55 protein-coding genes, 3 tRNA genes and 1 pseudogene (1 of these 59 only partly in view) are annotated in these 55,122 nt (G+C 53.3%); 43 read left to right on the top strand and 16 right to left on the bottom strand.

Annotated features, from left to right (window positions below):
• Positions 1-120, top strand: the 3' portion of a protein-coding gene (gene wrbA / locus ACT3XD_RS10340) for an NAD(P)H:quinone oxidoreductase (protein ID WP_192538771.1). Its footprint begins 480 nt before the window's first position; 120 of the gene's 600 nt are visible here — the last part of the coding sequence; its start codon lies beyond the left edge, outside the window; its stop codon occupies positions 118-120.
• A gap of 68 nt (positions 121-188) precedes the next feature.
• Here wrbA and ACT3XD_RS10335 read toward each other — a convergent pair whose 3' ends face one another.
• Together ACT3XD_RS10335 and ACT3XD_RS10330 are read right to left on the bottom strand one after the other, a co-directional pair.
• Positions 189-1,217 (bottom strand): SMP-30/gluconolactonase/LRE family protein, encoded by a 1,029-nt coding sequence (locus tag ACT3XD_RS10335; RefSeq protein ID WP_192538770.1) that lies wholly within the window; start codon positions 1,215-1,217, stop codon positions 189-191.
• 185 nt (positions 1,218-1,402) lie between these two features.
• Positions 1,403-2,476, bottom strand: coding sequence for a tartrate dehydrogenase (locus ACT3XD_RS10330; protein ID WP_192538769.1), 1,074 nt, complete (start codon positions 2,474-2,476; stop codon positions 1,403-1,405).
• Positions 2,477-2,637: 161 nt separating this feature from the next.
• Here ACT3XD_RS10330 and ACT3XD_RS10325 point away from each other — a divergent pair, with 161 nt between their 5' ends.
• Positions 2,638-3,573 carry a LysR family transcriptional regulator gene (locus tag ACT3XD_RS10325; protein WP_192538768.1) on the top strand — a complete coding sequence of 312 codons (936 nt, stop codon included), beginning with the start codon at positions 2,638-2,640 and terminating at the stop codon, positions 3,571-3,573.
• Here the strand turns inward: ACT3XD_RS10325 and ACT3XD_RS10320 are convergent.
• Positions 3,570-3,737, bottom strand: a pseudogene (locus tag ACT3XD_RS10320) (lipocalin family protein); the annotation flags it as partial. The gene ACT3XD_RS10325 and the pseudogene ACT3XD_RS10320 sit on opposite strands and share 4 nt — an antisense overlap.
• A 160-nt stretch (positions 3,738-3,897) precedes the next feature.
• Here ACT3XD_RS10320 and ACT3XD_RS10315 point away from each other — a divergent pair.
• Both ACT3XD_RS10315 and ACT3XD_RS10310 read left to right on the top strand, forming a co-directional pair.
• On the top strand, positions 3,898-4,326 hold the full coding sequence (locus tag ACT3XD_RS10315) for a secondary thiamine-phosphate synthase enzyme YjbQ (protein ID WP_192538767.1): 429 nt from the start codon (positions 3,898-3,900) through the stop codon (positions 4,324-4,326).
• A gap of 52 nt (positions 4,327-4,378) precedes the next feature.
• The gene (locus tag ACT3XD_RS10310; RefSeq protein ID WP_192538766.1) at positions 4,379-6,637 is read left to right on the top strand and encodes a glycosyltransferase; all 2,259 of its coding nucleotides are present in this window, start codon (positions 4,379-4,381) and stop codon (positions 6,635-6,637) included.
• 2 nt (positions 6,638-6,639) lie between these two features.
• Here ACT3XD_RS10310 and ACT3XD_RS10305 read toward each other — a convergent pair whose 3' ends face one another.
• Positions 6,640-7,323, bottom strand: a complete 684-nt coding sequence (locus ACT3XD_RS10305; RefSeq protein ID WP_192538765.1) for a TVP38/TMEM64 family protein — start codon at positions 7,321-7,323, stop codon at positions 6,640-6,642.
• Between the two features lie 265 nt (positions 7,324-7,588).
• Here ACT3XD_RS10305 and ACT3XD_RS10300 point away from each other — a divergent pair, with 265 nt between their 5' ends.
• From ACT3XD_RS10300 to ACT3XD_RS10290, 3 genes are all read left to right on the top strand, one after another.
• A complete protein-coding gene (locus tag ACT3XD_RS10300; protein WP_192538764.1) occupies positions 7,589-9,040 on the top strand; it encodes an alanine/glycine:cation symporter family protein in 1,452 nt (483 codons plus the stop codon).
• 164 nt (positions 9,041-9,204) lie between these two features.
• On the top strand, positions 9,205-9,813 hold the full coding sequence (locus ACT3XD_RS10295) for an FMN-dependent NADH-azoreductase (protein WP_192538763.1): 609 nt from the start codon (positions 9,205-9,207) through the stop codon (positions 9,811-9,813).
• A gap of 42 nt (positions 9,814-9,855) precedes the next feature.
• Positions 9,856-10,155, top strand: coding sequence for an MGMT family protein (locus ACT3XD_RS10290; RefSeq protein ID WP_192538762.1), 300 nt, complete (start codon positions 9,856-9,858; stop codon positions 10,153-10,155).
• 131 nt (positions 10,156-10,286) lie between these two features.
• On the opposite strand, the gene ACT3XD_RS10285 is transcribed toward ACT3XD_RS10290, so the two are convergent.
• Together ACT3XD_RS10285 and ACT3XD_RS10280 are read right to left on the bottom strand one after the other, a co-directional pair.
• Positions 10,287-11,855, bottom strand: coding sequence for a bifunctional GNAT family N-acetyltransferase/carbon-nitrogen hydrolase family protein (locus tag ACT3XD_RS10285; protein WP_192538761.1), 1,569 nt, complete (start codon positions 11,853-11,855; stop codon positions 10,287-10,289).
• 41 nt (positions 11,856-11,896) lie between these two features.
• Complete coding sequence (locus tag ACT3XD_RS10280) at positions 11,897-12,814, bottom strand: DMT family transporter (RefSeq protein ID WP_192538760.1); 918 nt, start codon at positions 12,812-12,814, stop codon at positions 11,897-11,899.
• A 123-nt stretch (positions 12,815-12,937) separates the two neighbouring features.
• On the opposite strand from ACT3XD_RS10280, the gene ACT3XD_RS10275 reads away from it, so the two are divergent.
• The 5 genes from ACT3XD_RS10275 (at position 12,938) to ACT3XD_RS10255 (ending at position 21,368) form a co-directional block, all read left to right on the top strand.
• A complete protein-coding gene (locus ACT3XD_RS10275) occupies positions 12,938-14,959 on the top strand; it encodes an NADPH-dependent 2,4-dienoyl-CoA reductase (RefSeq protein ID WP_192538759.1) in 2,022 nt (673 codons plus the stop codon).
• Between the two features lie 161 nt (positions 14,960-15,120).
• A complete protein-coding gene (locus ACT3XD_RS10270; protein WP_192538758.1) occupies positions 15,121-16,176 on the top strand; it encodes a threonine aldolase family protein in 1,056 nt (351 codons plus the stop codon).
• A gap of 363 nt (positions 16,177-16,539) precedes the next feature.
• Entirely contained in the window at positions 16,540-18,462 is a 1,923-nt protein-coding gene (locus tag ACT3XD_RS10265; protein WP_192538757.1) for a PrkA family serine protein kinase, read from the top strand.
• Positions 18,463-18,494: 32 nt separating this feature from the next.
• Positions 18,495-19,784, top strand: coding sequence for a YeaH/YhbH family protein (locus tag ACT3XD_RS10260; protein WP_018918621.1), 1,290 nt, complete (start codon positions 18,495-18,497; stop codon positions 19,782-19,784).
• A gap of 21 nt (positions 19,785-19,805) precedes the next feature.
• On the top strand, positions 19,806-21,368 hold the full coding sequence (locus ACT3XD_RS10255; RefSeq protein WP_192538756.1) for a SpoVR family protein: 1,563 nt from the start codon (positions 19,806-19,808) through the stop codon (positions 21,366-21,368).
• Positions 21,369-21,438: 70 nt separating this feature from the next.
• Here ACT3XD_RS10255 and ACT3XD_RS10250 read toward each other — a convergent pair whose 3' ends face one another.
• Positions 21,439-21,753 (bottom strand): high-potential iron-sulfur protein, encoded by a 315-nt coding sequence (locus tag ACT3XD_RS10250; RefSeq protein ID WP_192538755.1) that lies wholly within the window; start codon positions 21,751-21,753, stop codon positions 21,439-21,441.
• Positions 21,754-21,994: 241 nt separating this feature from the next.
• Between ACT3XD_RS10250 and ACT3XD_RS10245 the strand changes: the two genes are divergently transcribed.
• A complete protein-coding gene (locus tag ACT3XD_RS10245) occupies positions 21,995-22,270 on the top strand; it encodes an Lrp/AsnC family transcriptional regulator (protein WP_018918618.1) in 276 nt (91 codons plus the stop codon).
• Between the two features lie 203 nt (positions 22,271-22,473).
• Positions 22,474-23,337, top strand: coding sequence for a DNA/RNA non-specific endonuclease (locus ACT3XD_RS10240; RefSeq protein ID WP_192538754.1), 864 nt, complete (start codon positions 22,474-22,476; stop codon positions 23,335-23,337).
• 316 nt (positions 23,338-23,653) lie between these two features.
• On the opposite strand, the gene ACT3XD_RS10235 is transcribed toward ACT3XD_RS10240, so the two are convergent.
• The 3 genes from ACT3XD_RS10235 to ACT3XD_RS10225 form a co-directional block, all read right to left on the bottom strand.
• Positions 23,654-23,740 (bottom strand) — tRNA-Leu (locus ACT3XD_RS10235).
• Positions 23,741-23,780: 40 nt separating this feature from the next.
• Positions 23,781-23,867, bottom strand: a tRNA-Leu gene (locus ACT3XD_RS10230).
• 69 nt (positions 23,868-23,936) lie between these two features.
• Positions 23,937-24,023, bottom strand: a tRNA-Leu gene (locus tag ACT3XD_RS10225).
• A gap of 245 nt (positions 24,024-24,268) precedes the next feature.
• On the opposite strand from ACT3XD_RS10225, the gene rnr reads away from it, so the two are divergent.
• From rnr to ACT3XD_RS10180, 9 genes are all read left to right on the top strand, one after another.
• A complete protein-coding gene (rnr, locus tag ACT3XD_RS10220; RefSeq protein WP_192539163.1) occupies positions 24,269-26,671 on the top strand; it encodes a ribonuclease R in 2,403 nt (800 codons plus the stop codon).
• Positions 26,672-26,673: 2 nt separating this feature from the next.
• Entirely contained in the window at positions 26,674-27,495 is an 822-nt protein-coding gene (gene rlmB, locus ACT3XD_RS10215; protein ID WP_192539164.1) for a 23S rRNA (guanosine(2251)-2'-O)-methyltransferase RlmB, read from the top strand.
• A gap of 199 nt (positions 27,496-27,694) precedes the next feature.
• The gene (gene rpsF, locus ACT3XD_RS10210; protein WP_018918613.1) at positions 27,695-28,087 is read left to right on the top strand and encodes a 30S ribosomal protein S6; all 393 of its coding nucleotides are present in this window, start codon (positions 27,695-27,697) and stop codon (positions 28,085-28,087) included.
• Between the two features lie 33 nt (positions 28,088-28,120).
• A complete protein-coding gene (rpsR, locus tag ACT3XD_RS10205; RefSeq protein WP_009097135.1) occupies positions 28,121-28,348 on the top strand; it encodes a 30S ribosomal protein S18 in 228 nt (75 codons plus the stop codon).
• A 12-nt stretch (positions 28,349-28,360) separates the two neighbouring features.
• Positions 28,361-29,212 carry a hypothetical protein gene (locus tag ACT3XD_RS10200; RefSeq protein ID WP_192539184.1) on the top strand — a complete coding sequence of 284 codons (852 nt, stop codon included), beginning with the start codon at positions 28,361-28,363 and terminating at the stop codon, positions 29,210-29,212.
• 15 nt (positions 29,213-29,227) lie between these two features.
• Positions 29,228-29,674 (top strand): 50S ribosomal protein L9, encoded by a 447-nt coding sequence (rplI, locus tag ACT3XD_RS10195; protein WP_018918611.1) that lies wholly within the window; start codon positions 29,228-29,230, stop codon positions 29,672-29,674.
• A gap of 260 nt (positions 29,675-29,934) precedes the next feature.
• On the top strand, positions 29,935-31,320 hold the full coding sequence (dnaB, locus tag ACT3XD_RS10190) for a replicative DNA helicase (RefSeq protein WP_192539165.1): 1,386 nt from the start codon (positions 29,935-29,937) through the stop codon (positions 31,318-31,320).
• A gap of 69 nt (positions 31,321-31,389) precedes the next feature.
• Positions 31,390-31,683, top strand: coding sequence for a hypothetical protein (locus ACT3XD_RS10185; protein ID WP_018918609.1), 294 nt, complete (start codon positions 31,390-31,392; stop codon positions 31,681-31,683).
• A 146-nt stretch (positions 31,684-31,829) separates the two neighbouring features.
• Positions 31,830-32,132, top strand: coding sequence for a DUF6482 family protein (locus ACT3XD_RS10180; RefSeq protein ID WP_192539166.1), 303 nt, complete (start codon positions 31,830-31,832; stop codon positions 32,130-32,132).
• Positions 32,133-32,199: 67 nt separating this feature from the next.
• Here ACT3XD_RS10180 and ACT3XD_RS10175 read toward each other — a convergent pair whose 3' ends face one another.
• The gene (locus ACT3XD_RS10175) at positions 32,200-32,616 is read right to left on the bottom strand and encodes a thiol-disulfide oxidoreductase DCC family protein (protein WP_192539167.1); all 417 of its coding nucleotides are present in this window, start codon (positions 32,614-32,616) and stop codon (positions 32,200-32,202) included.
• A gap of 213 nt (positions 32,617-32,829) precedes the next feature.
• On the opposite strand from ACT3XD_RS10175, the gene hemH reads away from it, so the two are divergent.
• The 11 genes from hemH (at position 32,830) to rloA3 (ending at position 43,822) form a co-directional block, all read left to right on the top strand.
• Positions 32,830-33,912 carry a ferrochelatase gene (hemH, locus tag ACT3XD_RS10170; RefSeq protein WP_192539168.1) on the top strand — a complete coding sequence of 361 codons (1,083 nt, stop codon included), beginning with the start codon at positions 32,830-32,832 and terminating at the stop codon, positions 33,910-33,912.
• 306 nt (positions 33,913-34,218) lie between these two features.
• A complete protein-coding gene (locus tag ACT3XD_RS10165; protein WP_192539169.1) occupies positions 34,219-36,570 on the top strand; it encodes a putative monovalent cation/H+ antiporter subunit A in 2,352 nt (783 codons plus the stop codon).
• Positions 36,563-36,994, top strand: coding sequence for a Na+/H+ antiporter subunit B (locus ACT3XD_RS10160; RefSeq protein ID WP_018918604.1), 432 nt, complete (start codon positions 36,563-36,565; stop codon positions 36,992-36,994). The genes ACT3XD_RS10165 and ACT3XD_RS10160 overlap by 8 nt, the downstream gene beginning before the upstream one ends.
• Positions 36,995-37,012: 18 nt before the next feature.
• The gene (locus tag ACT3XD_RS10155; protein WP_018918603.1) at positions 37,013-37,360 is read left to right on the top strand and encodes a Na+/H+ antiporter subunit C; all 348 of its coding nucleotides are present in this window, start codon (positions 37,013-37,015) and stop codon (positions 37,358-37,360) included.
• Positions 37,357-38,958 carry a Na+/H+ antiporter subunit D gene (locus ACT3XD_RS10150; RefSeq protein WP_192539170.1) on the top strand — a complete coding sequence of 534 codons (1,602 nt, stop codon included), beginning with the start codon at positions 37,357-37,359 and terminating at the stop codon, positions 38,956-38,958. Before ACT3XD_RS10155 ends, ACT3XD_RS10150 begins: the two co-directional genes overlap by 4 nt.
• Positions 38,955-39,428, top strand: a complete 474-nt coding sequence (locus ACT3XD_RS10145; RefSeq protein WP_192539171.1) for a Na+/H+ antiporter subunit E — start codon at positions 38,955-38,957, stop codon at positions 39,426-39,428. The genes ACT3XD_RS10150 and ACT3XD_RS10145 overlap by 4 nt, the downstream gene beginning before the upstream one ends.
• Positions 39,428-39,697 (top strand): monovalent cation/H+ antiporter complex subunit F, encoded by a 270-nt coding sequence (locus tag ACT3XD_RS10140; RefSeq protein ID WP_018918600.1) that lies wholly within the window; start codon positions 39,428-39,430, stop codon positions 39,695-39,697. Before ACT3XD_RS10145 ends, ACT3XD_RS10140 begins: the two co-directional genes overlap by 1 nt.
• Entirely contained in the window at positions 39,690-40,094 is a 405-nt protein-coding gene (gene mnhG / locus ACT3XD_RS10135) for a monovalent cation/H(+) antiporter subunit G (RefSeq protein WP_018918599.1), read from the top strand. The genes ACT3XD_RS10140 and mnhG overlap by 8 nt, the downstream gene beginning before the upstream one ends.
• 350 nt (positions 40,095-40,444) lie before the next feature.
• Positions 40,445-41,863, top strand: coding sequence for a DASH family cryptochrome (locus tag ACT3XD_RS10130; RefSeq protein WP_192539172.1), 1,419 nt, complete (start codon positions 40,445-40,447; stop codon positions 41,861-41,863).
• A gap of 103 nt (positions 41,864-41,966) precedes the next feature.
• Positions 41,967-43,235: a lytic murein transglycosylase gene (locus ACT3XD_RS10125; protein ID WP_192539173.1), complete on the top strand. Its 1,269-nt coding sequence runs from the start codon at positions 41,967-41,969 to the stop codon at positions 43,233-43,235.
• A gap of 38 nt (positions 43,236-43,273) precedes the next feature.
• Positions 43,274-43,822, top strand: a complete 549-nt coding sequence (gene rloA3, locus ACT3XD_RS10120) for a retropepsin-like aspartic peptidase RloA3 (RefSeq protein ID WP_192539174.1) — start codon at positions 43,274-43,276, stop codon at positions 43,820-43,822.
• A gap of 18 nt (positions 43,823-43,840) precedes the next feature.
• On the opposite strand, the gene ACT3XD_RS10115 is transcribed toward rloA3, so the two are convergent.
• Positions 43,841-44,554: a 16S rRNA (uracil(1498)-N(3))-methyltransferase gene (locus ACT3XD_RS10115; RefSeq protein ID WP_192539175.1), complete on the bottom strand. Its 714-nt coding sequence runs from the start codon at positions 44,552-44,554 to the stop codon at positions 43,841-43,843.
• A gap of 132 nt (positions 44,555-44,686) precedes the next feature.
• Between ACT3XD_RS10115 and phaR the strand changes: the two genes are divergently transcribed.
• The 7 genes from phaR to ACT3XD_RS10080 all read left to right on the top strand — a co-directional run bounded on the left by phaR (position 44,687) and on the right by ACT3XD_RS10080 (position 49,345).
• On the top strand, positions 44,687-45,151 hold the full coding sequence (gene phaR, locus ACT3XD_RS10110; protein WP_018918594.1) for a polyhydroxyalkanoate synthesis repressor PhaR: 465 nt from the start codon (positions 44,687-44,689) through the stop codon (positions 45,149-45,151).
• Positions 45,152-45,218: 67 nt separating this feature from the next.
• The gene (gene purD, locus ACT3XD_RS10105) at positions 45,219-46,508 is read left to right on the top strand and encodes a phosphoribosylamine--glycine ligase (protein ID WP_192539176.1); all 1,290 of its coding nucleotides are present in this window, start codon (positions 45,219-45,221) and stop codon (positions 46,506-46,508) included.
• A gap of 55 nt (positions 46,509-46,563) precedes the next feature.
• A complete protein-coding gene (locus ACT3XD_RS10100) occupies positions 46,564-47,004 on the top strand; it encodes an acyl-CoA thioesterase (RefSeq protein WP_192539177.1) in 441 nt (146 codons plus the stop codon).
• On the top strand, positions 47,004-47,876 hold the full coding sequence (locus tag ACT3XD_RS10095) for a phosphoribulokinase (RefSeq protein WP_018918591.1): 873 nt from the start codon (positions 47,004-47,006) through the stop codon (positions 47,874-47,876). The genes ACT3XD_RS10100 and ACT3XD_RS10095 overlap by 1 nt, the downstream gene beginning before the upstream one ends.
• 52 nt (positions 47,877-47,928) lie before the next feature.
• Positions 47,929-48,270, top strand: coding sequence for a histidine triad nucleotide-binding protein (locus ACT3XD_RS10090; RefSeq protein WP_192539178.1), 342 nt, complete (start codon positions 47,929-47,931; stop codon positions 48,268-48,270).
• Positions 48,271-48,320: 50 nt separating this feature from the next.
• Positions 48,321-48,962 carry a 2-polyprenyl-3-methyl-6-methoxy-1,4-benzoquinone monooxygenase gene (coq7, locus tag ACT3XD_RS10085; RefSeq protein WP_192539179.1) on the top strand — a complete coding sequence of 214 codons (642 nt, stop codon included), beginning with the start codon at positions 48,321-48,323 and terminating at the stop codon, positions 48,960-48,962.
• Between the two features lie 224 nt (positions 48,963-49,186).
• Complete coding sequence (locus ACT3XD_RS10080) at positions 49,187-49,345, top strand: DUF1328 domain-containing protein (protein WP_018918588.1); 159 nt, start codon at positions 49,187-49,189, stop codon at positions 49,343-49,345.
• Positions 49,346-49,424: 79 nt separating this feature from the next.
• On the opposite strand, the gene ettA is transcribed toward ACT3XD_RS10080, so the two are convergent.
• From ettA to ACT3XD_RS10060, 4 genes are all read right to left on the bottom strand, one after another.
• Entirely contained in the window at positions 49,425-51,086 is a 1,662-nt protein-coding gene (ettA, locus tag ACT3XD_RS10075) for an energy-dependent translational throttle protein EttA (RefSeq protein WP_018918587.1), read from the bottom strand.
• Positions 51,087-51,291: 205 nt separating this feature from the next.
• Positions 51,292-51,498 (bottom strand): PA3496 family putative envelope integrity protein, encoded by a 207-nt coding sequence (locus tag ACT3XD_RS10070; protein ID WP_018918586.1) that lies wholly within the window; start codon positions 51,496-51,498, stop codon positions 51,292-51,294.
• Positions 51,499-51,633: 135 nt separating this feature from the next.
• The gene (locus ACT3XD_RS10065) at positions 51,634-52,083 is read right to left on the bottom strand and encodes a PAS domain S-box protein (protein WP_192539180.1); all 450 of its coding nucleotides are present in this window, start codon (positions 52,081-52,083) and stop codon (positions 51,634-51,636) included.
• A 165-nt stretch (positions 52,084-52,248) separates the two neighbouring features.
• Entirely contained in the window at positions 52,249-53,571 is a 1,323-nt protein-coding gene (locus tag ACT3XD_RS10060; protein WP_192539181.1) for an MFS transporter, read from the bottom strand.
• A gap of 81 nt (positions 53,572-53,652) precedes the next feature.
• On the opposite strand from ACT3XD_RS10060, the gene ACT3XD_RS10055 reads away from it, so the two are divergent.
• Both ACT3XD_RS10055 and ACT3XD_RS10050 read left to right on the top strand, forming a co-directional pair.
• Positions 53,653-53,922, top strand: a complete 270-nt coding sequence (locus ACT3XD_RS10055) for a SelT/SelW/SelH family protein (protein WP_192539182.1) — start codon at positions 53,653-53,655, stop codon at positions 53,920-53,922.
• Positions 53,919-54,806: a DMT family transporter gene (locus tag ACT3XD_RS10050; RefSeq protein WP_192539183.1), complete on the top strand. Its 888-nt coding sequence runs from the start codon at positions 53,919-53,921 to the stop codon at positions 54,804-54,806. The genes ACT3XD_RS10055 and ACT3XD_RS10050 overlap by 4 nt, the downstream gene beginning before the upstream one ends.
• Positions 54,807-55,122: the final 316 nt, after the last annotated feature.

Genomic DNA, 55,122 nt, shown 5'->3' with positions numbered 1-55,122 from the left:
TACGGCGCGGCAACGCTTGCCGGTAGCGACGGCTCTCGCCAGCCCAGCGAGCGAGAGCTGAAACTCGCCCGTTTTCAGGGCGAGCACGTTGCAAAAATTGCCGCGAAGCTGGCGGGTTAACCGCTACTTTAGCCTAGCCTGAAAAACGCAAGCCTCACTGATGAAATTCAGTGAGGCTTTATCAATAGCTAGGCTCCGCGAGTCGCTGTGTAAATGGTATAGACGGATTGGCTGGCCGTCATAAACAGGCGGTTACGCCCCTTACCAGCAAAGCACACGTTGGAACACACCTCGGGCAGTAACACACGCCCCAAGAGTTCACCTGTCGGCGAAAATACCACCACCCCATCGATTCCCTCGCCACCGTTGGCACTTGACCAGATATTGCCGTCTATATCGCAGGCCATGCCGTCGAAAATCGTATCTTCACTGGTGACGACTACCTGCCGGTCACTAACGCTTCGTCCGTCCTCGCTAAGTGCCCAGCGAATAATTCTGGCGGGCTCTTCAAAATGGGTCGGGGCGCTATCGCTAGCGTAAAAACTGCGGCCATCCGGCGTCAATACGATCCCGTTGGGTTTGTGGATATCCTCGGTGAGCTTGATGGGCTCATCAAGACTATCGTCGACGTAGTAGATCGCTGTTTCGAGTTCCAAGGCGCGCTTTTTACCCTCGTAGTCAAAATGAGCGCCATATCCCGGGTCGGTGAAGATTACGCCACCCGAGGGCAGTGCCACTAAATCGTTAGGGGCGTTCAGTGGTTTACCCTGATAGCGCTCGGCCAGTACCGTAGTGGAGCCATCCCATTCGTAGCGCAATACGCGTGATGGGTAATGTTCGCAGGAGATTAGGCGCCCTTGATGATCGAACGTATTGCCGTTGGAGTACCCGACATTGTGTCTTAACACGCTGACCTGATCAGTTGCTTCGTCCCAGCGCATTTGTAGGGCGCGTGGAATATCGCTGAATACAACGTAGCGCCCCACAGCATTCCATGCCGGCCCTTCAGTCCATAGCCCGCCGCTCCAGTGGCGTTCCAGAGGGCTATTGAAAATCGTGTAGTCATTGAATCGGGGATCTTCGACTTTCCAGGCATCGATGGGGTAGCGATCAGGAACGCCCCCCAGCGAGGTTTGGAGAGCAAAGAGCGGTGATGAGGTGCCGACAGCGGCTAAGGCAGCCGTTGCCGAGAGGAACTGACGACGTCCAAGTTTCATGGGATTGTCCTAGCTTTTGTTATTAGCGCTATTGGCGAAGCGAATCCGCAACTGTCTCAAGTACGATCTCAAGTACGATCTAAATAAGGCCTCAAACAAAAAGGTAGAACATAAGCCGCTATAAGTCATGCATACGACTGCCCGACATATTTCATTCGGGCAGCTGGCTTTAAGCGTAATAAACGTTACTTGGCAATGGTGTCAGCAATCGCGCGGCCCAGACTTTCAGTAGTGCCCTGGCCGCCAACATCGCGGGTGACCACTTGGCTGTCGCCTTCGCTAAGCACGTTTTCTATAGCCGTGACCATCGCATCAGCGGCTTCTTTATAGCCCAGATGCTCAAGCATCATAGCGCCAGACCAGATCTGGCCAATCGGATTGGCGATACCCTTGCCTGCAATATCCGGGGCGCTGCCGTGTACCGGCTCGAACAGGCTGGGAAATTTGCCTTCCGGATTAATATTGGCCGAAGGGGCAATGCCGATGGTGCCAGTACACGCCGGACCCAGGTCGGACAGAATGTCGCCAAACAGGTTGCTACCCACGACCACGTCGAACCAGTCCGGATGCAGCACGAAGTTGGCGGTTAGAATATCGATATGAAATTTATCTACGCTGATGTCCGGGTACTGCTTGGCCATTTCCAGCACCCGCTCATCCCAGTAGGGCATGGTGATGGAGATGCCGTTGGACTTGGTGGCCGAGGTGAGCTTTTTACGCGGGCGGGTTTGGGCCAGGTCAAACGCGTACTTCAGTACCCGGTCAACGCCAGTGCGGCTCATCACGGTTTCCTGGATGACGATTTCGCGTTCGGTGCCTTCAAACATCTTGCCGCCAATGCTTGAGTACTCGCCTTCGGTATTCTCGCGTACCACGTAGAAGTCTATATCGCCCGGTTTACGACCGGCCAAGGGGCTTTGGATGCCGGGCATCAGTTTACAGGGGCGCAAATTAATGTATTGATCGAACCGGCGGCGGAACTGGAGCAGCGACCCCCATAAGGAAATGTGATCAGGGACTTTTTCAGGCCAGCCCACGGCACCATAAAACAGCGCATCGAAATCTTTGAGCTGTTCAAACCAGTCGTCCGGCATCATTTGGCCGTGCTCAAGGTAGTAGTCGCAGCTGCCAAACTCAAACGTTGTGAACTCAAGATCAATATTAAAGCGTTTGGCAGCGGCCTCTAAGGCACGAATACCTTCGGGCATGACTTCGGTGCCAATGCCGTCGCCAGCGATAACTGCAATGCGGTGGGCCATATGGACTCCTGGTTTGTTGTTAAGACGTGTTGTTAAGACGCGTTATTAAGACTCGTATTAAAAAAGCTCTTATGAACACTAGCTAGAAAAGTGTAGCGGCTTTGGAGAAGATAATAATCAGGCTACTATGCAAGCTATTGTTGTTTAAAAGTAGAGAATCCATGTCGGCACTAGACGATCTTGCGTTTTTCCAGACGTTGGCCCGTGCGGGAAGCTTAACGACTACGGCACGTGAGCTGGGGCTTTCACTGTCGGCGGTAAGCAAACGCTTAAAACAGTTAGAAGCAAGGCTGGGCGTGGAACTTGCTGCACGTACCACTAGGCGGTTAACGCTAACGGCAGAGGGCGAGCGCTACTTATCACGCGGGGCGCTGATCCTGGATGAGCTGGGGGAGCTTGAGAATTCACTTACCGATACGCATCGCCAGGGGCTCAGCGGGCGACTGCGGGTCAACGCGACCTTTGGCTTTGGGAGGCGGCATATCGCGCCGCTGCTATCCAAGTTTTGCGAAGCCCACGCCGAGGTGGAAGGGTGGTTAGAACTCACCAATTTCCCTATGAACCTAAGCGATCACGGCTTTGATGTGGGCATCCGGATTGGCGAGCCGCCCGATTCGCGTTTGATCGCCAAGCCCATTTTGCCCAATCGCCGAGTGCTGTGTGCTGCCCCTGCCTATATTGCCCAAATGCCGGCATTGACGACACCTGCGGAACTTTCACGCCAGACCTGCTTGCTGATTCGTGAAAACGATACGGATTTTCCGCTGTGGCGTTTTGAGCGTTGCGATGACCCGGAGCACGTTCAGTCGGTGAAAGTCAGTGGGCGGCTTGCCAGTAATGATGGTGAGGTAATTACCCGCATGGCGCTGGATGGTCATGGGGTTATGCTGCGTTCCTGGTGGGATGTGAACGAGCACCTTGCCAGTGGAGCGCTGCAGCCGTTATTGACGCAATGGCAAGGCGTGCGGGCGGATTTCTACGCGGTGTTTGAGCAGCGCCGCCATGTGCCTGCCCGGTTACGCGCGTTTATCGACTACGTGCAGCGTGAGATTACCGGGCGGGTGCCACCGCTACCTGCGGTACAAAGGCTTCGTTAATGGCGGGGACACTCTTCACCATGAGCTACCCTAATCAGCTCATCGGTCGGGAAGTCGAGCTCGGCAGCCCGTTGACGAAGGCGTTGCTCAGTGTCGCTATCCAACGTGGGCGTGCGCGAAAGAATCCATAGGTAATCACGATCAGGACCTGCCACCAGTGCCCATTGATAGTTATCCTAGCTAATGTACGAAGTCATCGCCTAACGGCGGAAACCATTGGATAAAATGGGTATCTTATCCGCGTGGCCAAACGATAAGCGCTAATAAATCGGCTACGGTGAGCATGACCTTAAAATAAAGGCGCGCCGAATAAAGGAGTATTTTATGTGGCATCAGCAGGAAATTCACTTGGCTGAGTTGGCACGGGGATTTCACTTGATTACCGATGAGGTGGCTCGTGCACTGCCTTGCTTGTCGGAATGCTGCGTGGGACTTTTGCACCTGCAGCTCATGCATACTTCGGCGTCGCTTACTCTTAATGAAAATACCGACCCGGATGTACGGCATGATTTAAATGCTTTTATGGGTAATCTGATACCCGAAGGGCTGAGCTACTTTCGACACACGCTGGAAGGCCCCGATGATATGCCTGCGCATGTGGCCGCCAGTTTGTTGGGCACCCAGGTAACGCTTGCCGTGCGCGATGGGCGGTTAGCACTGGGCACATGGCAAGGCCTTTGGTTAGGCGAGCATCGCGACCAAGGCGGTCCTCGACGCTTATTAGCGACACTTAACGGCTGCGAAACACGCTAAATGAATATACCGTTATATTATTTGTCTAATTCACATGAGTAAGCCGTTCTAGATGTCCTCTCAACGCTCTTTCCTGCGTGCTTTCCAACGTTCTCATAAGCGCTGGATACGGCTTTTCTTTGTGCTTAATCTGGCGTTGGTAGCTGTTCTGGTTACTCACCAGGTATGGCTTTACGTGGCCGAGCCTACGTTTGAGTCGGTGCATACCCTGGAAGTTGCCGACATTCGCGATGCACTTTCTGAACGCGATGCCTATCGGTTTGCTGTGGTCGGCAATATCAACAACTCGGTGAGCGTGTTTCGTAACGAAATCGTGCCCCAGCTTAATCAGGGCGGTATCGACTTTCTGGTTTCTGCTGGTAACGCTGTCAGCAGCGGCCAGCAGGAGAGCTACCAAGCCATTTACGACAGTATGGAAGCACTCAATATTCCTTATCTGCTCACCTATGGGGATAACGAAGACAGCGATTTTGGCAGCTATCTTTTCTATGAGCATTTTGGCCCGCATTTTTACTCGTTTGGGGCGGGCAATAGCCACTTTATCTTTCTGGACGGCACTGGCAAGTCTTCAACATCATGGCAGTTGGACTGGCTGGAACGTGAGCTTGCGGCGTCAGAGGCTGAACACCGTTTTGTCTTTGTCGGCCTGCCGCTGCATAACGTGATTAATGAGGCGCCCCCGTTTGAGTCAGATAACTATTTAAACGATACCGCTCTGAGTGATGGCATCATGCGGCTCGCCGAAAGCTATGCGGTGGATACAGTGTTTTCAGCGAACTTGTCGCTTTTTTCTGACCAGACCGTTAATGGCGTCAATTACATTACTACCGGTGGGGCAGGGGGCATTTTAATGAATGCCGAAAGCAGCTTTCACCACTATGTGGTGGTGGATGTTAACGGTGAAAATATCACGGTCACCCCCATCCGCTTAAACGTTAACTTGCCCGGCTGGTGGCGGATGCTAAGCAGCATCGGCTCCACGATTTATGCGTTTTTTTATATTAGCTATCCACGGTTTTTGTTGATTGTGGGCCTTTTAACCCTGCTGGCCATGCGCCTGTATCAGCTGATTTTTGAAGAGCGGGACTACTATCCTGATTTTGATATTGATCCAACGCCTTACCTGGGAAAGCCGTTGCGGGTAGCGATGGTATCCAACAACTATTTTCCTTTTGTATCGGGCGTATCAGTGTCGGTCGACCGCCTGCGCCGTGGGCTGAGCGAGCTGGGTCATACGCTTCAGCTTTATGTACCGCGTTATCGCGAAGCATGGCAGGACGATGCGGCAATCAAACGTATTCCTACGTTGATGGCCTTCGGTGAAAAGCGTGAGTTCCGCTTAACCAATCCGTTCAACGCTCGTTTTCGCCGTTACCTGCGAGCCTTTAAGCCCGATATTATCCATGTCCATCATCCGTTCTGGTTAGGGTCGATGGGGTTATTGATGGGGCGGCGCTTAAAAGTGCCGGTGGTGTACACCTATCACACCCGCTTGGAACACTATGCGCATTTTGTGCCCCTGCCCAGCGTCTTGTTTCGTAACTTGATCTCGCACTATTTGATCAAGCGTTTTTCAAACGGCTGTCAGGGGGTCATCGTGCCGACCTATTCAGCCGAAGAGTACTTGCGCATGATAGGGGTAAAAACGCCCACACTCGTGCAGCCGACGGGCATTGATTTTGCCCGATTTCAGCAGGTGGATGAGTCTTCCTTGGCCGCTCTACGCGGACAGTTGGGTATTCAGCCGGCGCAAGCAATACTGGTCAGCGTTTCGCGTATTAGTCAGGAGAAAAATATTGGCTTTATGCTGGATTCGCTAGCGGAACTTAAGCAGCAGGGCCATGACGATTTGCATCTGCTTCTAATAGGGGAAGGGCCGGATCGCCAGACAATACAACAACAGATAGAACACTTAGGACTGGCTGATGACGTGACGCTGGCTGGCGCTGTACCACCTGAAAAGATGGCGCTTTATTACCATCTAGGGGATATGTTTGTATTTGCCTCCACCTCGGAAACCCAGGGGATGGTTATTCTTGAAGCAATGGCGGCCGGCATGCCGGTGGTCGCCGTGCGCTCAAGTGGCATCGATGACGTCGTGCGGGAAGGTTTTAATGGCTATAAAACGCCCCAGAACCGCCAGGCCTGGGGGCGGCGCATTCTTACACTAGCGGGCGATGAAACGTTAAGGCAGACACTCGGAGATCAGGCGCGCGAGTTTGCCGCTGATTTTGATATTGAAAACTTCGCGACGACGATTGGCGGTTTTTACGCAGATGTATTGGCCAAATACCATTCGACGCCTCGCTAAGCCTATTTAGCCTCAGGCGTTCGCCGGGCCGCGTAGCGCTTGAGTCCAAACAGTAAACCAATACCCGCTATCAGTCCGAGCCCTGCGATTACCAGCTCTCGGGGCGAGGCGGCGGTAAAGAGTGCGCCAAGCTGGCTGCCCAGCAGAATGACCGCCGCAAGCCCCGGTACAATACCCAGGGTTGAGCCAATCATGTAATCCCGAAAGTTAAGGTGGAAGGCACCCGCGAGCATGTTGGTTAACGTAAACGGTGCCAGCGGCAGAAGATTAATCACGGTCATGGTGCGAATACCGCGTTCGGATAGGTAGCCTGAAAGCCCACGCAGATGGCGGCCGCCATAGCGCATTAGCGCCTCGCGCCCCAGCCAGTGGCCTACCCAGTAAGAAACAACCGAAGAGCTGAGCGTACCCAGCGTGGCGTACGCTAACCCCCACGCAGGCCCGAACAGTAACCCGGTCACCACCACCAGCAGGCTGAGCGGAAACATAACAAGCAGTGTGCCGGTGTATACCGCCATCACCGCGGCAAACATCCAAGGCGCGGTTTGCCACTGGCTAACCAGGTTGACCACGGCGGTAAGATGCGCCTGGGTAAGCAAGCCTGTCTGCTGCATCCAGCGCCACATGATGGCGAGCGCCAGTAAACCCACCAGCAGGCCAAGTCCTTTCAGTAATGTGCGTGACATCCTGTCTCCCACCGGCAAAAAAAGAAAAAAGGCATGGGCGAATAAAAAAGCCATAGCATACGCGAGCCCATCGGTGGGTTGAAGGGGCGTTGTCCGCGCTCAAGCTACGCCAGATAGGTGGTGAAGTCTCCTTCGTCCGGCAGTGGTTAATAGGTCAAATTTAAGTTTATGGGAGCAATATAGGAATAAATACGTCAATTTTCTTGCCATTTTGGTGCAGGCGTGAAGAATGAAGCGCCTCAAATGATTTTAAAAGGCGTGTGGCATGGATTTTTCGTTTCCTCAACTGTTGACGGCGGTCGTTGATCGCGGCAATGGTCTGCTATGGGGCAGTGTGCTGATTTATCTACTGATCGGTGCAGGCCTTTATTTTACGATCATGACGCGTGGTATTCAGGTGCGTTATTTTGGCCATATGTTTAAGCTGCTGCGCACTTCCCGGGACGCCGGTGACGGCATCTCTTCTTTCCAGGCATTATCTACAAGCTTAGCCGCCAGGGTAGGTACCGGTAATTTGGCGGGTGTGGCCGTGGCGATTTACTTTGGTGGCCCCGGCGCGATTTTTTGGATGTGGATGACCGCCATGGTGGGTATGGCGACCAGCTTTATCGAGTCTACCCTGGCGCAGGCGTACAAAACCGACCATGGCGATAACACGTTCCGCGGCGGGCCGGCCCGCTATATTGAACGTGGTCTGGGCTTGCGCTGGCTGGCCGTGTTGTTCTCTATCTGTTTGATTGTGGCGTTTGGATTGGCGTTTAACAGCGTGCAGGCCAACTCCATCGCCCAGGCCATGGAGCAGGCATTTGCCGTTCCCACCTGGGCCATGGGGTTAGTTTTGGTGGTCGTTGTAACGCCGATTATCTTCGGTGGTTTGAAATCAATAGCCAAGGTCGCTGAGCTGGTCGTGCCGCTGATGGCGCTGCTATACCTGATCCTCGCGCTGGTAGTGGTGGCGCTTAATATCAGTGATTTCCCTGCCGCGATCATGACAATTATCCGCAGCGCCTTCGGCATTGAGCAGGCCGCCGGCGGCGCCGTGGGCTATGCCGTTTCGCAAGCGATCATGAATGGTATTCAGCGTGGCTTGTTCTCCAACGAAGCGGGTATGGGGTCAGCACCTAACGCGGCGGCAACAGCCAGCACGCGCCCCAATCACCCGGCGGCGCAAGGTTTCATCCAAATGCTGGGCGTGTTTCTGGATACGCTGGTGATTTGTACCGCAACAGCGGCGATTATTATCATGGCGGGCCCGGAGCTTCTGGCGGGCGAAGAGAATAACGGCATTCAATTGACCCAGATGGCGCTTTCAAGCCACGTGGGCGATTGGGGGGCCATGTTCGTTGCGGTCGCGATTTTACTGTTTGCCTTCACCTCGGTGATCGCCAACTACTCGTATGGTGAATCCAACATTGAGTATCTGGCCGGTCGGCGTGCACCGGTTGCCGTGTTTATTTATCGTTTGGCGGTACTGGCAATGATCATGGTGGGCTCGATGGCGAGCTTGGGCGCGATCTGGAACTTTGCCGATCTCTCCATGGGAATGATGGCGATTATTAACCTGGTGGCTATCTTGATGCTGTCGCCCGTTGCCTTTGCGCTGTTCCGTGACTACGAGCAGCAGTTAAAAGCGGGCAAAGAGCCTACCTTCGATCCCAGCAAGTTCCCCAAGCTTGCCAACAAGGTCGACCCTAAGGCATGGCCCAAAAAGCCCTAACGGCCAGCCAGTTAAAGACCCCGCTTCGAGCGGGGTTTTTTGTGTTCGGCTTAACGATTCGATTTTATCGAATATAATGCGCAGATCATTGCGCTTTTGATTAATTAGAATCACCGTAAAATAGCTCCAATCCTTTAATTTATTACGTTTTTTTGGAGCATTACATGACCACTCGTGCCCTTCTGATAACCTCCTCTGTACTTGGCGAAAATGGTCAGTCTAACGCCCTGGCAAGCCATTTTGAAACGCGCGCTGCTGCTCGCGATGGGGTTGAGATTACCACTCGCAATGTGGTTACCAATGCGTTGCCCCACCTGGATATCGCCGAACTGGGCGCATGGCAAACCCCGGTAGATGAGCGTAACGAAGAGCAAAAGGCGCTGGTGCTGCGTTCTGATGAGCTGATTGCCGAACTGAGTGCTAGCGACGTGCTGGTGATTGCTGTGCCGATGTATAACCTGGGCATCCCTTCGCAGTTAAAAGCGTGGTTTGACCGCGTGTTGCGCGCTGGCGAAACTTTCCGCTACACGGAAAATGGTCCTCAGGGCTTACTTGAAGGTAAGCGCGCACTCATTCTGGCGGCTCGCGGTGGCATGTATGCCGGTACTGAGCTTGATAGCCAAACGCCGCACTTGAAAAGCATGCTGGGCCTGATAGGCATCAAGGATGTCGACGTGGTCTACGCTGAAGGTTTAAACATGGGTGACGCAACGCGCGGCGCTGCCCTTAAAGAAGCGTTCCAAGCGATTGATCAGCAGGTGGACGCTTTATAAGGTCGAGAGTTAAGGCCTGAGGTTGAAACGGAGATACCCGCGATGGCACGCCCTGAACTGCTTGAACAGATTTACACGATTGTCGATCAGATCCCGGCAGGGCGGGTGACCACCTATGGGCGGATTGCCACCATGACCGAAGGCGCCACACCGCGCATGGTAGGCTCAGCCATGCGCCATTTGCCGGATGGTCATCAGTTGCCTTGGCATCGGGTGATTGCGTCATCCTTAAAACTTGCCGATCACGGTGGGGCAGCTCGTCAGCACCAAAAACTGCGTGACGAAGGCGTGGCCTTTGATGCAAAAGGGCGTGTACCCGCGCATCTGGTTTGGCCTGATTAACGCTAACACTGCACTATATAAACATGACCTGATAAACGTGACCTGCCTACAAGAACGCCGCCCAGTGACGTCATAAAGCTGGGCGGCGTTTTGCGTTACCAAGGCGGGTTACGGTTTACCCTTCAGTAGAATTATCCTTCACTAGAGCCGCCGGACTTGAGTGACCAGTCGCGCCAGCGCAGATCAAACAGATCCTTGCGGCGGTCTTTGAGGTTGGTTACCGAGCCTTCGGCACGCACCACGGTCAGGCGAGTCAGATCCAAATCCGAGAAGAAGATCATCTCGGTATTGGGCGTGGTTTCCGCGAGCACCGCGTCGTGAGGGAAGGCGAAATCGGACGGCGTAAACACCGCCGACTGGGCATACTGGATATCCAGGTTTTCAATTGAGGGCAGGTTGCCAACGCTGCCGCAGAGCACCACGTAGCACTCATTCTCGATAGCCCTGGCCTGAGCGCAGTGGCGTACCCGCAGGTAGCCGTTCTTGGTGTCGGTCCAGAAGGGCACAAATAGAATGTCCATATCCTGGTCGGCCAGCAGGCGCCCAAGCTCCGGAAACTCCACGTCGTAACAGATTAGAATACCTACCCGGCCTGCATCGGTATCGAATACCTGCAAATTGTCGCCGCCTTCGATCACCCAGTCGCGGCGCTCTTGTGGGGTGATATGCAGTTTGGCCTGCTTATCAATGTCGCCGTCGCGGTGGAAGAGATAGGCCACGTTGTAAAGCCGGTCGTCCTCGCCCACCTCAATCATCGAGCCGCCCACGATGTTGATGTTGTAGGACACCGCCATGCGTGAAAGTTCGGCCTTGAAGCGCTCGGTAAAGCTTGCCAGAAAACGGATAGCGCCCATTTGATCCTGCTGGGCGGCGCGGTCCTGCAAGCCCATCAGCGGCGTGGTGAATAGCTCCGGGAAAACGGCAAAGTCGCTCTGGTAATCCGAAAGCGCATCCACGAAGTATTCGATCTGCTGGAGGGCAGCTTCCACCGAGGCGAATTCACGCATCTGCCACTGTACGGCGCCTACCCGCACTTGAGTCGGGCGTGTGTCCAGCACGTTTTCGGCGGGCTCAAAGAGAATATTGTTCCACTCAAGCAGCGTTGCGTAGCCCCGGGACTGTTCGTCTTCTGGCAGGTACTTGCGCAGCAGGCGCTTGACCTGGAAATCGTTGGCCAGCTGGAACGACAGGATTGGGTCGTAAATCTCCTTGCGGGAGACCTTGTCGATGTACTGAGCCGGGGATAGCTCATCGGCGTGCTGGTAGTACTCAGGGATTCGCCCGCCAGCGAGGATGGCACGCAGGTTGTGCGAACGGCACAGCTCCTTGCGCGCTTCATAAAGGCGACGACCCAGGCGGTAGCCGCGGTAGTCCGGGTGGATCAGCACATCCAGCCCGTACATCGCATCGCCTTCCTGATTGTTGAGAATGATCTCGCGGTGGCCAATCAGGTCGTCGTATTTGTGCGGGTTGGAGAATTCGTCGTAATCCACCTGCACTGTCAGCGCTACGCCGACCAGATTGCCATCATCTTCAATGGCGATCTGGCCGTCAGGAAACTCCTGAATCAGCTTATCGATGGTGTGCCGGGGCCAGGCACCACCGATATCGTGGTAGACCGCGTCCATCAATGTCTTGAGCTGATCGTAATCATCGCTCGTCAGGTTGCGGAGATTTAGATGCAGTTCTTCTAGGGACATATCAGGGGGTTCCTGCAGTAAAAAGAAAACAACCTATTGTATCATTGACCGGCACTGCTCGGCTTTTTTGGCGCTACCCCACGTACCAAAGGCCGGGTCAGCGTTTGCGCCATGACCACGCCAGCCAAGATGAGAAGTCCGCCGGTAAAATGGAAGCTGGCTATCTGCTCGCCCAGCATGAACATGGCGATCAGGGCACTAAACAGCGGCATCAGATTGATGAAGATGCTCGCTTGGTTGGCACCAATCTGGCGTACGGCCCGCATCCATAAAAACGTAGTAATCACCGAGGCAGGAATGCCTGCGTATAAGATCAGCCAGATATTTTGACTGTCTACCGGGGTCATGGGCCCTAGCAAATAAGGGGGCAGCAAGAACAGCACCGCAAAACATACCTGGGCATAGAGCATGACCCAGGGCGGTAAATTCATTGCCCAGCGCTTTAGCATCACGCCATACAGGGCATAGCAGATAGCGGCGATGACCATCAGCGCATCGCCTAGAGCCACTTCCAGATGTAAAAGCGATAAGGGATTACCACGCCCCAGCAACACGGTAACGCCGATAAAGGCGAGCACTCCGCCGGCGACGCCCCCGCGCGTTGGCGGCTCGCGTAAAATCAGCGCGCTGAGCAACACCGTTAACAGCGGCACCATGGCAGCTAGAATCCCCATATTGGTAGCCGTCGTGGTTTCAGCGGCGATATATCCCAAGCCCTGCCATAGTCCCATGCCTAAAAGGCCCAGTAACGCTAGCTTGGGCCAGTTGCGGCGTATCTCATCGCGATGGCGAATGGCCGCTGGCAGTACAAACGGGGTCATCACGATGAGCGCCAGCAGCCAGCGTAAAAAAGCGATACTGCTGGGCGCAATAGCCCCCACCGTTAACTGGTTGATGGTCATATTGCCCGACCAGATCAGTACGGTGGCAAGCGGGGGTAAAAAGTAGATCAGCGGCATTGCGGTTTCCCTTATCGTTAGCCGGATAATGTTACGTGCTTTAGCGTTGGGAGCAAGCGCTAAGACTGTACGTGATGGCTAGGATGTCATACGCTTGTTTGAATAATGCCAAGGAGAACCGTGATGACCTATGCGCCCGCTTATCCGCATCTTTTCCAGCCGATTACGATTGGCCATTTAACGCTGCCCAATCGCATTTTGATGGGGTCCATGCATACCAATCTGGAAGAGGCGCCCAATGGCTTTGCCCGCCTAGCGGCGTTTTACGCGGAGCGGGCGCGGGCCGGGGTAAGTTTGATTGTCACCGGGGGGATTGCACCCAATGCCGAAGGGGCGGTTTTTCAAGGCGCCCATGCGCTGACCGATGAATCGCATCTGGCGGAGCACCGTCAGGTGGTAGAGGCGGTACACGCCGAAGGCGGTCATTTGTGCATGCAGATTCTCCATGCGGGCCGCTACGCTTACTCTCCTGAGCTAGTGGCGCCTTCGGCCATTCAGGCGCCGATTAACCCGTTTATGCCGCGCGAGCTAAGCCATGCAGACGTTGAGCAGCAAATTGCTGATTACGTGCGCTGTGCATGTCTGGCTCAGCAGGCGGGCTATGACGGTGTCGAGATCATGGGCTCGGAAGGCTATCTGATTAACCAGTTTATCTGCCAGCGCACCAATCAGCGTGACGATGACTGGGGCGGCCCGTTTGAGAACCGCATTCGCTTTCCGCTGGAGATTGTCAGGCGTATTCGGGCGGCGGTGGGTGAGCGTTTTGTGGTGATCTTTCGCCTGTCGATGATTGATCTGGTGGAGGACGGCAGCACGTGGCAAGAGATCGTCACGCTTGGCCAAGCGGTTGAGGCGGCGGGTGCCGACATCATCAATACCGGGATTGGCTGGCATGAAGCGCGGGTGCCCACCATTGTGACCAGCGTACCCCGGGCGGCGTTTACGGAAGTGACCCGACGGATTAAAGCGGCGCTGTCGATTCCGCTGATCACCACCAACCGTATCAATATGCCGGAGATTGCCGAGCAGGTGCTGGCTGAAGGCCATGCCGACATGGTGTCCATGGCGCGCCCGTTTCTGGCTGATCCTGAGTGGGTGCGCAAAGCCGAAGCGGGGCAGGCGGATGAGATCAATACCTGTATTGCCTGTAACCAGGCCTGCCTGGATCACACCTTTGCGGGCAAGTTAACCTCCTGTTTGGTTAATCCACGCGCCTGTCATGAAACCGAGCTTGTGATTGAGCCTGCCGTAATACCTCAAAAAGTCGCGGTGGTCGGCGGTGGGCCAGCAGGACTTGCCACGGCGGTTACCGCCGCCAGCCGTGGCCATCACGTTATACTGTTTGAGCGGCGTGACGCGCTTGGCGGACAGTTTAACTATGCCCGCAAGATTCCTGGCAAGGAGGAGTTTAACGAAACCCTGCGCTATTACCGAGTGATGCTGGAAAAGTACGCGGTGGAGGTACGTTTAAATACCCGCGCGACGCCAGACGCCTTGGCTGAGTTTGATCACATTGTTATGGCCAGCGGAGTGCGCCCAAGGACGCTCACGCTGCCAGGTGCCGAGCACCAAAGCGTGATGAGCTATGCCGAGGCGATTGAATCTCCTCAGCGGGTAGGCCGCCGGGTGGCGGTGATTGGCGCGGGTGGGATCGGTTTTGATGTTTCTGAGCTTTTAGCTCACCAGGAGCACCCGGCGTTGGATATTGATACCTGGTGCGACGAGTGGGGCGTTGATTTGGCCGTTAGCGAGCGCGGTGGTTTAAAAAATCCTATAGCGCCGCGCGTATCGCGTGAGCTTGTCATGTTACAGCGCAAAACCTCCAAGCCCGGCAAGTATCTGGGCAAAACGACCGGCTGGGTACACAGGGCTTCACTCAAGGCACGGGGCGTGACCACCTTAACCGGCTGCGAGTACGTCAAAATTGATGATGCCGGGCTGCATATTCGCCACAACGGTGAAGACCGCGTGCTGAACGTGGACAGCATTGTGGTATGTGCCGGACAGGAGTCGGTGCGCGACTTAATTGGGCCATTAGAGGTATCAGGTCAGCGGGTGCATGTAATAGGCGGCGCCGATGAAGCGGCTGAACTGGATGCCAAGCGCGCCATTGACCAGGGGATGCGCCTGGCTGCAAAGCTTTAAACGCGTTGATAGTGGCGGGTGACGCTTATCGATAAATGGCGATAGACTGACTGATCCATCACCTTATTAAGCATAACGTGATGTTAAAGGCGCTAGTGGCACCCAGCTGGCGCCGTAACTGTGTCTGCAAAAGACAATGTCAGTGAAAAAGGATCAGCGTCATGACGTCGGAGTGTACCCCCCGTTTTTTAGCCAGCGATAACACCTCCGGTATTTGTCCGGAAGCCATGGAGTATTTGCTGGAAGCAAATCAGGTCGATGATTTAGCGTATGGCAACGACCGTTGGACCGAGCGGGCCGCGAACCGCTTTCGCGAAATGTTCGATTACGACTGTGATGTGTTTTTCGTATTCAACGGTACTGCCGCCAATTCGCTGGCGCTGTCGGCGATGGGGCGTAGCTACCACAGCGTGATTTGCCATGAGCTGGCACACATTGAAACGGACGAGTGTGGTGGCCCCGAATTCTTCTCCAATGGTGCCAAACTGCTGACCTCGCCTGGGGCGAATGGCAAGCTGACGCCTGAAGGTATTGAGGCGTTAGTGACACGGCGTAGCGATATTCACTACCCCAAGCCTAAAGTGGTTTCGCTGACCCAGGCGACGGAAGTCGGGACGGTATATACCCGTGAAGAACTGCTGGCCATCCGCGCGATTGCCGATAAGCATGATTTACGCCTGCACATGGATGGCGCACGCTTTGCCAATGCCTGTGCCGGCCTGAATGCTACGCCTGCCGAGCTAACCTGGCAGGTGGGCGTCGATGCGCTATGTTTTTCGGGTACCAAGAACGGCCTGGCGATGGGCGAGGCCATTCTGTTTTTTTACCGCGAACTGGCGGAAGATTTCTCGTATCGCTGCAAGCAGGCCGGTCAGCTGGCGTCCAAGATGCGCTATATCTCAGCCCCCTGGCTTGGGTTGCTGGAAAGCGGAGCTTGGCTTACCAACGCTCAGCATGCTAACGCCATGGCGCGGTATTTAGCGGAAGGCTTGCAGGCGCTGCCGGGGGTATCGCTCATGTTTCCCACCCAGGCAAACAGCGTATTTGTCGAATTGCCTGCCCATGCGATTGGCGCGTTGAAGGCTAAAGGGTGGACCTTTTATACCTTTATCGGCGCGGGCGGAGCGCGCTTTGTGTGTGCCTGGAACACGACCGTTGAATTGCTCGATTTGCTGATCGCTGACGTCAAAATAGCGCTGGCAGACAGCCCTTCATAAGCGCTGCACTCCTAAGTGCTTATCCTTTAGCGTCTTTACACTTATCGTGATTACGCCGCTACGCGTGTAGCGGCTTTTTTGTAGGCATTTTTCATTCAGGCAATGCCTCAAACGCGATTTAAGCGTTAAACGCTGTCGGCGGCATTCTTGCGCCTTAAACTTCTTTCTCATCAATATCCTATCGTTAGATACCTATGCTGTGGAAGATCTGTTTACACAAACGTTGTGGCGTTGCGTTGAAGTTTTAGTCATCACATTTTGCTAATGCTGGCTACGCTAATAGAGCGACACCTCGTTCGGCACACCACAACAAAAATACTCATCTGGGTGGTGATTGTCTGGGGATGGCCATAGGAGAGTTCCATGAGCATCTTTGATCACGTTCAAGACCGTTTTGCCCGCGTTCAGCAAGAAGACATGAGCCTGGAAGAGTACCTGGCGCTTTGTCGTCGTGACCCAAAGGTTTATGCCAGCGCTTCTGAGCGTATGCTGGAAGCCATTGGCGAACCTAGCGTTATCGATACCGCTAAAGACCCTCGCCTATCACGTATCTTTTCCAATAAAGTGATACGCCGCTATCCGGTATTTGCGGAATTTCACGGTATGGAGGAAGCCATTGAGCAGATCGTGGCCTACTTCCGTCATGCGGCCCAGGGGCTTGAAGAGCGCAAGCAGATTCTCTATTTACTGGGACCTGTGGGGGGCGGTAAGTCGTCACTTGCTGAACGATTGAAACTGCTCATGGAGCGCATCCCTTTTTATGCGATCAAGGGTTCGCCGGTTTATGAGTCACCGCTTGGACTGTTTTCGCCGGAAGAGGATGGCGAGCTGCTGGAAAAAGAGTATGGGATTGCACCGCGCTATCTTAAAAGCGTGATGTCGCCTTGGGCGGCCAAGCGTTTAAAAGAGTACGGCGGGGATATTTCCCAGTTTCGTGTGGTACGCCTTTATCCCTCTCGGCTGCATCAAATTGCCATTTCTAAAACGGAGCCGGGTGACGAGAACAACCAGGATATCTCCTCGTTGGTAGGTAAGGTCGATATCCGTCAGCTTGAGCTTTACTCTCAGGATGATCCAGACGCCTACAGCTTCTCAGGCGGGCTTTGCCGCGCCAACCAGGGGTTGATGGAGTTCGTAGAAATGTTTAAAGCGCCGATCAAGGTGCTTCATCCGCTCTTAACGGCGACTCAGGAAGGCAACTACAACCCGACGGAAGGGATGGGCGCCATCCCTTTTGATGGCGTGATCCTGGCCCACTCCAATGAGTCTGAATGGCAGGCGTTTCGTAACAACCGCAACAACGAGGCATTTTTAGACCGGGTATATATCGTCAAGGTACCTTACTGCCTACGGGTGTCCGAAGAGATCAAGATCTACCAGAAGCTCCTCGAGGACTCTTCACTCAATGCCGCCCCGTGTGCGCCGGATACCTTGCGCATGCTAGCTCAGTTCTCGGTACTTTCGCGCCTGAAAGTGCCGGAGAACTCGAGTATTTACTCTAAAATGCGTGTCTATGACGGTGAAAACCTCAAGGATACCGACCCACGTGCCAAATCGATTCAGGAGTACCGTGACGCCGCCGGTGTAGATGAAGGCATGCAGGGGCTTTCCACCCGGTTTGCCTTCAAGATTCTGTCAAAAGTCTTCAACTTTGACGGTACCGAAGTTTCAGCCAACCCGGTTCACCTGCTCTACGTGCTTGAACAAGCACTTGAACGCGAACAGCTGCCTTCGGAAGTGTTCGAGCGCTACCTGGGCTTTATTAAAGAGTTTCTGGCGCCGCGCTATGTGGAGTTTATCGGCAAAGAAATTCAAACGGCCTACCTTGAATCCTACAGTGAATACGGCCAGAACATTTTTGACCGCTACGTCACCTATGCCGATTTCTGGATTCAGGATCAGGAGTACCGCGACCCTGAAACCGGTGAGCTGCTAAACCGTCAGTCGCTCAATGAAGAGCTTGAAAAAATCGAGAAGCCCGCGGGTATCTCCAACCCTAAAGACTTTCGTCATGAGGTGGTCAACTTTGTACTGCGCGCGCGTGCCCAGAATAACGGCATGAATCCTAGTTGGCAGTCGTATGAGAAGCTCAAAGGTGTGATTGAGCACAAGATGTTTGCCAATACTGAAGAGCTTCTGCCGGTGATCTCGTTTAACGCTAAAGCGTCGAAATCGGATCAGAATAAGCATGAAGACTTTGTAGAGCGCATGGTCGAACGGGGCTATACCGAGAAACAGGTACGCTTGCTTTCCGAATGGTATCTGCGCGTCAGCAAGTCTCAGTAGCGGCAAAGACTCTTGGCGGTTAGGGAGGTCGTATGACCTACTTTATTGATCGAAGGCCAAATGCAAAGCATAAAAGCGCGGTTAACCGGCAGCGCTTTTTGGAGCGCTATCGTAAGCATATCAAGCGCTCGGTCGAGGAAGCTGTTAACCGGCGCTCGATTACCGATATGGAGCGTGGTGAAAAAATCTCCATTCCGACCAAGGATATCTCTGAGCCGGTGTTCCAGCATGGCCCTGGCGGGGCGCGCAATATTGTCGCGCCGGGTAATAAAGAGTTTTTGCCGGGAGATAAAATCCGCCGCCCAGGCGGGCAGGGTGGCGGGGGCGGCGCTGGTGAAGGTAGTGCTTCCAATCAGGGTGAAGGGGACGACGAATTTGCGTTTACGCTTAGCCGGGAGGAGTTTTTAGAGTTTGTCTTTGATGGTCTGGAGCTTCCTCATCTGCAGCGCAAACCGCTTAAGTCGTTGGAAGAAATCAAAATGGTGCGTGCAGGGCTTTCCAGAGATGGCGTGCCTGCGCGTATCAGCATTACCCGCTCCATGCGGGAAGCCTACGCAAGGCGTATTGCCATGCGGGCACCCATCAAACGGGCACTAAAAGAGGCCCAGCAAGCCTTGGAGGACGAAGAACGTAAAGACACCGTGCTGCGTAATCCAGCGCGTATTGTCGAGCTTAAAGCCGAGATCGAACGCCTGGAGAAGCGTATTGAGGCCGTGCCGTTTATTGATACCTACGATTTACGTTATCACCAGCTAAGCGCTCAGCCGCAACCTTCAAGCCAGGCAGTGATGTTCTGCGTCATGGACGTTTCCGGCTCAATGACGCAAAACCACAAAGATATCGCCAAGCGTTTTTTCCTGTTGCTGTATCTGTTTCTGGAAAAGCATTACGAAAAAGTGGAGCTGGTGTTTGTGCGCCACCATACCGCCGCAAGGGAGGTCAGCGAGGAGGAGTTTTTCTATTCACGAGAAACGGGAGGCACGATTGTTTCAAGCGCGCTGACGCTGGTGAATAAAATTATTCAGGCGCGTTACCCAGCCGAGAAGTGGAATCTTTACGTGGCGCAGGCCTCTGATGGAGATAATTGGGATGATGACTCCAATACCTGCCGCGATTTGCTGATTAAACAATTGATGCCGCAGTTGCAGTACTACGCCTATGTGGAGATTACCCCCCATGACCATCAATCGCTTTGGCATGAATATCAGAGCGTAGCGGAACACTTTCCAGAACGCTTTGCGATGCAGCAAATTGTCGGAGCCGGCGATATTTATCCCGTGTTTCGTGAGCTGTTTAAACGCCGCTTAAATCAAGCGCGTTAACCGCGTATTGAGGAGTGCGCCATGAGTGCGTCCCAAAAGCCCATAGCGACGGGTTCTGACTGGAACTTCAATGATCTTGAGCGCTTTAACGATAAGCTCGCCGCGCTTGCCGATGAGTACCGTCTGAACACCTATCCCAATCAAATTGAAGTGATCACCACCGAGCAAATGATGGATGCCTACGCCAGTGTGGGGATGCCGGTGGGCTATCACCACTGGTCGTTTGGTAAACAGTTTCTGGCCGTCGAGCAGGCTTACAAGCGTGGTCAGATGGGCCTGGCCTATGAGCTTGTCATCAATTCCAACCCCTGCATCGCCTACTTGATGGAAGAAAATACCTTAATGATGCAGGTGTTGGTGATGGCCCATGCCTGCTACGGGCATAACTCCTTCTTCAAGGGTAATTACCTGTTTCGCACCTGGACCGATGCCGAATCGATCGTCGACTACTTGGTATTTGCGCGCCAGTACATTGCCCAGTGCGAAGAGCGCCATGGCGTACATGCCGTTGAGCAACTGCTGGATGCGTGCCACGCATTGCAAAACTACGGTGTGGATCGCTATAAACGCCCTTCGCCTATCTCCGCGGAAGAGGAAGCCAAGCGCCAGGATGAGCGTGAAGCCTACTTGCAGACACAGGTAAATATGCTGTGGCGCACGATTCCTGAGCTGCCCGGCAACGCCACGCCGCTACCAGGCAGCCTACACAGTGATGATGATCCGCTAGGGTTACACAGCGGTGGCAACTATCCGCCGGAACCTCAGGAAAATCTGCTGTATTTTATTGAAAAAAACGCGCCACTACTGGCCCCGTGGCAGCGGGAGATGGTGCGCATTGTGCGCAAGCTGGCGCAATATTTTTATCCCCAGCGCCAAACCCAGGTAATGAATGAGGGTTGGGCGTGTTTCTGGCATTACACGCTGATGAATCGTCTCTATGACGAGGGCGATGTCGATGAGGGCTTAATGCTGGAGTTCTTGCAGTCCCATGCGGCGGTGATCAATCAGCCTGATTTTGATAGCCCTTATTACAACGGAATTAACCCTTATGCGTTGGGGTTTGCCATTTTTATGGATATCAAACGGATCTGCGAGGCGCCGACGGAGGAAGATCAGCAGTGGTTTCCGGATATTGCGGGAACACCCTGGCGAAGCACGCTTGAATTTGCCATGTGCAACTTCAAAGATGAATCGTTTATCCAGCAGTATTTATCGCCCAAAGTGATGCGCGATCTTAAGCTGTTTTTAATTGTGGATGATGATCAAGTCGAGACGCTTGTCGTGGGGGCTATTCACAACGAGCAGGGCTATCGCCGAGTGCGTGACGCGCTTTCCACTCAGTATGCGCTTTCAGTTAAAGAGCCAAATATTCAAGTGGTTGAAGCGGCTATTCGGGGTGACCGCTCCCTAACGTTGCACCATATACAGGATAGCCGACGCCCGCTTGGCCGCAGTGTTTACCCGGTAATCCGCCATTTGCATGAGCTTTGGGGGTTTCCCGTGCGATTGGTTTCTATGGATGAAGGGCGCGTAACGCATCGCTATCGTTGGCCGGTAGAAGAGGAGAGCAAAGACAAACCTTAAGGGATATCAAGCCCTGCATTGGGCAGGGCTTTTTTAAGCTAACCATGGTCTTAAGTGGATACTGGTTACATTAACCTTGAGCGACCCAGGATTGACACCAGCCGCCTGGGGCAACGCTATGTTCAGGGAAAAGTTGGCAGCCCTGAGTATCGGCGGTGTAGAACATGCAGTTATCACAGCGCTCACCAGCTTCGTAAGCGGGATGGTCGCTGGCATTACTGGCATCTTCGACATAATTCAGCGCTTGGGCGCTGGGCGCGGAAGGGTCAAGACGTGGCAATGACTGAGCAAATGCCGTTTTCGATAGAATACCGATACCTAAGGGTAAGCCTACCAAACCCAATACACTGCTACGTATAAAATGACGACGGCTCTGGTTAGCCATGATTTCTCCTGTAGATCACACTCACAAATAGGTCACGGGAACGGGTGATAAGCCACCTCTTGTTAGCTTTTTTAGCTGAGCCTCCCTATGACAGCTATTACCGCGAGATTATCCCTGCCATGCTAGCCAATGGTAACGTTATACGCGACTCGTCGAATAGCCCGCCCGAGCTGCGGATTACATTAGGCCTGTTATACTCCACTCTCTTTTTCGTATCACTTACATTTTTAGTGAGGACGCCATGCAAAACGCAGTTATTTTAATTAATACCGAAAAAGGCCAGGTCAAAGCAGTGGCTGAGCGTTTAGCGGACGTGGAAGGTATCAGCGAAGTGTACTCGACCTGCGGGCGTTACGATCTTGTGGCGATTGCCCGTACCCGGGATTTTGAAAGCCTCGCTGAGCTTGTCACCGAGCGCCTTAATGAAGTTGAAGGTATTAGCGATACAGAGACGCTCAATGCCATGCAGGTACACTCACGCCATGACCTGGAAACCATGTTTTCATTGGGTTGGTAACCAGCGACTAAGCGCTTTATAAAATTAAGGTGTGTCGACGCTTTACTCACGTGTGCTGAAGCGTCGACATACTCTGGTCGGCACATGCCCTTGTGCATGGCTTCGATGTAATAAGAATGACGCCTCTTGAGTGCTGACTGAGGCCATCGCTGCGCTAAATGGTGAGGCGGATAGAAAAATTAAAGAGTAGGGAGTAGGGGAGCTTGGGAAGATCACTTCTGCGCTTGCGTCGCCAAGGCCGACGTTTGGGCGTTGCCGTGCTGTTTGTTGCCGCCGGGGCTGGCTTATGGGAGTTTCAGGAACGCCAGTACCAAGATGAGTATACCTGGATGGGGGTTCCTACCTGGGATGGTTTTCAGCTGACGACGTTCCACCGCGTATTACGCAATGATGGCTTTTTAGTCGGCTGGTCGGATGTGCGCGTTAATCCGCTATGGGTAAGCTACCAGCTCAAGGCAGTACCTGACGATACTCGAATTGGCCCGCGGCCGAATTTTCAGGCTGATTGGCGAACGCTTTGGCCGGTGGGGACAGATAACTATTCACACAGTGGTTATGACCGCGGCCATATGGCGCCTAACTACGCGATCGCCGCCGTGCATGGGCGTGATGCGCAGATTGATACCTTCCAAATGAGCAATATGTCCCCACAGCTACCTAATCTCAACCGTCAGCTCTGGCAGCGTCTGGAAGAGTCGGTGATGGATCACTTCGCACCGCGTTTTGATCATTTGCAGGTCATCACGGGCCCCATCTTTCCTGAACACTTTATGGATAACGTGTTTAACCGAGTAGGCTTTGTCGAAGTGCCTGAGGCGTTCTATAAAATTATCGTTGCCCCGCATAACGAAGCCCCGCTGGCGCTTGCGTTTATTATGCCGCAGGACGTGCGTGGCAATGAGCCGCTGGATGATTATCTGGTGACGATTGATGAAATAGAGGCGCGTACAGGGCTTAACTTTTTCCCAGACCTAAAGCCGGAAATAGAAGCGGTGCTGGAAAGCGAGCTGCATACCCAAGGGTGGGCATTAGAGGAGATCGCCCGGCGACCAGGGCGGTTTCAGTAAGCTTGGATAAAGCAGCAATAGCGTATGGTCGGGAGCACGATCTTAAGTTTTAGATCTCTCTCCCGCTACAGCTGTAAAGCGCCATTAATAATCAGACGATAAGCCGAGCATGGTCAGTGCCAATACGTTAAGTATGCACGTAAATAGAAAAACATAAGGGGGGGAACAAAAGGGGATGAACAAAAGGGGATGAACAAAAGGGGATGAACAAAAGGGGATGAACAAAAGGGGATGAACAAAAGGGGATGAACAAAAGGGGATGAACAAATAGGGGAATATCTAGAGATAATGATGCGGACGGCAACCATCTATCTAATGGTGCCCAGGAGAGGACTTGAACCTCCACGTCCATACGGACACTAGCACCTGAAGCTAGCGCGTCTACCAATTCCGCCACCTGGGCGCATCATTTATTACTTATAGCACATCTATTTGTGTTCGTATGGTGCCCAGGAGAGGACTTGAACCTCCACGTCCATACAGACACTAGCACCTGAAGCTAGCGCGTCTACCAATTCCGCCACCTGGGCGAACACAAATGTCTTACTCAACTACTGACTCGGTTAAGTCGACTATAAAAAAGCTGACATAACAAAGTATGGTGCCCAGAAGAGGACTTGAACCTCCACGTCCATACGGACACTAGCACCTGAAGCTAGCGCGTCTACCAATTCCGCCATCTGGGCAAGTGGCGCGTATAATACGCGGGTCGCGATTAAATGCAAGACCAGTAAGCTAATTTTATAGTGTAAATCGCAGAATTGCTGTTCAAGGTGGTTGGGTCATGGATCATGCAGCGCTATACTGCGGGTATGACCAAACATAACGTTAATTTTTTCAGCCTAATAATTGCTGAAACCCATCAAACGCAGCTGATGTCTGCTGCTTTTTTTGTCCGCCTCCCGCAAACGCCATTAAGGATGTCGATCGCATGAAGTATTGGACGTTGAGTGATGATCCGCACGCTGAGCGCGAGGCGCAAAAATATGATAATCCGGCACCTAGCCGTGAATATTTGTTAGCTGCGCTTGAGACCTACGGCAAGCCGATTACTCATGAAAACATGAGCCGTATGCTGGGCATCGAGGATGAAGATCATCTTGAGGCCGTTCGTCGCCGTATGGCAGCCATGGAGCGTGACGGCCAGGTGCTGCGCGATCGTCGCGGTGCTTATGCGCTGATCGATAAGCTTGATCTGATCAAGGGCAATGTCCTGGGGCATCGGGATGGCTTCGGGTTCTTGATCCGGGACGATGGCAAAAAGCCTGACCTGCTGTTGCCGCCACGCCAAATGCGTCGCGTATTCCACGGCGACCATGTTCTGGCGCGTGTTAGCGGCACCGACCGGCGTGGACGCGATGAAGCGACGATTGCCGAGGTGATTGCCCGCAATACGCAAACTATCGTCGGGGTATACCGGAGCAATACGCCTGAATTCGGCATATTGATTCCTGAGAATCCGCGTATTACCCAGGAAATCATCATTCCGCACAGCGCCAGTGCTGGAGCAAAAGATGGCCAGGTAATTTCGGCCAGAATTGTTCAGCAGCCTGCCACACGCGTACAGCCTGTGGGTGAAGTGATTGAGGTGCTGGGCGAGCGTATGGACCCGGGTATGGAAATCGATATTGCAATTCGCAGTTACGATATCCCGGCCGAGTTTCCGCCTGAAGTATTGGATCAAACCAGCGGTATTTCCGCTGAAGTGCTGGAAGACGATAAACAGCACCGTGTTGACCTGCGGGATATTCCGCTGGTGACGATCGATGATGAATCCGCCAAGGATTTCGATGACGCCGTGTGCGCGTGGAAAACGAAATCGGGCAGCTGGAAACTGTTGGTTGCCATCGCTGACGTCTCACACTATGTGCGTCCAGGTACAGCGTTGGACAATGAAGCGCGCATACGAGGCAACTCGGTGTATTTCCCGGGGCAGGTGGTGCCGATGTTGCCGGAGCTTTTATCCAACGGCCTCTGCTCACTGAATCCGCACGTAGATCGCCTGGTCATGGTTTGTGAGATGAATATCTCCAAGACCGGCGCGATCAGCCGCTACTCTTTCTATGAAGCGGTTATGAATTCTCACGCGCGCCTCACCTATAACAAGGTGGCGGCGATGCTTGATAACGAAAGCGAAGACGGTGCAGCTCTGCGTGAAGAGCACAAAGCACTGGTCAAGCCGTTGAATGACCTTCACGAGCTTTACCACTTGCTGCGTGAGGCGCGTAACGAGCGTGGGGCGATTGATTTCGATACCACCGAAACGGCGATTATCTTTAATGAAGAGCGCAAAATCGACAAGATCGTGCCGCGCAGCCGTAACGATGCGCACAAGGTCATTGAAGAGTGCATGCTGGCGGCTAACGTAGCGACCGCACGTTTCTTGGACAAGCACGACCTTCCCGCACTGTATCGGATACACGAGCGGCCAACGCCTGAGCGATTGGACAAGCTGCGCCTGTTCTTGAACGAACTGGGGCTTTCTGTGGGGGGCGGAGACCTACCTACGCCCCAGGATTATCAGGCGCTACGCGAGGCGATCAAGGATCGCCCCGACGCCGATATTATCCAGACGGTCATGCTGCGCTCCATGAACCAGGCCGTTTACTCGCCGCAGAATGAAGGCCACTTCGGGCTGGCGTATCAGGCCTATGCCCACTTTACCTCGCCGATTCGTCGTTATCCTGATCTGCTGGTTCACCGCGCGATACGGTCGGTGATCCGTGGTCCGCGTCAGACCAATACGGTAATACGCGTTGAAGGTGCCCCGGTCGATCCACCGAGCAAATGGTGCCCTTATACGTTTGAGCAGATGCTCGAACTTGGCGAGCACTGCTCAATGACCGAGCGCCGTGCCGATGAGGCCACGCGCGATGTCGAGAGCTGGCTCAAGTGTGAGTTTATGTCTGACAAGCTGGGCGAAACCTTTGAAGGAACAATCGCATCGGTTACCCAGTTTGGTCTGTTTGTGCGTCTGGATGCGTTTTATGTCGAAGGCCTGGTTCACGTGACCTCGCTGCCGTCAGACTACTACCACTACGAGGCCGAGAAGCATCGCCTTAAAGGTGAGCGGACGGGCACTACGTATCGACTGGGCGACGGTTTAACCGTGCAGGTTGCCCGCGTTGATATGGATGATCGCAAGATTGATTTCAGCTTGACCGACGATAAGCCTCGTCCGCGTCGTCAGCCGCGTAAGCGCCGCAGTGGCGATACTAATGAAGCGGCTGCGCCCAAGGGCGATGCGGCACCTAAGAAAGATAAACCAAAAGATAAGCCACCCACGCGTCGCGGCCCACGGCGTACGCGTCAGTCATCACCGAAGAGAGGTTGAGCATGAAGTCAGCGTCGTCTCGACGTGGCCCGCGCACTATGGCTCGTACTACGGCTCGCTCTACAGTGCGCACGCCTGATGGGCTGGACCAGGTGTATGGCGTACATGCTTTGCAAAGCTTGTTAGAGCGGGGCGAGACCCCGCGTGAGCTTTGGGTGCAGCAGGGTGCAGGCAGCCGTTTGGCCGAAGTGGTAGAGCAGGCGCAAGCGCGCGGTGCGCGTATTAAAGAACAGCCCCGCGACTTGCTGGACCAGCTAACTCAAGGGGCCGCTCACCAGGGGGTAGTGGCATTTTGTCCGCCGCTAACGCCTGAGGGTGAAGAGTCGTTGTGGTTGAAACTGCGCGCCTGGAAGGCCGAAACGCCTCCGCTACTGCTTGTGCTTGATGGCGTGACCGACGTTCACAACTTTGGTGCCTGTTTGCGCAGTGCCGATGCGGCGGGTGCGCACGGTGTGATTGTGGCTAAAGATAAAGCGGCGCCGCTCAATGCCACGGTGCGTAAAGTAGCCTGTGGCGCGGCTGAAGTCGTGCCGGTTTATCAAGTAACCAATCTGTCGCGCACGCTCGCCAAACTAAAAGATGCTGGCGTATGGATTACAGGTACAGCCGGGGAAGCCGATGCCAGCATCTATGCTATCGATATGACCGGACCTACTGCGCTCGTGATGGGAGCAGAAGGGAAGGGGATGCGACGCTTAACCCGTGAAGCATGCGATAACCTGGCCAAGCTGCCCATGGCAGGTCAGGTTTCAAGCCTGAATGTCTCGGTGGCTACGGGTATTTGCTTGTTTGAAGCTGTACGCCAACGCCAGCTTGCAAGTTAGCCGCTTGCCCACTAGAATACCTGCGCCCGTTTGTCTACAAGCGGGCACAGGTTTTTAAACAGTAGTTCTGCTTAATGCCTTAGCTGCCGCTTAGCGGTAAGTTGGGTGCATTTCACAGTTAACTCCTTGCTTCCCTGTCGTCGTTCTTCGCTTACTGCGGGTACACACACCGGAAGCTGTCAAACCGCAAGGAGATCCTATGCGTCATTATGAAATCGTATTTATGGTCCACCCGGATCAGAGCGAGCAGGTGCCGGCTATGGTCGAGCGCTATACCAGCATCGTTACTGAAAACGCTGGTACCGTGCATCGCTTGGAAGATTGGGGCCGTCGTCACCTGGCTTACCCGATCAACAAGATTCACAAAGCCCACTACGTGCTGATGAACGTTGAATGTACTGGCGAGACGCTCGAAGAAATCGAGAACATCTTCCGCTTCAACGATGCCATCATCCGCAGCCTGGTTGTACGCTGCAAGGAAGCGGTTACCGAAGCTTCCCCGATGATGAAACCGGCAGAAGAGAAGCGTCCGCGTCGCGAAGACAAACCGCGCGCTGATGCCGACTCTGATTCAGAAATCGAAACTGCCTGATTCTATCCACTGCACGTTTTAAGGAGCTAATCCATGGCACGTTTTTTCCGTCGCCGTAAGTTTTGCCGCTTCACTGCTGAAGGCGTCAAGCAGATCGATTACAAAGATCTCGACACCCTGAAGGCTTACATCACCGAAACTGGCAAGATTGTTCCGAGCCGTATCACCGGCACTAAAGCACGCTACCAGCGTCAGCTGGCGACTGCTATCAAGCGTTCGCGCTACCTGGCGCTGCTGCCCTACTCCGATAGCCACCAGTAAGCGTTTAACGTGATGCTGGCACTGGCAAGATGGCTAATGCGAGGGCTGCCTTACGCCGCAGGCGGGGCAGCGCTGGCAACGCTGGTGCCTTGGTTGTTCTGGTTAGGTGCAGCCATTGCGGCGTTAGTGACCCTGCGTAAAGGCTTCGCGCCTGCACTACCGGTCATCATCGCCGCTGCGTTACCGGCAGGTTTTTGGTGGGCGCAGGGCGACGTTATTCCGCTTACCAGCGTATTGCTGGTAACGCTGATGGCGACGGTCCTGCGTGAAAGGATGCGTTGGAGTGAAGCATTGCTTGCGGGCACATTAGTGGCGGCGGCAATGGTACAGTTCGGCATCTTTAGCCCGCCTGGCGGTATGGAGCTGATGCTTGAGCAACTGCGACAAGGTTCTTCGGACGTTGATCGCATGCTCACGGAGCTGGCTAGCCAAGGGTACGATACTCAAATGCTTGCCTCCATTGTGGTGGGTGGTGTTACGGGTCTTGTGGTTTTGGTCGTAGCTATCGCATGTTTGGCCCTGGCACGAAGCTGGCAGGCGGGGTTGTACAACCCGCACGGTTTTCGTGAAGAGTTTCATGCCTTTAGACTCACACCAAAAGAGCTTGCCGTACTAGCGGTACTCGGTGTGGTTGGCATGATGCTGGGGGCGCATTCGGTGGCGGTGCTTGGCTGGATTCCGCTATTGGTTGCTGGCATCGCGTTAGTGCATGGTTATATTGGATTAAAGGGGATGAACGGGCTGTGGCTAGTGGCATTTTATGTGCTGCTGATCACGACCTGGCCCACGATTCTCATTGTGCTGCTGTTGGGGCTGATTGATACATTCGCGAACATTCGCGCACGCCTTGCCCGCGGCAACTGACAAGAGGTTTACGAGATGGAAGTCATTCTGCTCGACAACATTGGTAAGCTGGGCGGCCTGGGTGACAAGGTCACTGTTAAGCCTGGTTATGGTCGTAACTACTTGGTGCCTTACGGTTTAGCCGTACCGGCCACTAAGGAAAACGTTGAAGCGTTTGAAGTACAGCGTGCTGAGCTTGAAGCTCAAGCCGCTGAGCGCAAGGCAGAAGCCCAGGCGCGCGCTGAACAGCTGAACGACATCGAACTTTCTCTGGTGTCTAAAGCTGGCGACGAAGGTAAGCTGTTTGGTTCTATCGGTCCGCGTGACCTGGCCGACGCTATTTCCTCTGCTGGCATCGATGTTGCCAAGAGCGAAGTACGTATGCCGCAAGGCCCGATTCGCCAAACTGGCGAATACGACATCGCCCTCCACCTGCATGCAGAAGTGGACGCCGTTGTTCGCGTGGTAGTTGTCGCAGAGTAATACCTGCTACCGCTATTAACGCCACAAAGGGCGCGGGATTTCCCGCGCCCTTTGTTATTTATAAGCGGGTTATTTATGAGCGGGTTATTTGTATGCGGTTATTTGTAAGAGGTTATTGCTAAGCAGCCAGGTGATTTCAAGTAACGTTGGCTGCTTGGCAATAACGCTTAATGCAACGACCTGAAGGTGGTTGTAAACGGTTTGTCCGATTAAAATAGTGGCCTTTATTGGCTATGCTGCACTGTTGAAAGGAGCTCGCGATGGACCAGCCTTCTGCTGATCAGGAAACGGCAGCCCTAAAGCTGCCGCCGCATTCGCTGGAGGCGGAGCAGTCGGTGTTGGGCGGGCTTATGCTGGATAACCAGGCCTGGGATAATGTTTCGGAGCGCCTGGTAACCGATGATTTCTATCGCTATGAGCACCGGCTGGTGTTTAACGTGATGATTCATCTGGCTGAATCTGGGCAGCCGCTTGATGTCATTACGCTGTCAGAAGCGTTAGAAGCGCGTGATCACCTGGATACCGTTGGCGGCTTGGCGTTTCTGGCAGAGCTTGCCCGCAATACGCCTTCGGCCAGTAATATTCGCGCCTATGCTGATATCGTACGAGAGCGGGCGACGCTAAGAAAATTGATTCGTGCGGCGAACCAGATCGCCGAAAGTGCTTTTTCGCCACAAGGGCGGCCTGCCGATGAGCTACTTAACGAAGCAGAACGGTTAGTCTTTCAGATTGCCGAGGAGCGCCCTAAAACGGGCGGGCCTATCGGTATGAGTGAGCTTTTGACCAAAGCGGTTGACCGTATCGATGAGCTGTTCAACCTTAAAGGCGAAATGACCGGGCTTTCGACCGGTTTCCGCGACTTGGATGAAATGACCTCGGGGTTGCAGCCGTCAGACTTGGTGATTATTGCCGGGCGTCCGTCAATGGGTAAAACTACGTTCGCGATGAACCTAGTGGAGCACGCCGTGATTGCCAGCGACAAGCCGGTCATGGTGTTTTCCATGGAGATGCCTGCGGAATCGCTAATGCTTAGGATGCTGTCCTCGCTTGGGCGTATTAACCAGACGCGTGTACGCTCCGGCCAGCTGGAGGATGAGGATTGGCCGCGGCTAACATCGGCGGTCAACCTGCTTAAAGACAAACAGCTATTTATTGATGATACAGCCGCGCTCTCGCCCAACGAAATGCGCTCGCGGTTGCGCCGTATTGTGCGCGAGCATGGCAATATGGCGTTGGTCATGATCGATTACCTTCAGTTGATGCAGATCCCCGGGTTTTCTGAAAACCGTACCGGTGAGATTTCGGAAATTTCGCGCTCGCTCAAGGGCTTGGCGAAAGAGTTTAACTGCCCGGTGGTGGCACTTTCCCAGCTTAACCGCTCGTTGGAGCAGCGCCCCAACAAGCGTCCGGTAATGTCGGATCTGCGGGAATCAGGCGCCATCGAGCAGGATGCCGACGTTATTGCCTTCGTCTATCGTGATGAGGTATATAACCCAGATAACCCGGATAACCAGGGTATTGCTGAGCTGATCATCGGTAAACAGCGTAACGGTCCTATCGGCGCGGTACATATGGCATTTATTGGTAAATATACCCGCTTTGAAGATTTGGCCCCCGATAGCTATGGTGAGGCTTTCGGCGATTAGTGGGGGGCAGGGTGGAAGCCAGCTCTTATCGAACACAGAACACAGCAACACACAGAACGGGAGTAACACATGGCAGGTGGTTTTCGGCGTGGTAATCGTCAGCGTCTTCCTAAACTTGAAGGACGTGGCGAGCTTCAGGAGTTGGAGAAAGAGGGCCCCTTTAAAGAGTGGCTGGGGATGCCTGACCTTTATCGCTATTACCTGGTGGTAGAGGGGCAAAAGTATAGTTACCAAACAGAAGATGCCGATTTGCCAGTGGCGGTAGGCGATAAAGTGGTGTTTCGCTACAAAGAAACCAAAGCGGGTAACTGGATTGACCGCAATTCGCTAGGTAAGGCGATTGATCCCTCAGAGTACCAGTAACTCAAGTATCTAATTACGCGAATAGTCTGAAACTCTCCTGAAAAGTTGCCGTCTTAGCCAATAGGTGCCAAGGTAAAGGTAACAGGAATGTAATAGGGCCCAGTCATGCTGTGCCCTATTGTTGTATCCAATAATAGGAGGGAACCATGGAACTGATCGCGCTTAAACAGTTCGTCGAAAGCCACGATAACTTTGAAATTCGCGTCATTACGCATTCAGGTAGTCGTTTTTATCAACTTGAGCTCGAAGATGTAGAAGGTGAACGGCACATGCTCACCCAGCGTGGTAAGCCAATGCTGTTTCGCTCGTTAGACGATGTATATCTGGAGCTAAAGCGCGCCGGCATTCATCGTGCGTATCTGGTTCAGCATGTGCCGCAGGACGAGATGATCGGCAGAGACGCGCATTACAGTGAGCCGTTAACAGCACGTATGCCGCTGGTTTTCTAAAAAAACGCTAAGTCGCAGAGATTGTCTGTCGAATTAGCCCTCATTAACAGTAGTTGTAGTTGTAATATTAGTTGTAACGCTCGTTGTCACGTTTGCTGTAATGTTTTTCCCACCACTGCCCAAGCCTTATTCGGCGACGGGCAAAGAAACGGTAGCCTGCATTCATTACGCCTCGCAGGCCCGGTAAGCAAGAAAGTTTTACCAGCCGCCGGTAGCCTAGCGTTGCATACAGGGCCCGGCTGGCATCCATGCCCACATACCAGTTTCCCTCGTTATCCCGGACATGTAGCTGCCCCATTAGGGTGTCGAACGAATAGCCCGTTTCAGCGGCATCAAAATCCACTTTTCGAATATCTATCAACCGAATATGTTTGCGATTCGGATGCTTGTTTAGCCACTCAACCTCTATTCGACAAAACGGGCATTGACCATCGTAATAGAGCGTGACAGGCGGCGCAGTGTTAAACAGTTGAACATCGCTCATTAAAACCTCTTTAGATAACCTTGCACTAAACGATAGGTAGAAGCGCTTCTGGTGTGTCGTCCATGGAAGAGTATTAGCTGCGGTGTAAAACGATAGACACGAATTAGTCGGGGATTATACAAATAGCGTTGATAGTATAACTTTATGCCGCAACTTTGCCGAAAAATGGTAAGATTTTGACTATTCAACCGTAGTTTTCCGGGAGTAAGCGTAATGACCGAGAGCGTTGTAATCGACCAGCCGGGAGAGGGGCGCCTGGCGCATGCCTCAGGTGATCATCCTGGCGTACCTCGCGCAAAGGTGGGCGTAGTGGTGGCTAACCTGGGAACGCCTGATGCCACTGATTATTGGTCAATACGGCGTTATCTGAGTGAGTTCCTCTCGGATAAGCGGGTGGTGGATTATCCTGATTGGAAATGGCAGCCGCTGCTGCAACTGATCATTTTAACCAAACGCCCCTTTTCTTCGGGTAAAGCGTATAAAAGTATTTGGAACAATGAGCAAAACGAAAGCCCATTGCTCACCATTACCCGGGCTCAAACGGTGAAACTGACCGAACGTTTAAAAACGCTTTATGGCGACAGTGTCGAAGTCGATTTCTGTATGCGCTACGGCAATCCTTCCACTAAAAGTGTGTTGAACCGCATGAAAGAGAAGGGTTGTGAGCGTATCGTTTTCTTCCCGCTCTACCCTCAGTATGGCTCGCCGACGACGGCTACCGCCAACGATCAGGCGTTTCGCACTTTGATGAAGATGAAATGGCAGCCGGCTATTCGCACCGTGCCTGCCTATTTTGATCGCCCTGTCTATATACAGGCCTTGGCCAATTCCGTCACCGATATGTATGCCCAACTCAAAACGCGGCCTACCAAGTTGGTGGCGAGTTACCACGGGGTTCCCAAGCGTTATTTAATGGAAGGGGACCCTTACCACTGCCACTGCCAGAAAACCACGCGGCTACTGCGCGAAGCGCTGGGTTTCAGCAAAGAGGAAGTGGATACCGCGTTTCAGTCGCAGTTTGGGGTGGAAAAGTGGGTGGGTCCGCCGACTGTTGAACATGTCGCTACGCTGGCTAAACAGGGTCATAAACATATCGCTATTTTATCGCCCGCCTTCTCTGCTGATTGTGTTGAAACGCTTGAAGAAATTCAGGAAGAAATCCGCGACAGCTTTATGGCCGCCGGTGGGGAAACGTTTAGCTATATCCCTTGTTTAAATGACCGGGATGATCATATAGACGCTTTGCTTAGCGTGATTAATAACGAGCTTTTGGGATGGCTTCCGTTGCCTGAGTAAGTGATTGAACAGGGCGGAAAAACATAACAATAAGCACGCTATCTATTTGATTTCGCTTAAAGGTTGTCTGGCAACTCGCTGCTGTCTGTTATAGAGTCTACGACTTTATGATCACTTGTATTTGACGTTTAACGCGATCAAAAAAGTACTTATGGCGAGTAAAAAGTCAGGGGCCTTTACGTTTTAAATGCATCAGAAGTGGTTACGAGTAGAAGACAGGGATAACGTCATCTGCTCGCCGTGAGAGGACCCGTACGCCCATAGTACCCGCCTCGTGCGGGGCTGTTACCCAGGAGATATCGCTAGATGCAATTCGCCGTTTTAATGGGGTTTGTATTGGCCGCGCTGGCACCGTTAATGCAGCGCTGGTTTGCAGACCGTACGAGTCTGGTATTAGCCATTTTTCCTGCCCTGATCGCCACGTGGTTATTTGCTCAGGCGCCCACGGTAATCAATGACGGCCCGATGCTAATGGAATGGCAGTGGGTGCCTTCACTGGGTATCAGTCTCACCTTTATGCTGGATGGGTTGTCGTTACTCTTCGGCCTATTAATCTCTGTTATTGGCACATTTGTGCTTATTTATGCAGGGAGCTATTTAAAAGGCCACCCGGATATTGTGCGATTCCACATAGCCTTGCTGGCTTTTATGGTTTCCATGTTGGGGCTGGTATTAGCCGATGGTTTGGTCACCCTATTTATTTTCTGGGAGCTGACCAGTGTTACATCCTATCTGTTGATCGGTTTTAACCACACCGATATCCAGGCACGCAAATCAGCGCGCCAAGGGCTTTTTGTCACGTTTGCGGGCGGGCTTGCCCTAATGGCCGGGCTTGTATTGCTGGGCGTCTCCAGCGGTGAATGGTCATTGACCGATATCCGAGGGATGGAAGCCGATTTACGCGAGCATGCCCTTTATACGCCGATGCTCATTTGCCTGCTGTTGGGTGCCTTTACCAAATCTGCCCAGTTTCCGTTTCATTTCTGGCTGCCTAACGCAATGGCGGCACCGACACCGGTGTCGGCCTATTTGCACTCCGCTACCATGGTAAAAGCGGGTATTTACCTGATGGCAAGGCTTCAGCCTGAGCTGGGCGGCACGGCGCTTTGGATCAGCGTGCTTTCTGTGGTGGGTGCTACTACGCTGCTGGTTGGCGCATTCTTGGCCATTCATCATACTAATATTAAAAAGCTGTTGGCTTACTCAACCATTATGGCGCTCGGCACGTTGACCATGCTGCTGGGCATAGGTACTGAGTACGCCATGACGGCGTTTGTAACCTTTCTGCTCGCTCACTCCTTGTACAAGGGTGCGCTGTTTATGGTGGCGGGTATTCTCGATCACGAAACCGGTACCAAAGATGTTACCGCCATGGGCGGGTTAAGACCTTTGATGCCGGTGACGGCCACCATTGCCCTGGTGGCGGCATTATCGCTTGCCGGCGTGCCGCCTTTACTTGGCTTTATTGGTAAAGAGCTCAAGTTTGAAGCGGTGCTTGGCGCAGGGGATTTTCAGGGCTTATTGGTCGTCTTCGCATTTGTTAGTGCTATTTTAACCATCGCTGTGGCAGCGATTGTTGCGTTACGCCCTTTTTATGGTAAACGTCATGAAACGCCAAAAGTACCGCATGAAGCGCCCTTCGGTATGTTAATGGGGCCTGCGTTGCTAAGCGTAGGCTCGCTGGTCTTTAGCCTGGCGCCCGCGACGTTTGGTGTTGATTCCCTTTTAGCGTCCGCCGCAAGCGCGGTGGCAGGAGAGCCCAGAGACGTTGCGCTGTCACTTTGGTACGGCGTTAATTGGGCGTTAATAATGTCAGTTATCAGCCTGGGACTGGGGTTACTGCTCTTCAAGTATTGGGACAACATAAGAGGCAAGCTTATATTGTTGGCACCTGCCATGCGCTATGGCCCTGAAGCTGGCTATGAAGGCTTATTAAATGGCGTGGTGCAATTCTCTGAATGGCAAACGCGCGTGCTGCAAAACGGCTATATGCGTAACTATATCTTGGTCATGCTGGTGGTTTTGATCATCCTGATTGGTAACTCCATTCTGCTGCGCCATTCTCCTTTATTCGCTTTTGATCTTGATGTGCGGTTCCACGAGGTCATTGTAGTGGGCACCATGGTGATGGGGGCTCTATTTGCCACGGTTACCCGCTCGCGCCTGGGCGCTGTGGTGTCCGTGGGCATTATGGGGTTCTCGATTGCCCTCATCTTTATTCTTTTCAGCGCGCCTGACCTGGGGATTACGCAGCTTCTGGTCGAAACGCTCACGGTTATTTTGCTGGTCTTGGTGCTATTTAGGCTACCGCGCTTCTCGCACCTTTCCACTCCGCTTGAGCGCATCCGTGACGGCTCGGTGGCCGCAATAATGGGTATTCTGATTTTCCTGTTGATCATGACCGCCTGGAGCATTGATCAGTTTGAGTCCATTTCTACCTACATGATCGAAAATAGCGCGCCGCTCGCCTATGGCCGCAATATCGTTAACGTGATTCTGGTCGACTACCGTGCCTTGGATACCTTGGGCGAAATGTTTGTACTGGCCCTGGCTGCTATCGGGGTGATCGCCATGCTTAAGCTGCGCCACGAGCCGGAAAGCCCCAAAACAGCCGTCGAAGGCAGCAAGTCAGATATCAAGGAGCCGTACGATGGTTAAGTCAGGGACGATCATTCTTAATACGGCTGCGCGGTTTTTAATGCCCTTGCAACTGATGTTCTCGGTATTTTTGCTGTTCCGAGGGCACGATGAGCCGGGCGGTGGATTTATCGCCGGGCTAGTGGCAGCGGGGGCGTTCACGCTGTATCTGCTGGCTTTTGGGGTTAGTGCCACCAAGGAAGTGCTGCGCATGGTTGACCCGCGCGATCTGATTGGCGTGGGTCTATTGCTGGGTATCGTTTCCGTGGTTCCGGCCTGGTTCATGGGTCAGCCGTTCTTGACGGCCCAGTGGTGGACTATTCCGGTGATTGATTTCAAGGCTTCGACGCCGCTAATTTTCGATATCGGTGTTTATCTGTCGGTATTGGGGTCGGTAATCGGCATGGTCATGGCGCTGATGGAGGTGGACAAGGATGAGCCATAAGTTAACAGGAGTACGCGCATGGAACCGTTAATGGCTTTAGCGATTGGCGTGATGTATGCCACCGCCATCTTTATGATGCTGCGACGCTCGATCGTAAAGCTGGTCATTGGACTGCTGCTGCTTTCCAATGCCGCCAACCTGCTGATCTTTACCACGGCAGGCATGACGCGGGGCGCGCCTCCGTTGATTCCGGAAGGCATGCTACAGCCTGTTGGCGAGGTGGCCGATCCGCTGCCCCAGGCGGTTGTACTGACCGCCATCGTGATCGCATTTGGGGTGCTGGCGTTTGCAGTCGTATTGATTCGCCGTGCCTATGAAGTGGTCAAGGCCGATGATCTGGACAAGATGAAGGATACCGATACGTGAGGCCTGAAGTTGCTCTTCCCATTCTTTTGCCCCTACTTTCGGGGGCCGTTTCCTTGCTTTTCTGGCGCTCGCGTCCCATGCAGCGGTTTCTTGCCGTTGCCGGTAATCTTGCCCTTTTGGTCGCCTGTGTGTGGTTATTTGCAGCCACGCTTTCCGAAGGCTACATCACCATGCAGATGGGGAGCTGGCCTGCGCCGTTCGGGATCACGCTGATCGCCGATGTGCTGAGCGCCGTCATGATTCTGATGACCGGTATCATAGGTCTGGCTATGGGCATCTACTCGCTGGCAACCACCGGCCACGGACATGAAAAGTTTGGCTATTACCCGCTGATGCACCTGTTGCTCGCCGGGGTGGCGGGCGCCTTTCTGACCGGTGACCTCTTCAACCTTTACGTATGGTTCGAGGTTATGCTGGTGGCGTCTTTTGCGCTGCTGATTTTAGGTGGCGAAAGGGCGCAGATGGAAGGCGCGATCAAGTACGTTACCCTGAATTTGCTGGCCTCGGTTATCTTCCTTTCGGCGGTTGGTCTGCTATATGGCACCGTGGGTACGCTGAACATGGCGGATATCGCTCTGCGAATCGATATGGTCGAGCACGCCGGTATGGTTGAAGTGCTGGCAGTAATGTTCATGGTGGCCTTTGGAATCAAGGCGGCCGCGTTTCCGCTGTTTTTCTGGCTGCCAGCTTCCTACCATACGCCGCCCGTAGCGGTTTCCGCGCTGTTTGCCGGTCTTCTTACCAAGGTGGGGGTCTATGCACTGTTTCGTGTATTTACTCTGATATTTGATCAGTCCATGGGTTACCTGCAGGACATCATGCTCTGGGGGGCAGTGCTGACCATGGTAACCGGCGTGTTGGGGGCTGCGGCGCAGTACGAGTTCCGGCGTATTCTCTCTTTCCATATTGTCAGCCAGATTGGCTATATGATTCTGGGACTCGCGCTTTACACGCCCTTGGCGATTGCCGGTGGCGTGTTTGCCATCATGCATAATATCGTGGTCAAGACGAACCTGTTCTTGATTAGCGGGATTACCCACCGCCTGCAGGGCACCTATCAGTTGAAGAAGATGGGCGGGCTTTACAAAGAGCGCCCTTGGCTTGCGGTCGCCTTCTTTATCTCAGCCTTTTCACTTGCCGGGGTACCGCCGCTTTCGGGCTTTTTTGCCAAGTTCGTGATCGTGCGGGCGGGCATTGAGGCCGAAGCGTATGTGGTGACCGGTATTGCATTGGCGGTGGGTCTGATGACGCTCTATTCCATGGTCAAGATCTGGAATGAGGTATTCTGGAAAGGCCTGCCGGAGGAGAATCTTGTGCCGGTATCCGCCGCGCCAAGCGGCGACGACGGCCGCTTGATCAAGCCAAGCCTGTGGATGATGTATCTGCCGGTGGTTGTGCTGGCGCTGTTTTCACTTTTAATTGGTATTTTTGCCGAGCCGATCATGCTGGTGATGAATACCATCGGTGATCAGCTGTTTGAGCCGGACGGCTACATTGAGGCGGTGCTGGACGTTGCAGCCAATGCCCAAGAGGCACTGCTGAATGCAGATGATCCTCAAGCCGAAATGGACACGAGTGGCGGGGAGGGTACTCCATGACCGGTGCTATCTGGAACCTGCTGCTAGGGTTGGCGTGGGTGTTGCTGAGCGGCGACTTTACCGGCTTGAATCTGCTGGTTGGGATGGTATTTGGCTATATCGCCCTGGTGCTTATTGAGCCGCAGGTAAACGCGCTCAAGGGATATCCGGCGCGCATACCGCTGATTATCCGCTTTCTGGGATTTTTCATGAAAGAGCTTGTGCAGGCTAACCTGCGCGTTGCGTTTGATATTGTAACGCCGCCCTGGCACATGCAGCCGGGGGTGATCGCCATGCCCCTCTCAGCACGCACGGAAATGGAAATCACCATGGTCGCCAACTTGATTTCATTAACCCCTGGAACGCTGAGTTTGGATGTCTCCGATGATCGCAAGGTGCTCTATATACATGCCATGTTCCTGGATGATGAAGAAGAACTGCGGCGCAACTTGAAAGAAATGGAGCATCGAGCCCTGGAGTTATTTCGCTAATGGATACGGTTCTGTTAATTAGTCAGGTCATTATGGGGCTGGCGCTTATACTGACCTTTGTGCGCGTAGTGCGCGGCCCAAGCCTGCCTGATCGCGTGGTAGCGCTTGAGCTGTTTTCCACCACGGTAGTCGGGCTGGTGGGCGTTTATGCAATTCAGTCAGGCGTTGCAAGTTTTCTGGATGCCGCCATTGTGATTGCTCTAATGGGTTTTTTAGCCGCCATCGGTTTTGCACGCTTTTTGGAACGCGGAGGGCCACGCGATGATTGAAGCAATTAAAGGCGCACTTCTGCTGACGGGCTCTTTGTTTATGCTATTGGCAGCGGTTGGCTTATTACGTTTACCGGATCTTTTAACGCGTATGCATGCAACCACCAAGGCGGCGGCATTAGGCGTTATTTTAATTATGCTGGCGGCGGCCATGCATTTTTCAGAGGTTGGCGTAGTGGCCCGCTCGTTCGCGGTGATTGTCTTTATCCTGATGACCGCACCGGTAGCAGCACATGTTATTGGTCGGGCGGGCTATTTTGTTGGCTCACGGCTTTGGAGCGGTACGGTTAAAGATGAGCTGCGCCCTAACTATGACCCGCTGACCCATGAATTGAAAAGCGGCCTGGAAACCTATGAGAATGCTAAGCGCCAACCACGCGCAACTGATCCGGACTAATGGCTTCAAACGCTAATGATTTTTTAAGTATGAACCTTAACAAGCCACCGCCAAGGTGGCTTTTTTTACGCAGTATTTCGGTGGGATGACATTGAATTTAAAAAATATCCTTATGTACAATAATTGTACTGTATAAGTTATGATGTCTACGTTTTTGATTCGTCAAGCACATTTAAAACCCTATTAAGTGCAGGCGTTACCCGTAATATTTAACGCATTAAATAGGCGTTTAAAGTAATACCCACGCTTAGCTTCAATAGAAGATAAGTGTGCTGCTGGAATCTGTGCGCTATTGCAGTAAGCGCTGCGGCTATGAAACCAGCAGCAAAGCATGCCGAGGAGGCAAGAGCATGAACAGCACGATTGATATTGTCTGGCTGCAAGACGATTTGCGTGTCGCAGATAACCCCCTGCTCCAATTCACCTCAAAACCTGATCAGCTTCTGTGTCTTTATGTACTTAATGAAAAGTGGCTGGAGCCTGCGATAGAAGGGGAGACCACGCCCCGAATAGGCCCCGCCCGGTTGCGGTTTTTATGGCAAAGCTTAATGGAATTACGCGGGGAGCTTTTACAGCGAGGAAGTGACCTGCTGGTACGTATTGGTAACCCCGCTGAGGTTGTCGTGCAAATGGCCTCTTCGCTTCAGGCCCGGGAAGTCCGAGTAGCGCAGCACGCAGGGTTTGAAGAAGCTCAGCAGATTCAGAAAGTAGCCCAAATGCTGCCTAAAACGTCGAGCCTTTATAGCGTTGAAAGTGGGCGTCTGTTCGATAGCGCCGCACTTCCGTTTGGGCTTGATGAGCTGCCGGAAAGCTTTTCTGCCTTTCGGCGCTGCGTGGAAAAATATTGCACTACTCCTAAAGCGCTTGCCGCGCCCGTGACGCTGCCAGGCTGGCCAGATGCTTCTCGTGGTTTCCCACCGTTAAAATCAGTCTGTGAGTACTCGGCCAACTGGCAACCCGATGAGCGCCAGGGCTTTGTGTATGTTGGCGGTGAGAATGCTGCCCATGAGCGTTTGCAGCACTATATTTGGCGCCAAAATGGTCCTGGCAAATATAAGAAAACCCGTAACGGTTTATTGGGTGCCGACTTTTCGACGCGGTTTTCTCCCTGGCTGGCTCGCGGCTGTTTATCGGCGCGTCAGGCAAATGATGCGGTTAACGATTGGGAGGCACTGCATGGGCGCGACGAATCGAGTAACTGGATCTCGTTTGAGCTTTTATGGCGTGAGTACTTTCATTTAGTTGCACAGTTGGAAGGTGCCAAGCTCTTTGGGGAGCAGGCCCTCCCGGCACCTTGTTCAGCGTTTAACGCCTGGCGTGAATCGGCAACCGGCATGCCTTTTGTCGATGCGGCCATGTTAGAGCTACGCCAAACGGGCTGGATTTCCAACCGTGCACGTCAAAATGCAGCAAGCTTTCTAGTCAAAGATTTAAACGTTGATTGGCGACTGGGCGCCTGGTGGTTTGAGCACTGCTTGATTGATTATGATGTAGCTAACAATTGGAGCAACTGGCGCTATATTGCGGGCGTTGGACGTGATCCACGCCAGAACCGCTATTTCAACGTGCTTAAGCAAGCCAGTCATTATGATCCGAAAGGCCTATATGTGGCTTACTGGTTGCCAGCTCTGAATTCGCTTCCTTATGGGATTGAGCGCCATCAGCCGTGGTGTAGCGCGCCAGCCCAATTTGCCGAGCCTTGCGTAATGCCCGAGGAGTGGCAGCGCTGGCTCATCGCACGCACTGAACTGGAAGAAGCCGACGAGTAAAGCATGGCAATAAGGGCCTGCGGGAATTAGAGAGAAAGGCTAGTATCTGCCTATTTTCTAGGCCATCATCAGGCATGCTAAGGACTGCTCAAGGATAGATGCCATGTCGTTGAAGATCGATTTACCGCTGCGCCGTGTGGTTAGCCATACGTCGCTAACGCTTTCCGCAGGGCTGCTGTCCATGCTGCTGAGCGGTAGCCTGCAAGCCAATCCCCAGCTAATGACGGAAGTGGATGCACGCGGAGCCCAAGAGCTGCGCTACGCCAATTTTGAGCAATGGCTAAATGAGTTCCGTCGCTTTGCGGCCACTCAAGGGATTAGCGAGGCAACACTGGCAACGGCGCTAAATGGCGTGCGTTATCGTGATCGCGTCATTGAACTAGATCGCTATCAGCCTGAATTTGTGCGCCCCATTTGGGAGTATCTTGATTCAGCCGCCTCCGATACGCGCGTCAATACCGGTCGTGAGCGGTTTGAAGAGAACCGCCAAACGGCCTTGGAGATGCAGCAACGCTTTGGTGTGCCTGCAGAAATTGTTGTCGCCATTTGGGGCATCGAAAGTAATTACGGCAGTAACTTTGGCGACTTTTCAACTATCGAGGCGCTGGCTACCCTGGCCTACGATGGGCGCCGACGAGACTTTGCCCGCGGCGAGCTACTAGCTGCCCTGCGCATTATTGAGCAGGGCGATATTTCTGCCGAGCGCATGAAAGGTTCCTGGGCAGGCGCCATGGGACATACTCAATTTATTCCCAGCAGTTTCGAAGCCTATGCCGTAGATGGCGATGGCGACGGGCACCGCGATATCTGGGGCAGCATTCCAGACGTGATGGCCTCGACCGCTAATTACCTGGCTCGGGCGGGTTGGCAAACCGGTCAGCCGTGGGGTGTTGAGGTTGTACTGCCAGCGTCGTTTGATTATTCCCAAACCGAACGGCTCAGCAGTGCTGAATGGAGCCGACAGGGCGTTCGTGCTTTGGAGGGCGAGCTGCCTGATTTTGAGAGCGCAGCGATTGTTATTCCCGCTGGCGCGCAAGGACCTGCGTTTGTCGTAGGGCCTAACTTCCGGGCGATCTTACGTTACAACAACGCCACCAGCTATGCCTTGGCGGTCGCCACACTGGCCGATAAAATTGCTGGGGGGGCCGGCATCCAGCAGTCATGGCCAAGAGGAGAGGCAGCTTTAACCCGCGATGATGTCAAAGAGCTTCAGCAACGCTTGAATGACGCAGGCTACGGGGTAGGCGGGGCTGATGGAGTCATGGGTCCCAATACCCGTGAAGGGCTGCGCGCCTTCCAGCGTCAGCAAGGGCTAACGCCGGATGCATTTGCTACCCAGTCGCTTCTTGAACGACTGCGGCAGGCGCGCTAAAAAAACGATTAATCTCTTATTTCACCAAGGACGATGCTATGAGGTTTGTGGAAAAAATGCTGGCAGGTGGTTTGCTGGCGAGTGCTTTAACGGCTAGTGCCGTTGCTAGTGATGAGCAAGTGTTTGGCTGGGTTGAAAATGCCACCATAGAGCCGTGGGGCATCATGGTAAAAGCTAAGCTGGATAGCGGTGCTCTCACCTCGTCGCTTGATGCGCGTGATATCGAAATGTTCGAGAAAGACGGCGAGGATTGGGTGCGATTTCGCTTGAAGCTTGAGGATCAGGACAGCGGAGAAGAATTTAGCGACCGTCTTGAGCGGCCGCTCTACCGCGAACAGTCGGTACGCGGCGCAGGTGGGCGCGATGAGCGGCCGGTGGTCCTGATGAACGTGTGTATGGGCGATACGATTTACGAAGAGCAGTTTAGCCTTCGTGATCGCGAGGAAATGCTCTACCCGCTGTTGTTGGGTCGGCGCACCATCAGCCATTTAGGCCTTCTGGATGTGCGTAGCACGTTCCAGCAAGAGCCTGTATGTGGCGAAGACGCGACCGTGGTTAAGCATGACCCAGAAGACGAACAATCCTAGTAGATTAGCTAAAAGCGTTTAAAACAGCCGGGCGAGTAACGCCGTCACGGCTGTTTCTACGCGCAGAATGCGGGGGCCCAAGTGCATACCTTCGCAGCCTACCTCTAGCAGCTTTTCAACTTCCCATGGAATGAATCCACCCTCAGGGCCCACTAATAGCAAGATCTTTTCGCTAATACCTCGCGGGCAGGCCATAGGCATGCCCGGATGAGCCACCAGGCCACGATGCTCACGAAGCAGGTCAGGTAATTGCTCTTCGATAAACGGCCGAAATCCTTTGCTTAAAATCACATTAGGCAGCTGGGTATCGCGTGCCTGCTCTAATCCTAATATCAGATGTTGCTGAATTTTTTCAGGCAGGAGTTCAGGTGACTGCCAGTAGCTTTTCTCTACCCGTTTGGTATGCAGTAGCGTAATCTCTTTTACCCCGAGCGCCGTGACATGCTCAAGCGTTCGCGCCAGCATGCGAGGACGAGGCAGGGCGAGCACCAGATGAACGGGCAGTGCGGGTGGGGCGACATCAGTTAAAGAATCTAATGCAAACACCGCCTGCTCGCGGGTGAGTTCGATAAGCTGTGCCTTGCCCATCGAGCCGTCTTGAACCCCCACTGTTAACCGGCTGCCGGGCGTTGCACGGTGGATATCACGCAAGTGCGCTAGCCTGCGCGGATCGCTGATGCGTGCGTAGCCTTGCTGGTCGAGGTCACTGGGATGAAGCAAAATCAAATTCATAAGCGGCATCTATTGGTCAAAGGATTGGCACGCTGTTCCGCACTAATCTACTCACATGGTTTGCATGGGTGCGTGGTGCAGGCACAATAATACCATTGGGGGCACCCCCTATCGCGTTTAAGGAGATGCGCTGTGCGCGTAATTCGTAAGTATGCCAACCGCCGGTTGTACGATACTCAGCAAAGCCGTTATGTAACGCTTGAGGATCTGCGCTGTTTAATCATTGAAGAAGAGCCGTTTCGGGTTGAAGATGCGAAAAGCGGGGAAGACCTGACGCGTACCATTTTACTCTCGATCATTATTGAGCAGGAGCAGTCGGATAATAACGCCGAGGTGTTTTCTAACGATCTGCTCGCGCAGCTGATTCGGGTTTATGATATGTCGTCTCCGCTGCCGCTGGCGCGCTATCTTGAGCAGGGCACGCAGCTTATGCTTGAGCAGCAAAAGCGCCTGCAGAGTCAATGGAAGCAAGCCATGCGCCATACGCCTATGGAGTTTATGCGTGAGCTGGCCGAAGAAAATATGCGCTTTTGGCAGAATACGATGAACCAATCTCCGCCGCCCAGCGATAGCAATGAAGAGGATAAAACCTCCTGACGCCAAGAGAGGCCTCGTTGTGGCATAATGCGGCGCATAATCGCTCTCCCGTTCGAGAAGGAAGAACATGAAGGTTTTGATGATAGGTGGCGGTGGCCGTGAGCACGCGCTGGCGTGGAAATTGGCGCAATCCCAGAATGTTGAGCAGGTGTTTGTGGCGCCGGGCAATGCCGGCACCGCCACGGAAGATAAACTGACCAATGTTGATATAGCGGCCACTGATTTAGCCGGGTTGGAAGCCTTTGCGCTTAACGAGCGTATTGGTTTGACCGTGGTAGGCCCCGAAGCACCCTTGGTTGAGGGCGTGGTTGACCGCTTTCAGGCTGCAGGCCTGACTATCTTTGGCCCTACTCAGGCGGCAGCGCAGCTTGAAGGCTCCAAGTCGTTTACCAAGGACTTTCTGGCGCGCCATGCTATCCCCACTGCTGATTATCAAACGTTTACGGCGGTAGAGCCTGCACTGGCCTATTTGCAAAAGGTCGGCGCGCCTATCGTCATCAAGGCTGACGGGCTGGCAGCCGGTAAAGGCGTTATTGTTGCCATGAGCGAAGTGGAAGCCGAAGCGGCTATTCGCGACATGCTCGAAGCCAATGCGTTTGGCGATGCAGGCGCCCGTGTGGTGATTGAAGAATTTCTGGAAGGTGAAGAGGCAAGCTTCATTGTCATGGTCGATGGTGAAAACATTGTGCCTATGGCCACCAGCCAGGACCATAAGCGTGCCTATGACGGCGATACTGGTCCCAACACGGGTGGCATGGGCGCTTATTCCCCAGCCCCTGTTGTTACGCCCGAAATTGATGCCCGCATTATGGAGCAGGTGATTGTTCCCACCGTTCAAGGGATGGCGGCTGAAGGCAACGCCTATACGGGCTTTCTATATGCTGGGTTAATGATTGATAAGACGGGCCAGCCTAAAGTGATCGAGTACAACTGCCGCTTTGGTGACCCAGAAACTCAGCCGATCATGATGCGCTTAACATCTGATCTCGCTGAGCTTTGCCTAGCTGGTGCAAAGGGGCAGCTGGCGGATAAAGCGTGTCATTGGGACCCGCGCGCCGCCGTGGGCATTGTGATGGCCGCCGGTGGATATCCAGGCAGCTATCGCAAAGGCGATGTGATCCATGGCTTTAAAAAAGCCGAGCAGCATAGCAAGGTTTTTCATGCGGGCACGACTCAAAACGCTCAGGGCGAGATTACTACCTCAGGCGGTCGCGTGCTGTGTGTAACGGCACTGGGTGATAGTGTTTCCGAGGCGCAGCAACAGGCTTACCAGGGCGTGAAAGAGATTCACTGGGAAGGGGCCGAGTATCGTCGTGATATCGCTTATCGTGCTATTGCGCGCGAAGTGGCGAAGTAACGACTAAGCAGCAAACATAACAACCGATAACGATCATCACCGGAAGGAAGCAGGCATGGAACGTGTAAAGCTGGATTTTCCCGCTGAAGCGATCATTCATCGTCACCCCCTAACGGTGCGGATAACCGACATGAACTACGGGCGGCACCTGGGCCACGATGCCTTGGTGTCACTGTTGCACGAGGCCCGGGTTCAGGCGTTTGCTGCACTTGATTTACCAGAGTGGGATTTGCACGGCTATCCTAGCATAGTGGCTGATTTAGCCGTGCAGTATCAAAGCGAAGCGCGTTGGCCTGAAGCGTTGGTTATTGAAACCGCAGTACCCGAGCCACAGGGCAAGGCATTAACCGTTTATCAGCGTGTTTTAACCAGCGACGAAAAGCGCATTGTGGCGACGGCCCGCGTTAACCAACTGCTTATCGACATGAAGGCTGGTCAGCCTGTCGAGGTGCCTACGCCAGTCAAACAGGCTTTGACCCAGGCAAGGGGCGCTTAATGTCACGCGAATATCCGATTATCGCCGTGACGGGCTCGTCAGGGGCAGGCACCACGACCGTTAGGCGAAGTTTTGAGCGCATGTTTTTACGCGAAGATGTGCACGCCGCCGTGGTGGATGGTGACGCCTTTCACCGCTATACGCGTGACGACCTTCATCGTATGTTTCGTGAAGAGCCTGAGCGTAAGGATGAGCTTTCCCACTTCGCCGTAGAAGCCAATCTGCTGGATCGCCTTGAAGGTCTTTTTATTGAGTATGGCGAGCATGGTTCGGGCACCTTCCGACACTATATTCATGCAGAAGATAAGCAGAAAATTGAGGCGGGTTACCGGGTCGGCACGTTTACCGAATGGCAGTCGCTGCCGTGTGGCACCGACCTATTGTTCTATGAAGGCTTGCACGGCGGCCTGGTAACGGAAGATTACGATATTGCCCGCCATGTGGACCTGCTGGTTGGGGTCGCGCCGACCATGAATCTTGAGTGGATTCAGAAAATCGACCGCGATACCAAGCTGCGTGGTTATTCCCAGGAGGCAGTTATCGATACTATTCTGGGGCGAATGAATGACTATGTGCGCTATATCCAGCCGCAGTTTTCACGTACGCATATCAACTTTCAGCGTGTGCCTACCGTGGACACCTCAAACCCCTTTGAAGTACAGGATATTCCGACCGATGCTGAATCCTTCGTGGTGATTCGGTTTCGTGATCCTTCAACGGTGGATTTTCCCTGGTTGCTGGCAATGATCAAGGACGCCTTCATGACTCGGCCTCATACGCTGGTGGTGCCTGGGGCGCGAATGTCATTGGCTATGGAGCTGATTTTAGCACCGCTGGTACGCCATCTATTGTCACAGCGCCGCTTTCGCTAACCGTTTTGGCAAAATGCCGAGCGATAAGATGTAACGATAACAAGGAGTGGGTATGGATTGTCTGTTCTGTAAAATTATCAATCGTGAGATTCCAGCTGATATCGTATATGAAGACGATCACGTTCTCGCCTTTAACGATATTAGCCCCATGGCACCCACTCACCAGCTGATTATTCCCAAAAAGCACGTTGCCACCCTAAACGATATTCAGGAAGACGACCTGGCGCTAATCGGACGTTTGCAGTTCACCGCCGCCCAGCTTGCCAAGCAGCAGGGCTTTGCCGATGACGGCTACCGTGTGGTGATGAATTGCAACGAAAAGGGCGGGCAGACGGTCTACCATATCCATATGCACCTGCTCGGTGGGCGTCAATTCACCTGGCCTGCAGGCTAAACCGCCATTGTTTATTTGACTTCCCTTTTTGTCGATAAGCGGAGTAAGCCATGAAGCGTCAACTTAGTCGGTCTGATTACGTTATTCATCAGTTCGATACTGCGCTACGCTCGCTGATCCCTAACGCCGCCAAGTCGCAGCGTAATCACCCGGTTGGCAAGGTAGAGGATCTCGCGTTTGACACACATGAGCGCCGCCACACCGCTGGGTTAATGCGCACCAACCACTTGATCAGCGTGTTTAATCAAGGCCTCTACCAAGGACAGAGCGCCACTGCGGCGCTGCCTCACTCGCGTCTGCAAATGGAGCAGTCCGCGGCTGAAGCGTTTGATCATTTGGCGTGGTGTGAAGAGCGTCTGATGCAGCTAAACAGCCGGACAAGCCACTTCACTCCGCTTTTCTATGCATCAGCCTACGCAGCAGGCGCTCTATCCGGCGTGACCAGCGACCGCCTTAGCCTAGGAATGGTGGCGGCGACCCAAGAGGTGGCTGGTAAGCACTTTGAGCTGCAGCAAGCCCGGTTGATCGAGGGCGATCAGCGCTCCCAGGCATTACTTCGCCAGATGGCCACCGATGAGGCACACCATGCGCATCAGGCCATTGAGGCGGGCGGCTTACGTTTTCCCGCGCCGATTAAATGGGGTATGCGTTTTGTGGCTCAAGGGTTGACCAAAGGCGCTTACTATTTTTAAAACAATGTTTTAAAACCATGTTTTAAAAACATAGTTTTAAAAGCGTCATGTTTTGAGGTGGGCGTAAGTACTAAAAACGTACGTAAGCGCAACGATAAACGTATTGTTAATTTCTTGACGAATAGCGGATTATCGCCAAAGCTTAATTTTGTCAAAGCAGGTCGTACGTAAGGTAACGTACGCTTTTAAGTGGAAAAGCGTCACCAAGGAAAAGGAGAGAGACGATGCTAGGCAATGCGATGCTTTTTTTGATTATTGCGATTATCGCAGGTGTGCTCGGTTTTTCGGGTATTGCAGGTGTTGCGTCAACCATCGCGCAAATTTTATTTGTTCTGTTTTTAATTCTGTTCGTAGTGTCGTTATTTACCGGACGCCGTCGCTAACGTATTGATTCAGCCAAAACCAGATGAACAAAAAGCCCCATTATGGGGCTTTTTGCATACTGGCAGGCGCTAAAGCGTATTACGCATCGATACGCTTATACTTCATGCGCTTGGGCGTGTCGTTACCTACCCGCTTTTTATGATCTTCTTCATAATCGGTGTAATTACCGTCGAAGAAGACGACTTCTGAGTCACCTTCAAAAGCCAGAATATGCGTAGCAATACGATCTAAGAACCAGCGATCGTGAGAAATCACCATGGCGCAGCCTGGGAATGCCAGCAGGGCTTCTTCCAGTGCGCGTAGCGTTTCGATATCCAGGTCGTTTGAGGGCTCATCCAGCAGCAGCACGTTGGCGCCCTGTTTGAGGGTTTGGGCAAGCTGCAAACGTCCACGTTCACCGCCTGAAAGTTCATCCAGGCGCTTTTGCTGGTCGTTACCCTTAAAGTTGAAACGACCAACGTAGGCGCGCGAAGAGACTTCGTAACCATTGATGTTGAGGATATCCTGCTCGCCAGATACCGCCTGCCAAACAGTCTGCTTGTCATCCAGCGCATCGCGAAGCTGCTCGACATAAGCAATATCAACGGTTTCCCCGATGACCACTTCACCCGCGTCCGGCTGCTCTTGGCCCGTTACCAGCTTGAAGAGGGTGGATTTACCCGCACCGTTACCCCCAACAATGCCTACGATCGCGCCCTGGGGAATGGTGAACGATAGATCCTGGTAAAGCAGCTTGTCATCGAAGCGCTTGGTAACGTTATGAAATTCGATGACCTTGTCACCCAGGCGCGGGCCAGGCGGAATATAAATCTCGTTGGTTTCGTTACGCTTCTGGAAGTCGCCCGACTGCATTTCTTCAAAGCGATTAAGGCGCGCTTTGCTTTTTGCCTGACGACCTTTCGCGTTACTGCGAACCCACTCGAGCTCTTGCTTGATGGCTTTTTGACGCGAGGCTTCCTGCTTGGCTTCCTGAGTCAGACGGTGCTCTTTCTGCTCCAGCCACTGAGAGTAGTTACCCTCAAACGGAATGCCCTGGCCGCGGTCAAGTTCCAGAATCCAGCCGGCAACGTTATCCAGGAAATAACGGTCGTGGGTGATCGCCACTACGGTACCGTTATAGTCATGGAGGAAGCGCTCCAGCCAGGCAACTGATTCGGCGTCCAGGTGGTTGGTTGGCTCATCGAGCAGCAGCATGTCCGGGCTTGAAAGCAGCAGGCGGCACAGGGCAACGCGGCGGCGCTCACCACCTGATAGGTTGCCGACTTTAGCGTCCCAGGGCGGTAAGCGCAGCGCTTCTGCGGCAACGTCAAGCTTACGCTCAAGGTTGTGCGCGTCGGCTGCTTCGATCATGTTTTCAAGGCGTGCCTGCTCGCTTGCCAGGGCATCGAAGTCGGCATCAGGTTCAGCGTAGGCTGCGTACACGGCATCTAGCTTCTCTTGTGCCTCTTTAATGGCACCGAGCGCTTCCTCAACCGTATCGCGGACGTTCTTCTCATCGTCGAGCTGCGGCTCCTGAGGAAGGTAACCTACATTGATACCCGGCATCGGACGAGCTTCACCTTCAAACTCTTTATCGACACCGGCCATAATGCGCAGCAGCGTGGATTTACCAGAACCGTTCAGGCCCAGCACGCCAATTTTGGCACCCGGGAAAAACGACAGCGATATATCCTTGAGAATTTGTTTCTTGGGCGGCACGACTTTGCCAACCCGATTCATGGTGAATACGTATTGCGCCATGGAAATCCATTAGGTTGATGAAAACGACAGCAAAGTGCTGAGTAGGGCTCAAATGATAGTGCCCTACGCTTGGAAAGGCCAGAAAGCGCCGGGAATGACATAGCGCTGTGCTGTTAAAAACGGTATTGCGAATCTGGTGCTTGGGAAAGCAAGGCGCTGATAGCTTTTAAAATCAGGCTCTCTAAGCATTAAGCGCTGCCTTGGCTTAAGCGTCCCAGTCATCTTCTATGGCACGCTGCAGGCGACGTTCTTCAAGCCAGGCTTCTACCTGACGGCGAGCGCGTAGCGAATCAGCCTTGCTAGGCTTGTGCTTGCCGTAGTGTTCGTCATTCACAGCATCAAGATTATCGAACTCTTCAGCTTCATGACCTTCCGCTGAAAAATTTTCACGATTTAAGGGGTCACGGCTCATGGTATGCCCTCCAACCCAAGCCGGCGAACCGGCATCACAACGGCTTCTTTTAAGAGAAGCGCCAAACGCTAAAATAGCGCCTAGCCGCTATATAACGCCACTTGGGGTGAAGGTCAAGTATTAGTCCGGATTTTATTATGCGTGTGCTTTGCTAGGGGTGGTTTGATTGTCTTGTAATTTCGCTAACGCAAGCTGGGCTTCAACGCGTTCAGTGACATCTTTTTGTACGCCAATAAAATACATGAGGTGATCGGCCTCATCGAATACGGGCGTCATGGAGAGTTCATTCCAGAACATCGAGCCATCTTTGCGGTAGTTACGCAGAACTTCACGACAAGGCTGCAGATTCTTTAACGCATCACGAATAACGTTAAGCGCCTCTTGGTCACGGTCATCGTTTTGTAGAAAACGACAGTCGCGGTACAGAATTTCGTCGGCGCTATAACCCGTCAAGCGCTCAAACCCTTTGTTGACATAAATGAGGATATTTTCATCGCCTTCCTGCTCGGCAACAACAATGCCGTCCTGGGAAGCATCAATAATACGTTCAAGTAATTCGGGGCTGATCAGGGGAGATCGTTTCATCAAGGGATTCCTGTTGCTGCTTCGGTTCTTCCGTAGCCATGGCGCTGTGTATCAGCGCAGGAGCTAAGCGGCATTTCAAATCACTTATCTATTCTAGAATAGCAAACTATCCGCATATCGCTGCCATACGCTTGCCATGATGGCGAGCGTTGCGGTTCATTGCAATCATGATTGTTGTTCGACCTCGGGTAATTTCTGTGCGCTGAGTATCGCGCCAACTGCGGTTAAGGCTAGCAGCAAAAGTAATGCTGCGCTGCCCAGCCACTGCGCCAAGCCGCCGATAACGCCACCTACCAGCAGCATTAATACGCCTGTCAGCGTGTTGGAAAGCGCAACGTAAAGTGCACGATCATCTTGGCTCGCCATATCCACAATATACGTTTTACGTCCCAAACGGACGCCATGGTGAACGATGACCAGCAGTGCATAAACCACGGCATACGGCCAAACGCTTTGGGTCCAAGTGCCGGGTAGCCAAGCAAAGCTTGCACCGAGCAAGCAGCAGGCAACCGTGCCAATAGCGGCGTTGTGCATAACGCGACGGCTGGATTGGTCGGCCAGTTTTCCCCAGATGGGGCTTGCGACCATCCCGGCAAGCCCTGAAACCACTACCAGCAGGCCTAGCCCACTGAGTTCAGAGCCGCTTTGCTGCTGGCCAAGTAGGGCAATGTAGGGCAGGGCTAATGCACTGGAAAGCAGGAGGGCTCTGGCCACGTTGAAGTGCAGAAACGTACGGTCTTTTTTTAACAGCGATAAGCCAAGCTTAACGCTACCCCAGGCATTTTCTCCACCATCAACCGCGCCGGGTACTTCTTTAATTCGCGCCGCACAAAAAGCATTCAATAACCAGCTAAGTGCCGCCACACTTAACAAAACCGCCAGGGCAGTATTTCCGGGACGATCACCCAGCAGCATAAGTACGCCGCCCGCTGCCAGCGTGGCGCCGCCTGCCACGCTTCCACTCCATCCCATCAGCGTACCGCGACGGCGTTTGGCAATGGTTTTGCCCATAACATCTTTACTGGCGATAGAAGAAAGGCCGCGCGCTAATGACAGCAGTATTAAAACAATTAAAACGCCAGCGCCGCCTAGACTACCCCGACCGGTAAGGGCGAGCACGGCAAGTATTAACGCGGCCAATGCCTGAAGTACCGCGCCCGCCACCCATACGCCTTTTCGCTTGGGTTTTAGGCGAATAAAGCCTGCTACAAAGACCTGAGGCAGCAGGGCGCCAGATTCACGGATAGGTACCAGTAGACCCACCATCCATATCGGAGCGCCAATGATCCCCATTAGCCAGGGGAGAACTAAACGAGCGCTTGAGAGCTCATCGGCAAGCTTATTACCCAGCGATGCCCATAAATGCAGGAAAAAGTTGTGCGGCTGCTCAGAGCAGGCTTGCTCTGGGATGTCGTCACACAGGCGGTTATCTTCATCACCTGTCAGCCTTTCAAAAAGACGCGTTTGAGAAATATTGCGTTCAGCCATTGCTGTTCCTTGGCGGTTACTACCCTAGGGTGACAAAATGCAGTAAGAAACCACCACATTATACTGAGAAGGAGCTTAAGCGTGTCACGGATTAAAATTCGCTACTGCACGCAGTGCCAGTGGCTTTTACGCAGCGCTTGGTATGCCCAGGAGTTACTTTCTACCTTTGGCGAAAGCTTGGAGGAGGTAGCGCTTGCGCCTTCGCACGGCGGCACCTTTGAAATCTGGTGTGATGATACGTTGATGTGGGAGCGCAAGCGTGATGGTGGCTTCCCCGATAGCAAAGTGCTCAAGCAGCGTGTTCGTGATCAGATCGAGCCGAGCCGCGACTTGGGGCATATCGACCGATGAGCCAGGATCGGCAAGCTATTCTCTATGGGTTAGGTGCTGTTGGGCTTTGGTCAACGGTAGCGACAGCATTTAAAGTCGGCCTTGGCTGGATGACTCCACTTGAGCTGATGTGGCTTGCCGCGGTGGTTTCCTGGCTGTTGATGGGAGGCTTGGTACTCAAACAGGGCACCATGAGGCAGGCGCTCAATAGCGGATGGAAAACGGCCTTATGGGCAGGCGTTATGAATCCCGTCGCTTACTATCTGGTACTGTTTGCCGCTTACGACCGTCTGCCTGGGCAAGAGGCCATGGCCCTTAACTATACGTGGGCGCTAGCGATGGCCTTTTTAGCGGTTCCTATTCTAGGGCAACGGCTAACGCGCATGGATATTGTCGCAGGCTTAGTGGCCTATGCAGGCGTCTGGGTGATTGCAACACGCGGTGCGGTATTCAATATGTCGTTTGAAGATCCGCTTGGCGTGTTACTGGCATTAAGCTCCACGCTTCTATGGGCGCTTTATTGGCTGCTCAACGCACGCGACGAGCGGCCGCCATTAGTGGGGCAGTGGCAGAACTTTACTGTAGGACTGCCCATCTTGACCGCGCTGTTGTTAATCGGGCCGGGTTTTCAATGGCATGGCTGGAAAGCCGTCGGGGCGGGTGTGTATGTTGGGCTGTTTGAAATGGGGATCGCGTTCGTCTTATGGCAGATGGCGGTTCACAAGGTCTCGCGCACGGCTAAAGTCTCAACGCTCATTTTTCTTTCCCCGCCGGTTTCGTTGCTACTGCTCTATCTAGTCGTTGATGAGCCGCTTCTGCCTTCTACCTTTGTGGGATTGTTTTTCATTTTATTAGGATTGGCGCTGCAGCAACTTCAGAGAAAACCAGAAACGGCTGCGCTATAAAAAATGTTTATTTTTGTTTTCATCTTGTAAATTTAGCGTAACTTTTGTTTGATACGCTTTCTTGCTAGGTAATTTTCATTAGTCTCAATAGCACAATTTCTAATAAACTATTGAAGTAAATAAAATATTAGTCTTGTATTTAATGAGATTACTAAGCGTATGGCTCCATGAAAGTGCAACGGGGTGGTGAAAGTGGCGACTCCATTGCTTGATAAGCGTTTTACGCAATAGGGATCACTCTTGATGAAAGGTAATATGAAAGTAAAACTGAAGAAGATTTTCTTACATAGTGCTATTCAGCCGCTAACAGTTGCCA

The organism is Halomonas sp. AOP7-B1-5 (genome assembly GCF_052353045.1).
GTDB classification, from domain to species: Bacteria; Pseudomonadota; Gammaproteobacteria; order Pseudomonadales; family Halomonadaceae; genus Vreelandella; species Vreelandella colorata.
This window is presented reverse-complemented; position numbering and strand designations above follow the sequence as displayed.

What these genes read in the sequence shown, in the direction of transcription:
- ACT3XD_RS10335 (WP_192538770.1), bottom strand. Translation starts at nt 1,217, where the DNA reads ATGAAACTTGGACGTCGTCAGTTCCTCTCGGCAACGGCTGCCTTAGCC.
- ACT3XD_RS10330 (WP_192538769.1), bottom strand. Translation starts at nt 2,476, where the DNA reads ATGGCCCACCGCATTGCAGTTATCGCTGGCGACGGCATTGGCACCGAA.
- ACT3XD_RS10325 (WP_192538768.1), top strand. Translation starts at nt 2,638, where the DNA reads ATGTCGGCACTAGACGATCTTGCGTTTTTCCAGACGTTGGCCCGTGCG.
- ACT3XD_RS10315 (WP_192538767.1), top strand. Translation starts at nt 3,898, where the DNA reads ATGTGGCATCAGCAGGAAATTCACTTGGCTGAGTTGGCACGGGGATTT.
- ACT3XD_RS10310 (WP_192538766.1), top strand. Translation starts at nt 4,379, where the DNA reads ATGTCCTCTCAACGCTCTTTCCTGCGTGCTTTCCAACGTTCTCATAAG.
- ACT3XD_RS10305 (WP_192538765.1), bottom strand. Translation starts at nt 7,323, where the DNA reads ATGTCACGCACATTACTGAAAGGACTTGGCCTGCTGGTGGGTTTACTG.
- ACT3XD_RS10300 (WP_192538764.1), top strand. Translation starts at nt 7,589, where the DNA reads ATGGATTTTTCGTTTCCTCAACTGTTGACGGCGGTCGTTGATCGCGGC.
- ACT3XD_RS10295 (WP_192538763.1), top strand. Translation starts at nt 9,205, where the DNA reads ATGACCACTCGTGCCCTTCTGATAACCTCCTCTGTACTTGGCGAAAAT.
- ACT3XD_RS10290 (WP_192538762.1), top strand. Translation starts at nt 9,856, where the DNA reads ATGGCACGCCCTGAACTGCTTGAACAGATTTACACGATTGTCGATCAG.
- ACT3XD_RS10285 (WP_192538761.1), bottom strand. Translation starts at nt 11,855, where the DNA reads ATGTCCCTAGAAGAACTGCATCTAAATCTCCGCAACCTGACGAGCGAT.
- ACT3XD_RS10280 (WP_192538760.1), bottom strand. Translation starts at nt 12,814, where the DNA reads ATGCCGCTGATCTACTTTTTACCCCCGCTTGCCACCGTACTGATCTGG.
- ACT3XD_RS10275 (WP_192538759.1), top strand. Translation starts at nt 12,938, where the DNA reads ATGACCTATGCGCCCGCTTATCCGCATCTTTTCCAGCCGATTACGATT.
- ACT3XD_RS10270 (WP_192538758.1), top strand. Translation starts at nt 15,121, where the DNA reads ATGACGTCGGAGTGTACCCCCCGTTTTTTAGCCAGCGATAACACCTCC.
- ACT3XD_RS10265 (WP_192538757.1), top strand. Translation starts at nt 16,540, where the DNA reads ATGAGCATCTTTGATCACGTTCAAGACCGTTTTGCCCGCGTTCAGCAA.
- ACT3XD_RS10260 (WP_018918621.1), top strand. Translation starts at nt 18,495, where the DNA reads ATGACCTACTTTATTGATCGAAGGCCAAATGCAAAGCATAAAAGCGCG.
- ACT3XD_RS10255 (WP_192538756.1), top strand. Translation starts at nt 19,806, where the DNA reads ATGAGTGCGTCCCAAAAGCCCATAGCGACGGGTTCTGACTGGAACTTC.
- ACT3XD_RS10250 (WP_192538755.1), bottom strand. Translation starts at nt 21,753, where the DNA reads ATGGCTAACCAGAGCCGTCGTCATTTTATACGTAGCAGTGTATTGGGT.
- ACT3XD_RS10245 (WP_018918618.1), top strand. Translation starts at nt 21,995, where the DNA reads ATGCAAAACGCAGTTATTTTAATTAATACCGAAAAAGGCCAGGTCAAA.
- rnr (WP_192539163.1), top strand. Translation starts at nt 24,269, where the DNA reads ATGAAGTATTGGACGTTGAGTGATGATCCGCACGCTGAGCGCGAGGCG.
- rlmB (WP_192539164.1), top strand. Translation starts at nt 26,674, where the DNA reads ATGAAGTCAGCGTCGTCTCGACGTGGCCCGCGCACTATGGCTCGTACT.
- rpsF (WP_018918613.1), top strand. Translation starts at nt 27,695, where the DNA reads ATGCGTCATTATGAAATCGTATTTATGGTCCACCCGGATCAGAGCGAG.
- rpsR (WP_009097135.1), top strand. Translation starts at nt 28,121, where the DNA reads ATGGCACGTTTTTTCCGTCGCCGTAAGTTTTGCCGCTTCACTGCTGAA.
- ACT3XD_RS10200 (WP_192539184.1), top strand. Translation starts at nt 28,361, where the DNA reads ATGCTGGCACTGGCAAGATGGCTAATGCGAGGGCTGCCTTACGCCGCA.
- rplI (WP_018918611.1), top strand. Translation starts at nt 29,228, where the DNA reads ATGGAAGTCATTCTGCTCGACAACATTGGTAAGCTGGGCGGCCTGGGT.
- dnaB (WP_192539165.1), top strand. Translation starts at nt 29,935, where the DNA reads ATGGACCAGCCTTCTGCTGATCAGGAAACGGCAGCCCTAAAGCTGCCG.
- ACT3XD_RS10185 (WP_018918609.1), top strand. Translation starts at nt 31,390, where the DNA reads ATGGCAGGTGGTTTTCGGCGTGGTAATCGTCAGCGTCTTCCTAAACTT.
- ACT3XD_RS10180 (WP_192539166.1), top strand. Translation starts at nt 31,830, where the DNA reads ATGGAACTGATCGCGCTTAAACAGTTCGTCGAAAGCCACGATAACTTT.
- ACT3XD_RS10175 (WP_192539167.1), bottom strand. Translation starts at nt 32,616, where the DNA reads ATGAGCGATGTTCAACTGTTTAACACTGCGCCGCCTGTCACGCTCTAT.
- hemH (WP_192539168.1), top strand. Translation starts at nt 32,830, where the DNA reads ATGACCGAGAGCGTTGTAATCGACCAGCCGGGAGAGGGGCGCCTGGCG.
- ACT3XD_RS10165 (WP_192539169.1), top strand. Translation starts at nt 34,219, where the DNA reads ATGCAATTCGCCGTTTTAATGGGGTTTGTATTGGCCGCGCTGGCACCG.
- ACT3XD_RS10160 (WP_018918604.1), top strand. Translation starts at nt 36,563, where the DNA reads ATGGTTAAGTCAGGGACGATCATTCTTAATACGGCTGCGCGGTTTTTA.
- ACT3XD_RS10155 (WP_018918603.1), top strand. Translation starts at nt 37,013, where the DNA reads ATGGAACCGTTAATGGCTTTAGCGATTGGCGTGATGTATGCCACCGCC.
- ACT3XD_RS10145 (WP_192539171.1), top strand. Translation starts at nt 38,955, where the DNA reads ATGACCGGTGCTATCTGGAACCTGCTGCTAGGGTTGGCGTGGGTGTTG.
- ACT3XD_RS10140 (WP_018918600.1), top strand. Translation starts at nt 39,428, where the DNA reads ATGGATACGGTTCTGTTAATTAGTCAGGTCATTATGGGGCTGGCGCTT.
- mnhG (WP_018918599.1), top strand. Translation starts at nt 39,690, where the DNA reads ATGATTGAAGCAATTAAAGGCGCACTTCTGCTGACGGGCTCTTTGTTT.
- ACT3XD_RS10130 (WP_192539172.1), top strand. Translation starts at nt 40,445, where the DNA reads ATGAACAGCACGATTGATATTGTCTGGCTGCAAGACGATTTGCGTGTC.
- ACT3XD_RS10125 (WP_192539173.1), top strand. Translation starts at nt 41,967, where the DNA reads ATGTCGTTGAAGATCGATTTACCGCTGCGCCGTGTGGTTAGCCATACG.
- rloA3 (WP_192539174.1), top strand. Translation starts at nt 43,274, where the DNA reads ATGAGGTTTGTGGAAAAAATGCTGGCAGGTGGTTTGCTGGCGAGTGCT.
- ACT3XD_RS10115 (WP_192539175.1), bottom strand. Translation starts at nt 44,554, where the DNA reads ATGAATTTGATTTTGCTTCATCCCAGTGACCTCGACCAGCAAGGCTAC.
- purD (WP_192539176.1), top strand. Translation starts at nt 45,219, where the DNA reads ATGAAGGTTTTGATGATAGGTGGCGGTGGCCGTGAGCACGCGCTGGCG.
- ACT3XD_RS10100 (WP_192539177.1), top strand. Translation starts at nt 46,564, where the DNA reads ATGGAACGTGTAAAGCTGGATTTTCCCGCTGAAGCGATCATTCATCGT.
- ACT3XD_RS10095 (WP_018918591.1), top strand. Translation starts at nt 47,004, where the DNA reads ATGTCACGCGAATATCCGATTATCGCCGTGACGGGCTCGTCAGGGGCA.
- ACT3XD_RS10090 (WP_192539178.1), top strand. Translation starts at nt 47,929, where the DNA reads ATGGATTGTCTGTTCTGTAAAATTATCAATCGTGAGATTCCAGCTGAT.
- coq7 (WP_192539179.1), top strand. Translation starts at nt 48,321, where the DNA reads ATGAAGCGTCAACTTAGTCGGTCTGATTACGTTATTCATCAGTTCGAT.
- ACT3XD_RS10080 (WP_018918588.1), top strand. Translation starts at nt 49,187, where the DNA reads ATGCTAGGCAATGCGATGCTTTTTTTGATTATTGCGATTATCGCAGGT.
- ettA (WP_018918587.1), bottom strand. Translation starts at nt 51,086, where the DNA reads ATGGCGCAATACGTATTCACCATGAATCGGGTTGGCAAAGTCGTGCCG.
- ACT3XD_RS10070 (WP_018918586.1), bottom strand. Translation starts at nt 51,498, where the DNA reads ATGAGCCGTGACCCCTTAAATCGTGAAAATTTTTCAGCGGAAGGTCAT.
- ACT3XD_RS10065 (WP_192539180.1), bottom strand. Translation starts at nt 52,083, where the DNA reads ATGAAACGATCTCCCCTGATCAGCCCCGAATTACTTGAACGTATTATT.
- ACT3XD_RS10060 (WP_192539181.1), bottom strand. Translation starts at nt 53,571, where the DNA reads ATGGCTGAACGCAATATTTCTCAAACGCGTCTTTTTGAAAGGCTGACA.
- ACT3XD_RS10050 (WP_192539183.1), top strand. Translation starts at nt 53,919, where the DNA reads ATGAGCCAGGATCGGCAAGCTATTCTCTATGGGTTAGGTGCTGTTGGG.